Here is a 57,474-nt window from a genome sequence, read left to right on the forward strand (position 1 = left end):
AGCGAACCCTAACGACGCGGCGTCGTTAGGGTTCGCTTATTTAGCTCGCTAAACCACGCTCACCCTGCCTAGCCCTGCCCCAAAACTCGGCCCGGCGCGACCGGAAACAAAACGTCAACAGAGCCTAGCGGTCAGCGACAAGGGCTGAAAACCCAGTGTTTTGCGAACCGCGCAATCTGCCGGACTTTCGATGCGCGGGCTCACGCCTCTTGAGGCCACCGTTGAACGCGAAAGTCCGACCTGCCGTCAGCGCCGCACGCGCCGGATCAGCTCGGCGATGGCGGCATCCAGTTGCTTGTCTGTCTGAGGTTGGCCCAAGGGCTGTTCGACCTCGACATCAACTTTGCGTGGGCGATTTTCGAGTGGTAGGCCATCTTCGCTGGCAATCGTGCGGCCGAACGGCAGGCGCAGGTACGAGCCATCGACCAGCAGCTTGAACGAGGTGAAGATCACCCAGCCTGCACCGGGTTCGCCAATGACCGGGCCCAGACGGGCGGCGCGATAGCCTTCAGTGAAGACTTCGCCATCCGACAGGGTGATCTTGTTGGTGATGGCCACCGTGGGCTTTTCCAGTGCCGGAGTACCGATCGAGATCCGACCGGGGGCCTCGGTCAGTCCGCGTGGCGTTACCCGGAAGTGGCTGCGGCGGTTCAGGACGTCGAGAACATAGCTATCCACATAGCCGCCAAAGTTGTTGCGTACGTCGATGACCACGCCTTCCTTGCTCTGGTTGTCGGCATCCAGATCAAGCAGAAATTGGCTCCAGGCGGAATCGACCATATTGATCAGGTGCACATAGCCCAGTTTGCCGCCACTTTGCTTGTCCACGTAGCTGCGGTTGGCTTCTACCCAGTCGCGATAGCGCAACGCCGCTTCATCGACATAGCCAATCGGCTTGATTGCCACCTCCCGGGCTTTGCCATCGCTTCCCTGTACCCGTAGCAAGACTTTGCGGCCGATCTTGCGATCCAGCAGAGCATCCAGATTGCGCGCGCTGCTCAGGGTTTCTCCATCCACCGCCAGCAAGAACTCACCTGATTTCAGGCCAGCCTGTACGGCAGGACCATTCCCCAACACACTGGCAAGTCGGAACTTGCCTTCTTTTTGCAGCAGGGCGTCATCAAGGTCGATGCCCAGACGGCCTGTGCTGGTCACGACCGGATCCCGGCTGGCGATGCCCAGATGGGAGGCCCCCAGCTCGCCCAGCATCAGGCTGATAACGCGTCGCAGCTCGTCGCGGCTGCGGGCGCCTTCGGCATGCGGGCGGAAGCGGGCATGCACAGCATTCCAGTCGAGGCCGTGCATGGCAGGGTCGTAGAAGTTGTCGCGCAGCAGGCGCCAGGCTTGATCAAACAGCTCGGCTTTCTCCTGGTCGAAGTCAACATCCAGCTCTGCCATGATGGCCAATGGCTTGGCTTTGCCATCAAGGGTCACGCTCTGTGGCTTTCCTCCTTCAAGGAAGACCAGGCCATTGCTATCGGGTGTCCATTGCAGAAACTGCTTGGCACCGGCTGTGGCAGTCAGCTGGCGGGCGACGGCGGGTTGGCTGGGGTCCAGCGGATAGAGCCAGACATTCTGCTGACCGCCGGCGGTGGCAATAACGGCCAGAGATTTGCCATCCGGGCTGGTGGCGTGGAATTGCACATCCAGCCCAAGCGGCAGCGGTGTGGCCCGGCGCAGTGCCCAATCGTACTGCGGCACCAGCGCCGGCCCGATGCTGGCGCGTGGCGTGTCGGCGTCTTCTTTGAACACCGGCTTGGAGGGGACTAGATCAATTCGCACCACCTGTCCCATATCGCTGTGCTGGAAGGCGCGGAACAGCAGGTGACTGCCATCGGCCGACCAGCTCAGGGCGCGGTTGCCCACCCCAAGTTCTTCCGGGTGGAACCAGACGCGCTTGCCCATGGCCGGATTGGCAAGGCGGCTGACGGGCCGGGCGGGGCCGCCTGCACTGGGGACGAGATAGACGTTGCGGTTGAGTCGGTCTCCTGCAGCGATAAAGGCCAGGTATTCGCCATCGGGCGACCAGGCGAACGGATGATCCGACCAGATTGGCGGGTGGCCGAGTTTGGCGGTCGCGAGCAGACGATCCTGCTTGCCTTCGACATCCACCAGCCTGACTTCACGTCCGGCGCGGGCATAGGCAATCGTCTTGCCGTCGGGCGAGAAGCGTGGGGTGGCGTCATTGTCGGCACTTTGCGTCAGCCGGGTTTCGCTGCCGCTGGCCAGATCGTAGCGCCAGAGCTGCGCGGCGCCGCTACGCTCGGAGACATACACCAGACGCTTGCTGTCGGGGGACCATGCTAACTGCGATTCGGCGGCTGAAGTGCGAGTCAGGCGACGCGCCTCTCCACCGTCGCGAGCAACCAGCCACACTTCACCTCGGGCAATGAAGGCGATCTGCTTGCCATCTGGCGATAGCGCCAGCTCTTCTTGCTGATGGCCGACGCTCAAACGCTCGCTGGTGGTAGCGGACACCGCACCTTTGAGGCTGATGGCGACAGGCTCGGCCTTGTCGGCGGCCAGATCGTAGCGCCAGATGCCGAAATCACGCTCAAAAACCACGGCACTGCCGTTCGCGGCCATGTTCGGCCACAAAACGCGCCCATCCTTGAATGAGGTCAGTTGGCGGGGTTCGCCTTGGAGTGGGTGTTGCCACAGGTTCTCGGCACCATTGCGGTCGGAAACGGCCAGCACCGCTTCGCCGCTGCGATGCCACATCGGCCAGAGGTAGCGGGCGCCGTTGGGCGATAGTTGCCGGAATTGGCCATCCTTGATCAGCCACAGCTCATTCTGGTCGATATGGGCGCTGCCTTTGCGCCACCACTGATCAAAGCCACGCGCCGCCACGGCCACGGTCTTGCCGTCGGGCGACGGCACGGGATAGCTGAGATCGACATACGGTTCACTGGCGATACGCTGCGCTTGGCCGCCGCTGGCGGCAACCCGATATACGTCGTTCATGCGCTGGATATTGCGGGCGGGAGAAGCAAAGTACAGCCACTTTCCGTCGGCGGACCAGCCCCCCATCTGCTCGGCGCGATCGTCCCAGGTCAGCCGCGACAGCGCACCGCTGCTGATGTTGACCGCGTACAAATCTCCATTGCCACTGCGATGGGAGACAAATGCGATGGTCTTGCCATCGGGTGACCATTGTGGCCGGGACTCGGTCGCCGGGTGCGCAACCAGCAGTCTCGCCTCTCCGCCGCTGGCGGCGACGGTCCAGATATCCCCGCCAGCAACGAAGGCAATTTCCTTGCCGTCGGGTGACAGGGCGGGCTCGGACAGGTTGAGCTGCGGCGCGGCAAGCGCCTGGGAGCCCCACAGCGCCAGCAAGGCGGCGAGCGGTCGAAGTTGGTGCATGGAAGATCTCCGAAAAGGTGGCGGTTGCTCGAAGTGGCAGCCGTCTTGTTTGGCAAAGCCGGCGATTGTGACCCGACTCTTGCAGGACGGAAAGCGGCGACTGGGCAAGTCTTTGAAGAAATGCTGATACTAGCTCTGTTGATGTTTTGTTTCCGATCCGGGAATTAAAACGTCAACAGAGCCCGGAGAGCCAAGCCGCGAAGATGTTGCACTGCACGACACCTTGGCCGGCATGCTCTATCATGCCGGCCCACGTTCACAGAGTCTGGACCGTGTCCCGCTTCGAAGGACTTGCAAATCATGGGCATACCAAGGCTTCTGGCCCATGGCGATGATCACGAATGCGAGTAAGGGGTGTGCATTTCCCCAAACGACGACAACGGGTCAGTACGGTAGGCTCTGTTGATATTTTGTTTTCGACCGGAAACAAAACATCAAAAGAGTCTGGTCCCTGAACGCAGTACCTGCGCCAACACACAATAAGGAGTTAAAACCGTGCAAACCGTAGACACCCTGATTCATGCCCGTTGGGTCATTCCGGTTGCGCCGCGTGGCGTGGTTCTGGATAACCACAGTGTCGCCATTGATGGCGACAAGATCATCGCCCTGCTGCCTACGTCGGAAGCGAAAGGCCGCTATAGCGCCCGCCACGAGCATCAACTGGCCGAGCATGCCTTGATACCCGGCCTGGTCAATCTGCACGGCCATTCAGCCATGACTTTGCTGCGTGGTCTGGCGGACGATCTGGCCCTGATGGATTGGCTTAACCACCACATCTGGCCTGCCGAGAAGCGCCACCTCAGTGATGAATTCGTGTTCGATGGCACTTGCCTCGCCATGGCCGAAATGCTGCGTAGTGGCACCACAACCGTCAATGATATGTACTTCTTCCACGATGCCGTGGCCAGGGCAGGGTTGACCGCCCGCATGCGCACAGTGGTGGGGGCCTCGATTCTGGAGTTTCCGACCGCCTATGGCGTCGATGCCGAGGATTATCTGAGCAAGGCAATTTCGAGCCGCGATCGCTTCATTGGCGAACCCTTGGTCACATTTACGCTGGCACCGCATGCGCCTTACACCGTGTCGGATGCCACCTTCCGTCGAGTGGTGACCCTGGCGGAGCAGCTGGAGCTGGGTGTGCATTGCCATATTCACGAAACCGAGGAAGAAATCGCCGGCAGTCTCAAAGAGCACGGGCGCCGTCCGCTGCAGCGCCTGCACGAGCTGGGTTTGCTGACCCCCAATCTGATTGCTGCGCACATGGTGCATACCACACCTGAGGAGATTGAGCTGCTGGCGCGGCAGGGCGTGACGATTGCCCATAACCCGGCCTCCAATATGAAGCTCGCGTCCGGGATCGCGCAGATCCAGGCGATGCGCGATGCAGACATTGCGGTCGGAATCGGTACCGATGGTGCCGCCAGCAACAACAAGCTCGATATGTTCGCGGAAATGCGGCTGGCCGCGTTCCTGGGCAAGGTTGGCGGTAATCCCAAAGCACTGCCTGCGGCAGAAGTGCTGGAAATGGCCACCCTTGGCGGCGCGCGTGCGCTGGGGATGGCAGACCAGATTGGCAGTATCACTCCTGGTAAGCAGGCTGATCTGGCTGCAGTGGACTTGAGTGCGCTCGAAACCCAACCTTGTTATGACCCGATTTCACATCTGGTTTATGCCGCAGGCCGCGAACAAGTCAGCGATGTCTGGGTGGCTGGCAAAGCGCTGCTGCAATCCCGAGAACTGACAACGCTGAATCAACGGGAGCTCGTCGCCAAAGCCCGTTGGTGGGGCGAGCGTGTTGCCAAGGCATAATAGGCGCAGTTCACCGTGTGGGGCCGCATGGTCGGCCCCTGTTCCAAGCTGGACTGCCAATCCGCCCGATTCACCATTTTTACGTTTGCCGCCGACATGAGCACAATCGAAACCCCGAACGTTGATGCAGCCGAACTCGCCAAGTTTTCCGAATTGGCCCACAAGTGGTGGGACCCGAACAGCGAATTCAAGCCGCTGCACGAGATCAACCCCCTCCGCCTGGGCTTTATTGAACAGCACGCGGCCCTCGCCGGAATGCGCGTGGTGGATGTCGGTTGTGGCGGCGGCATTCTGTCTGAGAGCATGGCTGCTCGCGGCGCCGCAGTGACGGGGGTCGATCTTGCAGAAAAGTCTTTGAAAGTGGCGCGGCTGCATGGTTTGGAGTCTGGTGTCACCGTCGATTACCGCTGCATTGCCGTTGAAGCCCTGGCTGAAGAAGCCGCAGGCAGCTTCGATGTGGTGACCTGCATGGAAATGCTGGAGCATGTGCCAGACCCTGCCAGTGTCGTTGCTGCATGCAGCCGTTTAGCCAAGCCGGGTGGTTGGGTGTTTTTCTCAACTATCAGCCGCAATCCGAAAGCCTATTTGCAAGCGGTGATTGGTGCGGAATATGTGCTGGGATTACTGCCGCGTGGCACACATGACTATGCCCGCTTCCTCAAGCCTTCCGAGCTGGCCCGCATGGCGCGTAGTGCTGGCCTCGACTTGATTGAGCTGGCCGGGATGACGTATGACCCCTTGAGCAAGCAATACTCCCTGAACCGCGATGCGACGGTGAATTACCTGATGGCTTGCCATAAGGAGTTGGGCGAATGATCAGAGCAATCTTGTTCGATCTGGACGGCACGCTCGCCGATACGGCACCCGATCTGGGCGCGGCCTTGAATCGACTTCTGGCTGAAGAGGGGCGGGCTCCGGTTGGCTATGAGGCCATCCGCCCAGTGGCCAGCCACGGTGCCCGAGGCTTGATTGAGCTGGGATTCGGCCTGGGGCGCGATCATCCGGAGTTTGACGCGCTGCGCCAACGCTTTCTTGATCACTACGAGCATCATTTTTGTGAACACAGCAAGCTGTTCGAGGGCGTCAATGCCACGTTGGAAGCCCTGGCAGCCAAAGGGTTGGCATGGGGTATCGTCACCAACAAACCGATGCGATTTACCGACAGGTTAGTACCCAATCTGGGGCTGACCGTCCCGCCGGGCGTCGTTGTGTCGGGAGATACCGTTGGCGTGGCCAAGCCGGACCCCCGGCCCATGCGATACGCCGCCGATCAATTGGGCCTGCCTGCAGAAGAGTGCTGGTATGTCGGCGATGCCGAGCGAGATATTGCTGCCGGCCGCGCAGTCGGCATGAAAACCGTGCTTGCTGATTATGGCTATATTGCCAGTACTGACTCCCCGGATGAGTGGGGAGCCGATTTGCGTATCGCGCATCCATTTGAGTTGCTGGCGCATCTAGCCCTTCCCGGTGACTGAAAAATCGTGGATGCTGCAAGACAATCCAGCATGTGCAAGTGCCGTAATGCCCTGCTGCTGCCATTCCTTACAGCCTGTTTACTATTGGAGGTTTGTCTTGAAGCGCCAAATTCTGCTGTCTGCCTTGCTCGGTTTATCCCTTATCGGTACAGCTTTTGCCGATGATCTTGATGACATCAAGAAGCGCGGTGTGCTGGTTGTCGGTGTGACATCCGATCCGCCCTTCGCCCAACTGAACACCAAGACACAAAGCTACACGGGTTACGATGTTGACTTTGCCATTGCGATTGCCCGGCAGCTGGGGGTGAAGCCGGTGATCAAAGACATCACAACGGCGGATCGCATCCCCAAGCTGCAAGCCAAGGAGGTTGATATCCTGGTTGCCGAAATGACCAAGACCGCTGAGCGTGCCAAGCTCATTGATTTCAGTCATGGCTACTTCGTGACCGGACAGAAATTCATCGTTCGCAAGGGCAAGGCCATGGCGATTGAAGATCTTACTCACGCCAAGATCGGCACCATTGCGGGCTCGACGTCAGAGAAACAGCTGCAACAGGAGATGCCCGCTGCCAAGATCAAGCTTTACCCCGAAGCAGATAACGGCTTTGCCGCACTGCAAAAGGGTGAAATTGATGCCTTCAGTACCGATGAGCCGATTCTGGCTGCCCTGCACAACAAGATGCCAAACAAGGCTGAATATGAGATCCCGAACCTGGCAATTTCACTGGAGGTCTATGGCATTGGCGTGCGAAAAGGTGAGAAGCGCTTGATGGATGAGGTCAACAAGACCATCGTCGGCATGGAGCAGACTGGTGAGGCGGCCAAGATTTTTGAGCGCTGGTTCGGGCCTAGCAGTCAGATTCCGCTATTGCGCCTGTTCAAAATCAACGCCAAATAAGCAGCAGGGAGGGCCATCCTCCCTGATGCGTACTTGATTCCCAACCTGCATATCTCCGAGTCGCTGGCCATGCTTTAGGGCTGTCTGGGGCCGCCATTGCAACTGCTGATTTAGACATTATTTAAAGCTTTCGGTCATGGATCTTTCTGGTCTGCACATTGCTGTAGGGGAGCGTGTTTTTCTGGCGTTGCATGTTCCGGAAAATTTGTTGCATGTACATGCCTGGTATAACGACCCGGACATACAGCAGCTGTCCGCAGGGGGTGCCGCAGTGGTCTCTCTCGAAGCGAGCAGGTGCCGGCTTGAGCGCTGGATGAATCCCCCAAGCGACCAACGACACTGGGCAATTCATCGCTTGACAGATGGTCGCTTGCTTGGCTTTCTCCACTTGGTTGCCATTGATTTTGACGAAGCAACTTGCAAGGTTGGTATCGTCATCGGAGAAAAAGATTGTTGGGGATATGGATATGGCGGCGAAGCCGTCCGATTGGCATGTGAGTATGCTTTTCGTGAGCTGGATGTATTCAGAGTGTCGGCAGAGGTCCTTGCGGATAACCTTCGTTCACATCGCATGCTAAGCCGTGAAGGATTCATTCTGGAGGGCTTGCAACGAGCGGCCGCAACCAGAGAAGGGACTCGGGTGGACGTTTCCCTCTTCGGTCGTCTGAAGACAGATAACAGGACCGATTCTGAAAAAGCTGAAAGTATGAACTGAGGGATTAAAGCCGAATTACATGGCAAGAAGGGGCAATGTCACGACGAGGGCAGAAACACTCATTCAACAAAGCAACACCCCAAAGCGAAAAACGCGCCATAGATGCTATGGCGCGTTTTGAATTTGGTTGCGGGGACAGGACTCGAACCTGTGACCTTCGGGTTATGAGCCCGACGAGCTGCCAACTGCTCCACCCCGCGGCAGAGAAATGAATTATGCAATATTTCTTTGGGGTATGCAAGAGAATTTTTATCTAACGACAATGGGCTTCGATTCCAGACTGTTGGCGAGGCGGTTTGCGGCAAGGTTGGCTTCGGCTGATGTCGCATAGGGGCCAATCCTGACGCGATAAGTTCGCTCATCTTTTTGAATGGCGACCACATCTTTTACCCAGGCAAATTGGTATTCGACTTTTGACTTGAAAGACTCGGCGCTGGCTGCGCTGGAGAACGCTGCCAGCTGCACAAATAGCTTCTCATTAGGGCTGTTGCCTGGGCTTATCTGAGGCTCGGGAGCAGAGGCTGGCTCTGATAGTGTTTGCGCCAGCGCTTCGATTGGGTCCTCAAGGCTCGATTGTTTGTCCGGTACAAGGCTTTCCACCTCAACTTCGGCAGAGCCTTCTGCCAAATAGCCAAGACGGTAAGCGGCGTTATAAGAGAGGTCAATAATGCGGCCTTTGTGAAAAGGGCCACGGTCATTGATGCGCACTACAACACTTTTGCCGGTCTTGGTGTTGGTGACCCGGGCGTAGCTCGGGATGGGTAATGTAGGGTGGGCTGCCGTGAGCTGGAACATGTCATAAGGTTCGCCAGTCGATGTTTTCTGCCCATGAAATTTTCGACCATACCAAGAAGCGAAGCCTTTTTGTTTGAGCTCTCCGAGTCGATTCAGGGGGGTGTAGCTCTGGCCAAGAACAGAATAGGGATTGTTGGCAAACTTATGGAAGGGTTCTGCTTTAGGGATGGGTTCCGGGATGCTGTCCAGATCAAAAGGGACATCCAATGGCCCATCATCTTTATAGTACCCCGCCCCTCCCTGCAAGCGTTGATGGGGTTTTGCCTGCGAAAGGGTTGGGAGTTTGGTTGCTGGTGTGCTGGGGCCGGTGCCAGGGGATGTGGAAGGGTTTGGCGTTGTTGGGGCAGGGCTATTCAAGGCACCGCAGGCTGACAGCAGGAGCACCGCTACGAGAAGGAGCAGCCGCGGTATCACGATTTCATCAGCTTTCTGTGGCGCTGGATGCTCATCAACAAGCCAATGCAAATCATGATTGAGAGCATGGACGTGCCACCATAAGACATTAATGGGAGAGGAACGCCAACAATTGGCAATATGCCTGAAACCATACCCATATTCACAAAAACATAAGTTGATAAGGTCAGTGTAATGGAGCCTGCCAATAAACGGCCAAATAGAGTTGATGCCGAGCTGGTAATGATAAACGCTCTGCCAATTACCAATAAATATAAGATAAGCAATACTAAATTACCCATCAAGCCGAATTCTTCGCTGTATACAGCAAAGATAAAATCGGTAGTGCGCTCTGGAATGAAGTCCAGGTGTGTCTGTGTTCCTTTGAGCCAGCCTTTGCCAAATACGCCACCCGACCCAATCGCAATGGTTCCTTGAATCGTGTGATAGCCTGCGCCTAAAGGATCATCCATCGGGTTTTTGAGAACCTCGATTCGCCGGCATTGGAAGTCATGAAATAATTGGGTACATCGATCCCAGTCCATGACGATATAAATACCAATTGCACCAATCAAGGCTAACAAACCAATAATGCGCCAAGAGAGGCCCGCAAAAAATAATATATAAAAGCCAGCCGCTGAAATCAGCAAAGCGGTGCCAAGATCTGGTTGTTTCAGAACGAGGATTGCTGGCATGGCGATCATGATGGCTGCTGCAAAATAGTGACGGGCCTTGATATTGGCCTCATACAGGCTGAAGAACCATGCCAAAACCAAAGGGACAGCAATTTTCATTAATTCGGAAGGTTGAATCCGGGTAATCCCGAGATTCAGCCAGCGGCGAGCACCATTAACGATATCGCCAAATCCCGCCACTGCAATCAGCAGGCACATGCCAAGAATGTAGCCGGGCAGGGCGAGGCGTCCGAGTGTCTGGGGTGATATATTCGCCACTACCCACATTGCGATCAGTCCAATCGCCAGGAAGGTCGATTTATTGACGAGCTTTTCCGTGGATTGATTGGATGCGGAAAATAGCAACACCATACTGACTGAAAAAATTATCAGCGTGAAAAATAAAAGCCAACCATCCACGGGACTGGCTATTCTGGCAAGGATTCGCTTAATCAACTAACACCTCTTCTCCGTCGGTTTGCGGCTCGGCGTTATTGCTGCCTGGGTGTATTTGCACGACTTCGGTGGGCTGCTTTCCAAGTAGATAATAGTCCATGACGATTTTTGCAATAGGCGCAGCGGCCTGAGCGCCAAAGCCGCCATTTTCAACAATCAGGGCTAATGCAATTTTTGGTTTTTCTGCTGGCGCAAAAGCAATAAACCATGCATTGTCGTGTAATTGCTTGGAAATGCGGCTTGCGTTGTATTTTTCGCCTTTCAGGCTAAATACCTGGGCCGTACCGGTTTTACCTGCAGAAACATATTCGCTATTGCGAAAGACGCGTGCTGCTGTACCTTCTTTATTGACGCCAACCATAGCCGCTTTGACAATATCGAAGTTGGCTGGTTTGAATGGCAGTTGCGCAATGGGTTTGGGTTCGACTTTGGTTTGAGTGCCTGTGGCGCTATCTTCGATGAACCCTACTAAATGCGGGCGGAAAATAACGCCATTATTCGCAAGAATAGAAGTGGCGTGCGCCAGCTGCATCGGGGTGTATGTATTAAACCCTTGACCAATGCCAATGCTGATTGTGTCACCAACAAACCATTTCCCAGCTTCGGGCTTTCGGAATGCGCGGCGCTTCCAGTCTTGCGAAGGTAATACGCCGATCTTCTCTCCGGGTAAATCAATTCCGCTTTTTTGTCCGAATCCGAACTGCGCCATATAGCGCGAAATATTATCTATGCCTAAATCCATGGCGAGTTGGTAGTAGTAGGTGTCGCACGATTGCACAATGGATTGGTACATATTTACCCAGCCATGCCCGCCACGTTTGTCGTCGTTCCAGCGGTGTGTACCCAATACAAAGAAGCCGGGGTCGTGCATGCCCTGCTGGGCGGTGCGCTTGCCTGTTTCCAGTGCCACCATGGCCATGAAGGGCTTGAAGGTGGAGCCGGGGGCGTAGGTTCCTTGAATCGCTCGATTATTTAGCGGCCGGTCTGGTGATTCGTTCAACTCTTTCCAGCTTTGTGGATCAATTCCGTCAACAAACAGATTGGGGTCGAAGCCGGGGCGCGAAACAAGTGCCAGCACCCCACCGGTTGCCGGATCAATGGCAATCAGTGCGCCTTTGTTGTCGCCAAATGCTTTCTCGGCAAGTTGCTGCAGCTGGATATCAATAGTCAGGCGCAAATTGTTGCCAGCGGTAGCGGGAACCTGCCTTAGGGAGCGTATCGCCCGGCCGCCGGCATCGGTTTCGACCTCCTCGTAACCGGTTTTGCCGTGCAGATAGGCTTCGTAGCTTTGCTCCAGCCCGAATTTACCCATGTGATTGGTGCCTTTGTAATTGGGCAGCCTGCCGTCCTGTTCGAGTGTATCGAGATCTTTGTCGTTGATACGACCAATGTAGCCAATCAGGTGCGATGCCGATTGGCCCATGGGGTAGTGACGGAACAGCCGGGCTTTGATTTCAACACCGGGAAAGCGGAAGGACTGGGCGGCGAATTTTGCGATTTCAACTTCAGTCAGGCGGGTGCGAATTGGCAGGGATTCGAAATCTTTACTTTCGTCTGCCAGTTTTTTGAAGCGGCGGCGATCTTTGGCAGTGATTTCAACAATTTCGCTGAGTGCGTTAATGGTGCTTTCTATGTTTTCCAGCTTGGAAGGGGTAATTTCCAATGTATAGGCCGAGTAGTTGTGGGCCAGAACTACTCCATTCCGATCAGTAATGATGCCGCGAGAAGGGGGGATTGGTACCAATGAAATCCGGTTGGTTTCCGCCATGGTTTGATAATGCTGGTGTTCAATGACCTGTAAATAAACAAATCTGGCGACCAGCGTGCAGAACAGGGTAATGACAAATAACAAGGCGGCTAATAGCCGCCATTGGAAGTCATATTGTTCCCGCTCCCGATTGCGTAATTCGGTTCGAAGTTTCATAACTCAGATGGCGATTCTTTTCTCTGGGGATGCTGTAGCAGTCGTGTAATCAGAGGCCAGAGCAATGCTGCGATAAAGCAGCCTACAAAGTATCCCCAGCCTATAAAGGGGGCGCCCAGTATTTTCCTGACCAGCTGCATGATGAACTGGTTGAGTAGTAACAGCCCAAGCATGTAAAGCGCCTGCTGCCACAAGGGGAAGACAGCCAGTTGCCGTCGGCGGGAGGCGACCACATAGGTGGTCAGGCAGTAGGCAAGGCTGTGCTGGCCAAATACGTTGGCATCGGCAATATCCAGGGCTAATCCTAGCCAGAAGGCCGTACCGACCCCGACTTTGCGGGGTTGGTGCATTCCCCAGTACAGCAAAAGCAGGGCGACCAGATCTGGCAGAACAAATAAATTGCCGTGACTGAATGGGAATGGAATCAGATTGAATAGCAGCGCTACGATAAAGCTAAAAATGATGAAACTGGTTTTAACCGGTTTTAACAGCTCACGAGTTACGGGCATTTCTCACTCTTCCCCTCTTCTTTTTTTCCGCTTGGTTTCTGGTTGTTTGGGCGGCTCCGGGGCTGGGGGCAGTGTGCGACTTTCATCCAGAATCAGAAAGAAGCGGTTCTTATCGATATTGGCAATGGGTTGACATTGGATCCTTACGAAAGCCATGCCCGAGTTCTGATCGACTTGCATGACCCTGGCGACCGGTAGGCCTGCTGGGTAAGTGCCATCCAGGCCGGAGGTGATGAGTATGTCGTCTTTGCGAATATCAGAAGCTGCGGGCATGTAGCGAACTTCAAGAGGGTTTTCTTTGCCCATGCCAAACACGACGGCACGCAGACCGTTGCGCTTCACCTCAACCGGTACGGCGTGGTTCTTTTCGCTTAACAAAGTTACCTGACTAACCAGCGGGTTGACTCGGGTTATCTGGCCGACAACTCCATTGGGGTCAATGACAACCAGACCGGTTTTGACGCCAGATGTCTCGCCTCTATCGACAATAAGTTGAGCTGAAAAGGGGTCGCGGCCGTTGTAGAGCACTTCGGTGAGAATGCCTTTGCCTTGTCTGGTGGCGTTGGTTGCAGTCAATGCTCGTAGCTGTTCGTTCTCGTGCTTGAGCGCATCCATGCGCAAAAGCTCCGCATTGGCGAGCAGTTGCTGATTGCGTAATTCGCGGTTTTCTTTTTGCAGTTCGGTTTGTGCGGTAAGAAATTTACCGGTTTCCCGCATAGCGGATACGGGCGCGGTTGCTAGCCATTGTAGCGGGTAGAGCAGGACAGAGCCGTATTCCCGGGCGCTATTGAGAAGCTTGAAGTGATGGTCTCCGACCATCAGGATGGCCGACAGCGATGCATAGAGCAGCAGCTGGGTTAGCGGGCGAGGGCCCTGCTTGAAAAACGCCGGTTGCGTAGGTTGCATGGGAGATGCGTGCCGTGCGTAAAAAATCAAAAGGGAGAAGAGGCAGCCCCTTCTCCCTGGCGTTTATCAGTGTATGTACTTAGTCATTGGTAAAGATGGAGCCGACGCGGTCCATCTTTTCCAGTGCCCGACCCGAGCCACGTACCACGCAAGTCAGAGGATCTTCGGCCACGATAACGGGCAAGCCGGTTTCTTCCATCAGCAAGCGATCAATGTCACGCAGTAGTGCGCCGCCACCGGTCAGAACCATGCCCTTTTCTGCAATGTCCGCACCAAGCTCTGGAGGTGTTTGTTCAAGAGCCTGCTTGACTGCCGAGACAATCTGGTTGAGTGGTTCGGTTAGTGCTTCCAGAATCTCATTGGACGAGATAGTGAATGAGCGAGGAATGCCTTCGGCCAAGTTGCGGCCTTTAACTTCCATTTCCCGTACTTCTGCGCCAGGAAATGCCGAGCCAATCTCTTTTTTGATGGTTTCGGCTGTGGTTTCGCCAATCAACATGCCGTAATTGCGACGGATGTAATTGATGATGGCCTCGTCGAACTTGTCGCCGCCTACCCGGACGCTGCTGGCGTAGACAATACCTCCGAGCGAGATAACCCCAACCTCAGTGGTGCCGCCACCAATATCCACCACCATTGAGCCGGTTGCTTCTTCTACGGGAAGACCGGCGCCGATTGCAGCTGCCATCGGCTCTTCGATCAACTCGACCTTGCGTGCACCAGCGCCCAGTGCGGATTCCTTGATGGCGCGACGCTCAACTTGAGTTGAACCGCAGGGCACGCAAATCACAATGCGCGGTGTGTTGGTGAAAACCCGGCTCGGGTTAACTTTCTTGATGAACTGTTTGAGCATCTGCTCGGTGATGGTGAAGTCAGCAATCACACCGTCCTTCATTGGGCGGATGGCAGTAATGCTGCCAGGAGTGCGCCCAAGCATTTTCTTTGCTTCTGCGCCGACCGCCAGAATGGTTTTCTTTGCTGCAGGGCCGCCTTCCTGCTGAATCGCCACGACGGACGGCTCGTCGAGCACAATCCCTTTACCGTGAACGTAGATGAGCGTATTTGCTGTGCCAAGGTCGATGGCAAGGTCGTTGGAAAAGTAGCCGCTCAGTGCTCCAAACATGATTCTGCCTATGTGCTTTCGTGGTTTTGCCTGGGGTTGCCCAGCCCCGCCTGGAGTGGGTCCGAAATTCGCCGATCATGCCTTGATGTGGCGCAAATTGACCAGCCCTTGCCTTGCTGCCAGCCAAGGCGGCTATTGGGCTGACCAAACCGGCTATGATACTCTAACGCGCCCATAAACTTAAAGAATTAGCGAGGGTTTCCAATGCAGCTATCCTCAGACGACATCCGCCGGATTGCACGCTTGGCGCGTATCGCAATCGACGAGCAAGAGACTGTTGCGATGCAGCAACAGCTTAATGGAATCTTCGGTGTCATCGAGCAACTTCAGTCGGTCAATACCGATGGCGTCGAGCCAATGAGCCATGCGCAGGATGTGGCTCTGCGACTGCGTGAAGACAAGGTGACTGAATCCAACCAGCGCGAAGCGCTGCAGGCAGTGGCGCCTGCTGTTGAAGCCGGGCTGTATCTGGTGCCGAAGGTTATCGAGTAAGAGCAGGGTGCCGTCGCAGTTTGTGGCGCTGCAGCATCGTTGCGCATATTTGCAGGCATTTCCAGTCGCCTTCAGACCTACCCCATTCTGCTGCCGGAGCAGCCTCAACAACGAATTACATGGGACTCTGCCGACCTTGCGTCCGGCATCACCATTCGAACAGGCCATGACGACATACACATTGAAACAAGCTGCTGACTTGCTGGCCAGCGGCAAGACCTCTGCGGTCGAACTTGCCAGCGATTACCTTGCCCGAATCGAGTCCTTGAATCCGGTGTTGAATACATTCATCACGGTGGATCGGGAAAAAACGCTTGAAATGGCCAAGCAAGCCGATGCACGGCGAGCACAGGGTCAGGCAGGGGTGCTAACCGGAGTGCCGGTTGCCCATAAAGATATTTTCTGTGCCGAAGGGTGGCGCACAACCTGTGGCTCAAAAATTCTCGATAACTTCGTCTCGCCTTACGACGCTGGAGTGATTAGCCGTTGCAAGGATGCGGGCTTGGTGACGCTGGGGCGCACCAATATGGACGAGTTTGCCATGGGGTCGTCCAACGAGAACAGTGCTTATGGCGTCGTGAAGAACCCGTGGGATCAAACAGCCGTACCCGGTGGTAGTTCTGGTGGCTCCGCTGCGGTAGTGGCTGCGCGGCTGGCGCCCGCTGCAACGGCTACTGATACCGGTGGCTCGATCCGTCAACCGGCGGCATTCTGCGGAGTGACCGGGTTGAAGCCGACTTATGGCATTGTCAGCCGTTACGGCATGGTGGCTTATGCATCCTCTTTGGATCAGGGTGGGCCGATTGCGCAGACCGCTGAAGATTGTGCATTGATGCTGAATGTCATGGCCGGGCATGATCCACGCGATTCGACCAGCCTGGAACGGGCTGGCGAGGACTATACCGGCGCGCTTGCGCAATCGTTGAAAGGATTGCGGATCGGTATGCCCAAGGAGTATTTCGGTGAAGGTTTGTCCGCCGACGTGCAGGCGGCCATTGAGGCTGCTTTGGCGGAGTATCGCAAGCTGGGTGCCGAGATTGTCGAGATCAGTCTGCCTCGCACCCAATTGGCGATCCCCGCTTATTACGTGATTGCGCCAGCGGAGGCTTCCAGCAACCTGAGTCGGTTCGATGGCGTTCGCTATGGTCACCGTGCGGCAGACTATCAGAAGCATATCAATGAGAAGACCTCGGCTCTGGAAGCCCTGTACGAGCAAAGTCGTGCCGAAGGCTTCGGTACTGAAGTCAAACGGCGCATCCTGACGGGCGCTTATGTATTGAGCCATGGCTACTACGATGCGTATTACCTGAAAGCGCAGAAAGTGCGTCGCTTGCTGTCGGAAGATTTCCAGTCAGGCTTTTCTCAGTGTGATGTGATTGCCGCGCCTGCTGCGCCAACGGTTGCCTGGAATCTGGGCGAGAAGGGGGATGACCCGGTTGCCATGTATCTGGCAGATATTTACACGCTGGGTGTGAATCTGGCCGGTCTGCCCGGGATTGCTCATCCGGTTGGCTTCGGGGCGCAGGGCCGACCGGTAGGCTTGCAATTGATTGGCAACTATTTCAGCGAGTCTCGTCTGCTGAATGCCGCGCATCAGTTCCAGCAAGTGACCGACTGGCATACCCGTCAACCCGGCCTGTAAAACGAAAAGGACATAGCGATGCAATGGGAAGTTGTTATCGGGCTGGAAATCCACACCCAGCTTTCGACCCAAACCAAGATATTTTCAGGGGCGAGTACTGCCTTTGGCGCCGAACCCAACACGCAGGCCTGTGCGGTTGACATTGCCTTGCCCGGAGTGTTGCCGGTCATGAACAAGGCGGCCGTCGAGAAGGCCATCCGCTTTGGGTTGGCTATTGGTGCCAAGGTAAATCGCAAGTCGGTATTCGCTCGTAAAAACTACTTCTACCCTGATCTGCCCAAGGGTTATCAGATCAGCCAGTTCGAGTTGCCGGTGGTGGAAGGTGGCGAGATTACCATCCGCGTTGGTGATGAAAACAAGGTGGTAAGGCTGACACGAGCCCACCTTGAAGAAGATGCCGGTAAGAGCTTGCACGAAGATTTCCACGGCATGAGTGGTATTGATCTCAACCGGGCAGGTACCCCCCTGCTGGAAATCGTGTCGGAGCCGGACATGCGTTCTGCTGCTGAAGCGGTGGCGTATGCCAAGGCGCTGCATAGCTTGGTGACCTGGATCGGTATCTGTGACGGCAATATGCAGGAAGGAAGCTTCCGCGTAGATGCCAACGTGTCGGTCCGGCCTAAGGGACAAGCCGAGTTTGGGACGCGTCGCGAGATCAAAAACCTTAATAGCTTCAAGTTTCTGGAACAGGCGATCAAGTACGAAGCCAATTGGCAGGTGGAGCAGTTGGAGGATGGCAAGAAGATAGTCCAGGCCACCGTATTGTTTGACCCTGAAACTGGCCAGACGCGCGTCATGCGAACCAAGGAAGATGCGCATGACTATCGCTACTTCCCTGACCCGGATCTGCCACCACTGGTGATCGATGAGGCGCAGATTGAGCAGATTCGTGGCGAGTTGCCGGAGTTGCCTGCAGCAATGCAAGCCCGTTTCCAGTCGGTATTCGGACTGCCCGCTTACGACGCGCAAACCCTGACCAGCAGCAAGGCCCTGGCTAACTATTTCGAGGAAACTGTCGCAGCGGGGGCGGACTCCAAGCTCGCTAGCAACTGGATCATGGGCGAGGTCGCTGCCACGTTGAACCGGGAAGAGAAAGAAATCACACAGAGCCCGGTATCGAGCGAGCGTTTGGCCTCATTGATCAAACGAATCATGGACGGGACCATCCACAACAAGGCTGCAAAGGATGTGTTCAAGGTATTGTGGGAGTCAGACAAGTCTGTAGATCAACTGATAGACGAGCTGGGAGTACGTCCAGTCGATTCCAGTGTTGTTGAGGGATTGGTCGATCAGGTGTTGGCTGCCAATGCCGCGATGGTGGCAGAGTTCAAGTCAGGCAAGGAAAAAGCTTTCAATGCATTGGTTGGTCAGTGCATGAAGGCCGCAAAAGGCAAAGCTGATCCGGCGGTTATCAATGATCTGCTCAAGCGTAAATTGACCGAGTAAGCCAAGGAATTTGCCTATTGGGGCGATAGTTGGTTTGGCAGTCTGACAGTATTTCTGGTGCTGATGCAGGTGCCGATAGTGTGGTGGCTATCGGTATTTGCCGAAAAATTAAGCGAAACTCCTTCGCGCAGGCATGGCAGACAGGTAAAATGCGCAACTAAACCGCTGGACTTCGAATCTCTCTTCGTTTTCCGGCGGTTTTGCTTTCTACGGCTTTACTATGCGCATCGGACCCTACACCCTTAAAAATCAACTGATTGTCGCCCCGATGGCAGGGGTTACCGATCGGCCGTTCCGTATGCTTTGCAAGCGTTTAGGCGCTGGGCATGCGGTCAGCGAAATGCTGACGTCGAATGCCCAGCTCTACGGTACCGCCAAGACCCGGCGGCGGGCTAATTTCGAAGGTGAGCTCGCTCCGGTATCCGTACAGATTGCTGGGGCTGATCCCGAGCAATTGGCGGAGGCGGCGCGTCGCAACGTTGCGGCTGGCGCGCAGATCATCGACATCAATATGGGATGCCCGGCCAAGAAGGTCTGCAATGTCCTGGCGGGATCTGCCTTGCTGCAAGATGAAGCCAGAGTGGCACGCATCCTAGACGCAGTTGTGAGCGCTGTGGAGGTGCCGGTTACGCTCAAGACCCGGCTTGGCTTCCGTAATGGTGAGGAAAACGTCCTGCGTATCGCTCGGTTGGCAGAGGAAAGTGGCATCGCAGCCTTGGCCCTGCATGGCCGTACTCGTGAAGATATGTATACCGGCCAAGCCCGGTTTGAGTTGATTCGTGAGGTAAAACGTGCGGCGCGGATTCCGATCATTGCCAATGGCGATATCACCACGCCCGAGCGTGCCCGGCAGGTACTCGAATACACCGGCGCCGATGGCATCATGATCGGTCGGGCTGCACAAGGCCGGCCGTGGATTTTCCGGGAAATTGACTACTACCTGCGTGAGGGCAAGTTTATGCCATCGCCAAAGGTGCGGGAGATTCACGACATCCTGATCGAGCATCTGGAAGACCACTACCGGTTTCACGGTGAGTATTCCGGTTGCCGCATCGCTCGTAAGCATATCGCGTGGTACACCCGTGGTCTGCGTGGCAGCAATGAATTCCGGGCGCGTATGTATGCGCTGGAAACCACGGTCGAGCAGATTGCTGCCGTACGCAAGTACTTTGCCGAGCTGGGCAGCCAGAGCGAATGTCTTGTGTATGAAGAACAAGACATTGTCCAAGCTGCCTGAATCCGCAACCCTAATTTCCGTTGTCCCGCAAATGACAAAAAACGATCTACTGTCTCAAGCTGTTCAAGATGCTCTGGAGCAATATTTTCAGGATCTGGATGGTGAAGAGCCCAGCGCCATTTACGATATGGTACTGGCCTGCGTTGAAAAGCCGATGCTGGAGCTGGTCTTGGCCAAAGCCTCCGGCAACCAGACCCGTGCCGCCGAGCTGCTTGGCATCAACCGCAATACTTTGCGGAAGAAAATGCAAATCCACAATCTACTGTGAAAGAGGCTGTGGGCATGGTCGATAGCGTCTTGATTACCAGACTTTGCCAAGCCTGGGGGCGTTATGGGCGCCTCGAACTCTGTTCGACGACTCTTCAATTTATTCTGTAGTAGTTTGATCTGGAACGAATACCCATTGGCGCTGATTGCCAAGTGCCAGCGGCAGCCCGGTGTAACACGGCACCAGCCCTGACGAGAATGTCATATATCGATAGTCTGTGGCTATCGACATGAGAATTGTCTTTATCTCCCCTGTAATAGAGAGCCATCATGGTCAAAATCCAGCGTGCACTGATTAGTGTTTCCGATAAAACCGGTGTTCTAGCGTTTGCTCAAGCTTTACACGGATTTGGTGTCGAAATCCTGTCAACGGGTGGTACCGCTAAAATGCTGGCTGATGCTGGCCTGCCAGTCATTGAGGTTGCTGACTACACCGGGTTTCCGGAGATGTTGGATGGTCGGGTCAAGACCCTGCACCCGAAGATTCATGGCGGTATTCTGGGGCGTCGCGATCTGCCCGAGCACGTTGCGGTGATGCAAGAGCACGATATTGGCAATATCGATCTGGTTTGCGTCAATCTCTATCCATTTGAGGCGACTATTGCAAAACCCGGTTGCACCTTTGCCGATGCTATCGAGAACATCGACATTGGAGGCCCTGCCATGGTGCGCTCATCGGCCAAGAACCACGCATTCGTGGCGATTGTTACCGATGCGGCGGACTACTCGGGATTGGTCGAAGAAATGCGTGTCAATCATGGCAGCCTGGGTCCAGTTACCCGGCGGCGGTTGGCGCAGAAGGCATTCAGTCACACTGCGGCATACGATGGTGCAATCAGCAACTATCTGACGGCTTTGACCGACGAGGGGGAGAAGCTGGCTTATCCAAACCGGCTGAACCTGCAGTTCGAGAAAGTGCAGGACATGCGCTATGGCGAGAATCCCCATCAAAGTGCCGCGTTCTACCGTGATCTTGATCCGGCCGCAGGCAGTTTGGCGGGATACCGGCAGCTTCAGGGTAAGGAGCTTAGCTACAACAATATCGCTGATGCGGATGCTGCCTGGGAGGCGGTCAAGGCATTTGACGAGCCCGCCTGTGTGATCGTCAAGCATGCCAACCCCTGTGGCGTGGCCGTTGCACTCGATACACTGACTGCGTACAAACTGGCATTTGCGACTGATACCACAAGCGCCTTTGGTGGCATCATCGCGTTCAATCGGGAAGTCGATGCCCCGACGGTTGAGGCCGTGACCGGCCAGTTTCTGGAGGTGCTGATTGCTCCGGCGTTTACTGAAGAAGCCAAAGCGATCATTGCAGCTAAAAAGAATGTAAGGGTGCTGGAGATCCCCTTGGCTGCAGGTGCCAACCGCTTCGATCTGAAGCGAGTTGGTGGTGGCTTGCTGGTACAGACGCCAGATGTTCACAAGATAACGACCGCCGATTTCAAAGTCGTCACCAAGAAAGCACCAACGCCGCAGCAAATGAATGATTTGTTGTTTGCGTGGCGGGTTGCGCAGTTCGTTAAATCCAATGCCATCGTGTTTTGCGGTGGCGGCCAGACTCTGGGGGTTGGCGCTGGACAGATGAGCCGTGTTGACTCAACCCGAATTGCTGCCATCAAGGCCAAGAGCGCCGGGCTTGATCTCAAAGGTTCGGTTTGTGCGAGTGACGCCTTCTTCCCGTTTCGTGATGGCGTGGATGTGATTGCCGAGAATGGCGTCAGCGCAATCGTGCAGCCGGGGGGCTCGATGCGTGATGAAGAAGTCATCGCCGCTGCAGATGAACACGGTATTGCCATGGTGGTGACTGGCGTGCGGCACTTCCGCCACTGATTGATGTCGGAGCGGGTGTGAATCTGCCGGGCGGGGCATATTCATGCCCGGTCAATCCGGGTTTCTGAGTTTGCAATCACGCAAGAAGTGCTGGATGTTTAAGGTACAGCTTGCCGAGGTAATTAAATGAACATACTTGTTATTGGTTCTGGTGGCCGTGAACATGCCATGGCATGGAAGCTGGCGCAGTCAGAGCGTGTGGCCAAGGTTTTCGTCGCGCCAGGCAACGCCGGCACGGCGCAAGAACCTAATCTGGTTAATGTGCCGGTAACGTCGATTCCTGACCTGATTGATTTGGTAAGGCGTGAGCATATTGCCCTGACCGTGGTAGGGCCAGAAGCACCGCTGAGCCAAGGCGTGGTCGATGCCTTTCGCGCCGAGGGCTTGAAGATTTTTGGTCCCACCAAGGCTGCCGCCAGGCTGGAGTGGTCGAAGGATTTTGCCAAGGACTTCATGATCCGGCATGGTATTCCCACCGCCCAGTACAAGACCTTCTCCGTCGCTGCGGAAGCCCACACCTACATTGATCTCAAAGGCGCACCTATCGTTATCAAAGCCGATGGCTTGGCCGCCGGCAAAGGCGTGATCGTTGCCATGACTGTGGCCGAGGCTCATGCGGCTATCGATACCATGTTGATCGACAACAAAATGGGCGATGCAGGGGCTCGAGTCGTGATCGAAGATTTTCTGGTGGGAGAAGAAGCCAGCTTTATCGTGATGGTGGATGGCCGCAATGTGCTGGCCTTCGCCAGTTCGCAAGATCACAAGCGTCTGCGAGATAACGACGAAGGCCCGAATACGGGGGGAATGGGGGCCTATTCTCCGGCACCCGTGGTGACGCCGGCCGTACATGCACGGGCCATGCGCGAAGTTATCCTGCCGACAGTGGCAGGTATGGCGCGTGACGGTGTTTCCTATACCGGGTTCCTCTACGCCGGCTTGATGGTGGGTGAAGATGGCAGTGTCAATGTGGTTGAATTCAACTGCCGCATGGGTGACCCGGAGACGCAGCCCATCATGATGCGGTTGAAGTCCGATCTGGTGGAGCTGGTGGAGCATGGCGTCAATGGCACTCTGGATCAGGTTGATGCAGAGTGGGACCGGCGCGTGGCGCTGGGGGTGGTCATGGCGGCAGAAGGCTATCCCGAATCGCCGCGCAAGGGCGATCTTGTCACCGGTCCGGCCGGCGTGCCCGAGGATGCTCACGTGTTTCATGCTGGCACGGTTCTGGACGACAAAGGCCGTGCGCTGACTGCGGGTGGGCGAGTGCTATGCGTGACTGCGCTGGGTGACAGTGTGCGGATCGCTCAGAAACGTGCTTACGATGTGGTGGAACAGATTCATTTCGAGGGCAAGCAATATCGTCAGGATATTGGCTTTCGTGCAATCGCTCGCAAGTCGGTGACAGCTTAATTTCTGGCGTGTCAGCGAGTATGAAGAAGCCGGCAAAGCCGGCTTTTTCTTTTGTTGATCAAATATTTGCAATGCAATTGTCTCGGCAGCAATCGCGCCCGCTGTTACACTGCCGGGCATTGTTTATTAGAGATTTCTGATAAACGAGCTGGCGATACAAAGGCCTGCTGGCGCGTCCTTTCAGACGAACGGGCCTGACTGATACCCCAGCACCCCCGACCTTTTTTGCCCTACCAGATAAGCCTATGCTGATTGGAAGGCCTGTGTGGGCAGCCATGACTCAAGGAGACTTGAATGAACAAATGGATCGTAGCAACCGCAACTGTGATGGCTCTGAGCTTGCCTGCTTGGGCGGATGACCTGGACAACATCAAGAAGAAGGGGGTTCTGGTGGTCGGGGTGAAAGATGCCACGCCACCATTTGGTGTGCTGGACCCCAAGACCAATACCATTTCGGGTTACGACATTGACTTTGCGGCAGCCATTGCGAAGCGGCTGAATGTGAAATTGAGTGTGAAAGCGGTCGATTCAGCAGAGCGTATTCCCAAACTGCAGGCGGGTGAAGTTGACATGATCATTGCCACGATGACCAAAAACCCGGAGCGCGAGAAGCAGGTTGATTTCAGCTACGGCTATTTTGTTACCGGTCAGAAATTTGTTGTGCGCAAGGGTAAGGTCAACTCGATTGAGGACTTGACCAATCTGTCGATTGGGACCGTCAAGGGTTCGACGTCTGAAAAGCAGGTGCGCAAGGAAATGCCGAACGCCAATGTAGTGCTGTTTGATGATTACCCGGAAGCATTCAAGTCACTGGAAAGCGGCCGCCTGGATGCCGTCACCACTGATGAGCCTATTCTGGCTGGTTTGCTCAATGGAATGGCAAACAAGAAAGATTACGAAATCCCGAACGTGACCATTTCGCTCGAAATCTATGGCATTGCAGTCCGTAAAGGGGAAGCCCGCCTGCGTAAAGAAGTGAACGACACCATTATCGAGATGGAGCGCGATGGTTCGGCGCAGAAGATTTTTGATCGTTGGTTTGGTCCGAATACCAAAAATCCGCTACAGCGACTGTTCAAGATCAAAACGGTATAACGCCCGCCCGAGTTTGACTGAGACAATATATGGCCAGCGCTTTGCTGGCCATATTGTTTTTGGTTTGTTCCTGCTACCAATCATCCACTTCCCATGCCTGAATGTCGCGCACACTGCGGAGCCTGTTGCACCGCGCCTTCCATTAGTTCACCGATTCCTGGCATGCCGCAAGGCAAAACGGCTGGCGTAGCCTGTGTGCAGCTGGATGCTGATCTGCGCTGCAAAATATTTGGTTTGCCCGAGCGCCCTGCTTGTTGCGGGGGTTTGCAACCTTCTCTCGAAATGTGTGGTGCCGATCGCTCTGCAGCAATGGCATGGTTGACGGTGCTGGAACAGGCAACCGCACCAGACTGATCAGGCTCGGGCAGGCACAAGGCGGCTGCGGCGGCGGAATTGCCATTGCAGCGTCAATAAGGTCGTAGCCCCAATGCAAGCAAGCACCAGCCACGGCAGACGAGGCTCGCCGTGGATTCGGCCAAGGTCGTATAGCCAGCCGCCACCGATATGGCCTGCAGCACCGCCAAGTGCCAAGCCGATTTTGCTGAAACCCATATAGGTGGCACGATGGTGAGGGTTGGCTTGGCTCGCAATCAGGGTTTCACGGGCAGGCTCGGCCACGATGCTTCCAATGTAAAACAGCGCAAGCAGCACAAATACCAGCGGTAAGGTATGGGTAAAGGCCAGCATCAGCATCGAAAGAGTCATCAGTGCTAGGCCGAGGCTGATCCTTGTGTTGAGCGAGGCATATTTTTCCCCCAGCCGCGCCAGTGGATAAAGCAAGGCCAACGACAGCAAGGTGTCGAGCGTATACATCCAGCTGACTGCTTCGCTGGTGCCTGATAACTGCTTGAGTGTGATCGGCACCAGCAGCATGATCTGCGCGCCCAGCAAGTAATATCCACTGAGTGTCAGCACGAAATTACGGAATGGTCGGTCGGCCAATACTTGGCCAATGCCATGCAGTAGCTGCGAGCGCCGGATTGAAACCCGATAGTTGGGGATCAGCACCGCGTTGCCGAGTGCCGCCAGCGTGAAGACCATTCCGCCCATCCAGCCGACCCAGGCAAAATCAAAGCGCAACAGCCAGCCTCCCGCCAAGGCGCCGCCAACGGCACAGGCGCTTTCCAAGGAAATCAGTAGGGCATAAAAGCGGTTACGCTCGGCAGGGCGCGTGAATTTAGCAATCAGTGCGGCGCGAGGTGGGTCGAACAGCGCACCGCCCAAGCCGGACAATAAGCAAGAGATGACGAGCCACCACAGTGTGTGGGCTTGCGCCATCACGACAAAGCCTGCGGCCCGCAACAACATGCCCGCAACGATAAGTGGCTTGGCACCGAAGCGATCGGCTAATGAGCCGGCGCCGATGGCCAAGCCTTGCTGAACAAACTGGCGTAAAGCCAAGGACATGCCAACCAGGCTGGCAGCCCAACCCAGCTGGTCTATGAAATGCAGGCTGATCAACGGAAACACGGCAAAGAAACCGAACACCACCAGCATGTTGTCGGCCAGGATGAAAATCTTTCCCTGACGTCGAATCTTGGATATTGCAATCATGACAACTTCTCCCAACCAAGCTGATGATTTTGCTGGGCAGTCTGGCATCATAGAAGACTATTTCTTGTAATACTTCATATAAGAATTCTTTATGGCTATAGATTTGCTCGATTTGCAGCTGCTGGTTGATGTAGACGAACGTGGCAGCTTTAGTCAGGCCGCAGCGGTCAGAGGTTGGTCGCAGCCGCAAGTCAGTCAGCGCATCGCCATGCTGGAGGCCGAACTGGGCGTGGCGTTGTTCAAACGGCATCGGCGTGGTGCCAGCCTGACGCCTGCTGGTGAGGTTTACATTGAAGCGGCACGACGGGCTCTGGCAGAGCTCGATTCCGGTCGTCTGGCCATTCAGGGGGCGGCGGCCTTGCCGGTTGCCAACATTGCCTGCCTGCCATCCTTGGCATCCGTCATCTTCGGACCCTTGCTTGCAGCGCTGGCTGAAGCGCCGATGGAGATCCACTGCAAGAGTGATCACTCACCCGCCATCATGGAGCAGCTGCTACTGGGGGAGTTGCAGGTAGGATTTGTGTTGAACCGGCCCGCAGTTGCTGGGATTCAGCTGGAGTTGCTGGCGCGGTCGCCGATCGTTGCTGTGGTGGCGCCCCGTCATGCCTTGGCGCAAGCGGGGGGACTCAGCCTACGCGATGTCGCGCCCTATCGTATTTCGCCCCAACGCTGGGGGGATGAGTGCGATGAGTTGGTCAGGCAGATTCGAGCTTGCCGTGCCAGTCCGCAGCCCTTGCATCTCAATCAGCCTTCGGTTGCTGCGCGGGAATTGGCGCTGGAGCACGACTTCGTTGTGTTCATGCCTGAGGTTTGTGTGCTGCGTGAATTGCAGGCCGGGGCGCTGGTCAAGCTCCGGCTGGCTGATTTGCCAGTGTGGTGTTGGGAGGTGATGATGGCTTACCGAACGGGCAAGCGGCCGGATTTTGCTCGGGATGAAGTGCTGGCTGCGGCCAGGGCTATTGGTGGGGGGTGGAGGCGGGCTCTGTCGATGTAAACGCTGTTGCCGATGCTTGCCAAGGTTACATAGGCTTTATTTGCTATCGTCGATCTGGTCACCAAACTTTCGGGTGACCGTACGCAGAAAGCCAATCTGCTTGCGAAAGTTGCGGCAACCGGCACAGGCAGTCAGATGCAAGGCCAGCTGCAAGCGTTCGCCCATACTGAGTTCCCTGTCCATTTGCATGGACATGAGTCGGGTAGCTTCCTTGCAGCTCAACATCATGTCTTCTCCAGAGGCGACCCGCCGAACCAATGCTTGTCCAGACACAGACGCAGGCTCATTCGGGCTCGGTAAAGCAGTACCGAGCAATTGGTCGCCGTGATGTCGAGGTTCTTACAGATGTCGTCGATTTCCTGTCCCAGCATCTCGCGCATGGCAAAGACCATCGCCGTACGCTTAGGCATGCGTCGGGCGCATTCTTCGTACACTTTCCAGAATTGCTGATCGGAGAGTGACTGGTCCGGGCTTTGCCAGCTGCGAGGGGCGTCCGACCCCCAATGTCCCTGAGTATCAAATAGGGAATCAAAGTCGGATAGATCCCCGTCTTCATCCGTTCTCGCGTCCAATAGCAGAGGGTCGCGCACCATGCGTCGCTGTGCATCAATGATCTTGTGCTTGAGGATGCCGGTCAGCCAGGTCTTGACGCTGGACTGGCCAGCAAAGGCCTCTAGTTTTTCCACCGCCGCCAGCAGGGTGTCCTGCACCACGTCTTCGGCAACAGTCTCGTCGCGTAGCTGGAAAATGGCATAGCGCAGCAGATAGTTGCGATGCTGCTCGATGTCCTGAAAAGTCAGAGCCATAGCTGATCGGGCTGACGGTTGGCGTGCTGGCTGATAATGCGCTGGAAGTAGGCTGGATCCTTGGTGTAGGTCAGCTCGCCCGCTTGCGGCTTATAGAAGTCGTACAGCCGCGACACCCAGAACCGCAATGCAGCGGCGCGCAACATAACATGCCAGGCTTCGTGTTCGTCGGGCGTGAAGGGGCGGATCGACTGATAGCCACTCAACAACGCGCGCGCCTTGGTAGCGTCGATGTCGCCGTCCGGCAACGAGCACCAATCGTTCAGCGTGATGGCGACGTCGTAGATCAGCACATCATTGCAGGCGTAGTAGAAGTCAATGAAGCCGCCAATTTTCTGGCCGTTCATCAAGACATTGTCACGGAACAGATCGGCATGGATGACCCCGGATGGTAAATGGGTAAACCGATGCTTGGTCTGGAATTGCACTTCTGCCCGCAGCTGGGCGGCATCGGCGCTGTTCATGTGCGGGTAGATCTGTGGCGCTGTGCGATTCCACCACTCCGGACCGCGTGGATTGGCCATGCGCGCTGGGTAGGTCTGGGCGGCCAGATGCATCTCAGCCAGCATGGCACCTACCGCTTCGCACTGCTCGGGTGTGGGGTCTTCGGCGACATCGCCGGGCAGGCAGGTCACCATGCAGGTTGGCTTGCCACCCAGCTCGTCGATGTACTCATCGCGCAGATTGGCGATCGGCGCCGCCACCGCGATACCGTGATGTGCCAGATGTGCCAGAAGATTGACGTAGAACGGCAGCTCATGCTGCTTGAGCACTTCAAACAGGGTGAGCACATACCGGCCGTGCGTGGTGCTCACAAAATAATTGGTGTTGGTAATGCCCGATGCGATGCCTTGCAGCGCCTGCAGCTGGCCGATGGAGTAACTCTTCAGCCATTCGCGCAGCTGATCCGGGGTGATGGGGGTGTAGACAGACATAGAAGGCTCAGAATCGTTTGATAACCCAGCGTGGCACGCGAAAACCCGAGTCGATGGCATCCCTTCGTATCATGTTGCCATCGCCCCGATCATCAACAAGGTAATACTCTGGCCCGACCTTGGGCTTGACCTTGATCATGTATAGGCGGCCATTGATCCGGTATTCGGTGGCGGTGGCGTCCTCGCGCTGCGAAATACTGATGTCCGGCTCTGGCACCGACTCATCGTCTGCAGGAATCGGTGGTGGCGGCGGCACGTTCACCTTTGGCGGTTCGGGCGGAGCATCGGCTGCCAGGGCCGATGCGGCAACAGTCAGCGCCCCGGCCATCAGCAGATAACGGGCAAGCAGGTTCATGAGGAATGTCCTTGATCTGGTCCAAGTAGCCTAGGCGTTGTTGGCCCATTTTTACGTCTAATCGACCAAGTATAGACCGCCCATCCGCCTCGACGGGCGCAGGGCGGTCAAGACGTACGGTTTAGAGGCTCAATTGCATTTCACGTTCAGCGGGAGACAGCGCGAAACCTCGCGTCTCGTAGAATTTGAAAATGGCATCGACGATGGCTTTGGGCTCATCAACCACCTGCATCAGGTCCAGATCCCGGATGTCGATCATCTTCTCGTTTGCCAGCGTATTCTTCATCCATTCCAGCATGCCGCTCCAGAAATGGCTCCCCACCAGAAAGATGGGGATCTTGCGGCTCTTTCCGGTCTGAATCAGCGTCAGCGCTTCAGTCAACTCGTCCAGCGTGCCAAAGCCGCCAGGCATGACCACGTAGGCGGTTGCATTCTTGACGAACATCACCTTGCGGGCGAAGAAGTGGCGGAAAGTCTGACTGACATCCTGATATGGATTGCCATGCTGCTCGTGCGGCAACTGGATATTCAGGCCGACAGACGGGGACTTGCCGTAGTAAGCCCCTTTGTTGGCGGCTTCCATGATGCCTGGCCCACCGCCCGAGATCACCGAAAAGCCCGCGTCGGATAAGCGGCGGGCAATGTCTTCGGCCAGCTTATAATAGGGGTGGTCACGCGGGGTGCGAGCGCTGCCGAAAATGCTGACGGCAGGCTGGATCGCTTGCAGGCGCTCGGTGGCCTCGACAAACTCCGCCATGATTTCGAACACCCGCCATGATTCGCGCGCCCGGTAGGCTTGGGCGGTGGCCATTGCGGCCGGGTCGGTTTCCCTCGGCAACTTATCTCTTAAAGTCATTGTGCAGGACGGTCCTGTTGACGGCCGCTTCTGCCCGCCATTTACGCGAGCAAAGGAGCGACGCGAATGAAAACATTGGTTCTGATTGACGGCTCGTCTTATCTGTACCGGGCCTTTCATGCCCTGCCCGAACTGAGAAACCGCGCCGGAGCGCCAACTGGCGCTATCTACGGCATGGTGAACATGCTAAGGCGACTGGTCAAGGAACATCCGGCTGATTTTATCGCCTGCGTCTTCGATGCCAAGGGCAAGACCTTCCGCGATGAGTGGTATCCCGAGTACAAAGCCCACCGCCCACCGATGCCGGATGACCTGCGGACACAGATCGAACCCATCCATGCTGCCGTGCGGGCACTGGGCCTGCCGATTTTGATGATAGACGGTGTCGAGGCGGATGACGTGATCGGCACACTGGCTGTTCAGGCCAGCAAGGCCGGGATCGCAACGACCATTTCGACCGGTGACAAGGACATGGCGCAGCTGGTGAATGAACACGTCAGCCTGATCAACACCATGACCGAGGAGCGCCTCGACCCGACTGGCGTGGAGGCCAAATTCGGGGTGCCGCCCAATCGCATCGTGGATTACCTGACTCTGGTTGGCGATAGCGTCGATAACGTGCCGGGCGTTGAAAAGTGTGGGCCCAAGACGGCAGTGAAGTGGCTGACGCAGTTTGGGGATCTTGATGCCTTGATTGCCAGGGCGGATGAAGTCGGCGGTGTGGTCGGCCAGAATCTGCGCAAGGCGCTGGATTGGTTGCCGATGGGGCGCAAACTGGTGACGATCAAATGCGATGTGGATTTATCGGCCGAATTGCCCAAGGCATTTGAATCGCTGGTGCCGACCCCGGTAGACAAGGCGGCGTTGCGGCAGTTGTTCGAGACCTATGAATTCAAAACCTGGTTGCGCGAGCTGCAGGCGGGCGAGGGGGATGCCGGCACTGTGGTATCCAGCGCCGCACCGGGTGCAGCGGCCGATGAGCTGGCCCAGCCGATGTTGCCCAGTGGCGAGCTGGTTGAGCTGGCGCGTCAGTATCAGATGCTGCTGCAGCCGGGGCAGCTGGAGGACTGGCTGCAGAAAATCACCGCATCGGATTTGGTAAGTGTGGATACCGAAACCACCTCGCTGGACCCGATGCAGGCCCAGATTGTGGGCATCTCGTTTGCACTGGAGAGCGGCGAAGCCGCTTATTTGCCGCTCACACACCGCTACCCCGGTGTGCCGGAGCAGATTCCGCTTGATCTGGCACTGGCAACACTCAAACCGTGGCTGGAAAACCCTTCCAGTAAAAAGGTCGGGCAGAACCTCAAATACGACCAGCATGTATTCGCCAATCACGGCATTGCGTTGGCCGGCGTGGCCGAGGACACCATGCTGCAGTCCTATGTGCTCGATAGTACCGAGCGCCACAATATGGACGACCTCGCGGCCAAATATCTGGGGCTCAAAACCATTGCCTATGAGGATATCTGCGGCAAAGGTGCCAAGCAGATCGGCTTTGATGAAGTAGACCTTGATACCGCCACCCGCTATTCGGCAGAAGATGCCGAAGTCACCATCAAGCTGCATCAGGCGTTGAGCCAGCGGCTGGCCGCAGGTGGCCGGCTGCAGTCGGTTTATCGCGACATTGAAATGCCGGCGCGAGAGGTGCTGTTCAGGATGGAGCGTAACGGCGTTCTGCTTGATAAAGCGGAGCTGGAGCGGCAGAGCCATGAACTGGCAACCCGCATGCTGGAACTGGAGCAACAGGCGCACGAACTGGCAGGGCAGCCTTTCAATCTGGGCTCGCCCAAGCAGATCGGCGAGATCTTGTTCGACAAGCTGAAATTGCCGGTGGTGAAAAAGACGCCCAAGGGCGCGCCTTCGACCGATGAGGATGTGTTGCAGGAGCTGGCGCGGGACTTCCCCTTGCCCAAACGCCTGCTGGAGCACCGTGGCCTGTCCAAGCTCAAATCAACTTACACCGACAAGCTTCCGTTGATGATCAATCCGAAGACGGGGCGTGTTCATACCAACTTTGCCCAGGCGGTGGCGGTGACGGGGCGTCTGGCCAGTAATGATCCGAATCTGCAGAACATTCCGATCCGCAGCCCGGAGGGGCGGCGGGTACGTCGGGCGTTTATTGCCGCTCCGGGTTATCGCATTGTTTCGGCCGATTATTCGCAGATCGAGCTGCGCATCATGGCGCATCTTTCGGGGGATGAAGGATTACTGGCGGCGTTCGAGCGTGGCGATGACATCCACCGTGCCACGGCGGCTGAGGTGTTCGGCCTGGAGCGCGATCAGGTGAGTGCCGAGCAACGGCGTTACGCCAAGGCAATCAACTTTGGCCTGATCTACGGCATGTCAGCCTTTGGTCTGGCGGCACAGCTGGAAATCGAACGTAGCGCGGCACAGCAATATATCGACCGCTATTTCACCCGCTACCCCGGTGTGGCCGAGTATATGCAACGCACCCGCGAGTCTGCCCGTGCGCAGGGTTATGTCGAAACCTGGTTTGGCCGGCGTCTGTGGTTGCCTGAGATTCGTTCCTCCAATCAGGGGCGGCGACAAGGGGCTGAGCGGGCAGCGATCAACGCCCCGATGCAAGGCACAGCGGCCGACTTGGTGAAGCTGGCGATGGTGGCAGTGCAGAACTGGCTGGATGACGCGAAGCTGACGTCCCGACTGCTGCTGCAGGTACACGATGAGCTGGTGCTGGAGGTGCCGGAAGCCGAGCTGGCGGTCGTGCGCGAAGTTTTGCCGCAGAAGATGGCCGGTGTGGCCGACCTCAAGGTCACGCTTCTGGCCGAGGTGGGCGAGGGCGCCAACTGGGAAGAGGCACATTGATCGTAACGATGCCGGGGAGTCGGCGTCGCAATGCGGGTTTGCGCCGTACAATGTCATTTTTTCAACAGCCAGGAATCTGCCATGCAAGTTGATCGCCGCTATCCGTTCAGCCGCCCCCGCCGTATGCGTCGTGATGAGTTTTCCCGCCGCTTGATGCGCGAAAACACGCTGACTGCTGCCGATCTGATCTACCCGGTTTTTGTGATCGAAGGTTCGGGTCAGGAAGAAGTCATCAACGCCATGCCAGGGATCAAGCGCCAGACGCTCGATAAGCTGTATTACACGGCCGAGCAGGCTTTGGCGCTTGGGGTACCAGCGCTGGCGCTGTTCCCCAAAATTGATCCCTCGCGCAAAACGCCGGGTGGAGAAGAGGCGTTCAACCCCGAAGGGTTGATTCCAACCGTCGTGCGCGGTCTGAAAGCACGGTTTCCAGAACTGGGGGTGATCACCGATGTGGCCCTTGACCCCTATACCAGTCATGGCCAGGACGGTGCGATTGATGCCAATGGTTATGTGCTGAATGACGAGACGGTGCGTACGCTGGGCGAGCAGGCGCTATGCCATGCACGGGCAGGGGCTGACATTGTGGCGCCGTCTGACATGATGGATGGTCGCATTGGCGCCATTCGTCAGTTGCTGGAGGATCAGGGGCATATCCACACCCGGATTATGGCGTACTCGGCCAAGTATGCCTCGGCGTTCTACGGCCCGTTTCGCGAGGCGGTCGGTTCTGCTGCCAATCTGGGCAAGGGCAATAAGTACACCTATCAGATGGACCCGGCCAATAGCGACGAAGCTTTGCAGGAGGTCGCAATGGACTTGGCCGAAGGTGCCGATATGGTGATGGTCAAACCAGGTATGCCCTACCTCGATATTGTGCGGCGGGTCAAAGATGAATTTGGCGTACCGACCTTTGTGTATCAGGTCTCCGGCGAGTTTGCGATGATCAAGGCGGCTGCGGCCAATGGCTGGATGGACGAACGGGCAGCGGCGCTCGAATCGCTGCTGGCCTTCAAGCGCGCCGGCGCTGACGCAGTACTGAGCTATTTCGCACTCGACGCTGCGCGCTGGTTAGCAGAATAACGGGCGTCCGGAGCGGGGCGGTCCCGCAGCACTGCTGGCCAGGCCGGGCTGAATGCTAGAGGCGGCATTGCTGCCCGGCTCCTATAATCGCGGAAGGCATGCCGGGACGCTCTCCATGCAAACGCTATATCGTTCATCTGCTACCGACAATGACACGACCGGCCTGAGTCATCAGTTGGTGCGCTTCGTTTCACGCGCGCGCAAGCCGCTGGCGTGGGCGGGGTTGGTGGTGATGGTTCTGGCCGCCCTGATCTTCCATGAGCTGCGGCAAAATCATGCCGATGCCCAGCTGAAAACCATGGTCGATGCCCGCAATCTGGCGCATCTGATGGCCGAGCGGTTTTCCGGCAATCTGCGTGAAATCCGACTGATTCTTGATGACATTGGCGATACGCTTGGGCCAGCAGAGCTGGCCGAGGTGTCATCAATGTCTTCCGAGCGCCATCAAGTGATAGAAAAGCTGCTGGCGGCCAAGCTCGAACACTATTCCCGCGTTGACCAGCTGGGCCTGATCGGTCCGGATGGTCGCTTCATCCTGACTTCTGGCGCCGGGCCGGAACGCTCACTGAAAAATCACCCGATCTTCCGTACCCTGACTGAAAACCCAGGCCAGTCGCTGGCATTTGGCCCGGCGATTGATGGCACGGGATTGGCGGTAGGGCTCCGGCTGGGCGAGGGGCATCAGTTCACTGGTGTTGCCGTCGCCAACCTTGGAACCGAGCAGCTGCAGAAGCTGTTGTTGGGGGTTGAGCTATCCGACGATGACATCGTCGCATTGGTGCGGGATGACCTGAGTCTGCTTGCCAGCCGGCCTGATCACCACGAATTGGTTGGTCAGCCCCTGCCCTTGAAGAGTCAGATCGCTCAATGGGTCAATGCCCGTAGCGACGACGTGATCGGAGGGGTCGGGCTACTGGATGAACGCATTCGTAGTTATGGCTTCAAACGGCTGGAGGAGGCGCCATTTCTGGTCATTGTTGGAGTCGGAGAGGAAGCTGGTTTGCGAGCCTGGCGGCATAAGGCGCTGGCTTATGTACTGGGTGGGATGCTTTCATCCTTGCTCTTGCTGGCCATTATTTACCGTGGCTGGCGCGAGACCGAACTGGTTGCAGCGATTGCCCGCCAGCAATCCCGATTACAGCAGCAGGAACAGCGCTTTCGTTTTGTGGTTGAAACCATGCCCACGCCTCTGCTGATGGTGCGGGCAAATGGGCTGGTGCTCTATGCCAACCGCGCTGTGGGGGAGCTGCTGGGGGTGGCGTTGGCAGACATTATTGACCATCCGCTCTTTAGCTATGTCTCTCGCAACGAGCAAGCCACCGAGCTGGCGGCAAAGCTGGATAAGGAGCACACCCTGCATGACTATGAAATTCGTCTGAAGCGGGGCAGTGGTGAGGTGTTCTGGGCTTCTCTGGCAGCAACCCAGGTGGAGTGTGAAGGTGAGCCGGCTTACCTGATTGCGCTGGATGACATCACCCAGCGCAAGGTTGAGCAGGAAACCCTCTGGCGCAAGGCGACGCTCGACCCGCTGACCGGCGTGGCGAATCGGGGCTATCTGCTGGAACTGGCCTACGGCAGCATCAGCCGTGCCAAGCGCTTCAATGAGCCCTTGGGGGTGTTGATGCTGGATCTGGATTACTTCAAGCGCGTCAACGATACCTGGGGGCACGACGCCGGTGACAAGGTGCTGATGCGCTTTGCCGCAGAGTGCAGCAGTACCCTGCGGGGGTTTGATCTGCTGGGACGGATTGGCGGGGAGGAATTTGCCGTCATTCTGCCCAATACGCCGCTGGATGGGGCGTTGCTGGTGGCAGAACGGATTCGAGAGAGAATAGAAGCGTTATCGGTGCTGGTGCAGGACAACCAGCCGGTTCACGTTACCGTCAGTATTGGCCTGGCGATGTTGGCGTCTGAGGACCAGACCATCGAAGATACCTTGCGGCGCGCAGATCAGGCGCTTTATGCCGCAAAAGCCGCCGGCCGGAATCGTGTCATGACGGATCTGGCAGAGGCACCGCCATCCCGGTGAGGATGGCGGTATCGTCCGTTCAAGGCGGGGGCGGCTGGCAGTCCGGCCTCACCCGGGCCCGGTTCAGTTCGACAGACCGCGTGCTTTCAGCATTGGGCCGACTTCCGGCTCGCGCCCACGGAATGCTTTGAACGCCGCCCGTGGATCAATCGAGTTCCCTGTGCTGTAGATATGGCGGAGCAAGCGTTCAGCCACGTCAGGTGCGAAGGGGTTCCCGGCTTCCTTGAAGGCATCATAGCCATCGGTATCCAGCACTTCAGCCCATAAGTACACATAGTAGCGGGAGGCATAATAGTCGCCGCCAAAAACGTGACCAAAGTGAGGAAGACGATGCCGCATGCGGATGCCGTCCGGCATGCCCAACTTGGCCAGCTGGGTCTGCTCGAAGCGGGTGATGTCGAGTTGGCTAGGGTCGGTTTGCTGATGCAGGGCCAGATCAACCAGGGCGCTGGAAGTGTATTCGATGGTCTCGAACCCTTGGTTAAACTGGCTGGCAGCCCGCAACCGGTCGATCAAGGCGTCAGGAATCGGCTCGCCAGTTTCGACATGTCGTGCATGCTGCTTGAGCACACATGGCTCCAAGGCCCAGTTTTCAAAGATTTGCGAGGGCAGCTCGACAAAGTCTCCCAGTACGGCCGTGCCAGCCAGACGTGTATACCGCACGTTCGACAGTAATCCATGCAGGCCATGCCCGAACTCATGGAACAAGGTGCGCACGTCGTCAAAGCTCAGCAGCGTGTCGCCATCGCCCTTGGCGAAGTTATTGTTGTTGACGACGATGGGCAGGGTGATGCCCCGCGCTTTGGATTGGGTGCGATATTCGTCCATCCAGGCGCCGCCTTGCTTGGTGGCACGGGCAAAGTTGTCAGCCAGGAAGATTCCGATCAGCGCCTGATCACGATCAAGCACTTCCCACAAGCGGACATCCGGGTGATACAGCGGGATGCCGGTCTTTTCAACGAAGCGCAAGCCAAATAGCCGGTTGGCACAGTCGAACATGGCCTCAGTCATGCGTGCCAACGAAAAATAGGGTTTGACCTCTTCATCATCCAGATCGTATTTGGCGATCCGGACCTTCTCGGCGTAATAGCGCCAATCCCAGGGCTGGATGTCGGTTGGTTGCCCTTCGCTGGCGGCAATCTCGGCCAGTTGCTGGCGTTCAGCGGCAGCGCGTTGCTTGGCGGGCTCCCACACTTTGTACAGCAGGTCGTAAACCGCTGCCGGCGTGCCCGCCATGGTATCCACCAAGGTGTAATCGGCGAAGCTGACATGGCCATGCAACTTGGCCTGCTCCAGCCGCAAAGCCAGGATCTGGCTGGCCAATGGGCGATTATCGTGCTCGCCCGCATGTTCACCGCGTTGACTCCATGCTTCAAACGCACGCTCGCGCAGGTCGCGACGGCTGGAGAAAGTCAGGAATGGCATGACCAGCGAACGCGACAGGGTAATGACCCAGCCGTCGCGTTGGCGGTCCTGTGCAGCTTGTCGGGCCGCAGCCCGCAGAGATTCTGGCAGACCCGCCAGGTCTTCTTCACTTTGCAAGATCAACTCGAAGCCTGCTTCATCCGCCTGCACATTCTGCGAGAACCGAGTGGTCAGCTCAGCCAGCTGCTCGACAATCTCGCCGTAGCGGGCTTTATCCTGAGGCGATAGTTTCGCTCCTGCCAGCACGAAGTCCAGGTGATACCGCTCCAGCAGGCGTAGCTGCTCACCATCCAGACCCAATGCCTGCCGTTCCCGATGAAGGCTATCAATGCGGGCAAACAAGCGGCTGTTCAGATACACGCTGCTGTGATGCGCGGCAAGGCGTGGTGCCAGCTTCAGTTCGACGGCCTGCAGCTCGGGCGAGGCCTCCGAGCTGGTCAGGTTGTAGAAAACCCGTTCGATACGGGTCAATAAGCCTGCCGCACCATCCAGAGCCGCCAGGGTGTTGTTAAAACTGGGGGGGGCTTCCTGTTCGGCGATCGCGTTGATTTCCTGCAGATGTGCCGCCAGAGCTACTTCAAAGGCAGGCTCGAAGTGCCGGGGGAAAATGCGGTCAAACGGTGGCAAACCATAGGGCGTGTCCCATGGCTGCAGCAGAGGGTTGTCTTGCATGGTCTGTGTCATAAGGGATATCCCGACTGGTTGAATTGAGTGGCGAATTGTAGCGCGGACAATGTGTCCGGCGTGGGTCTGACGTAACTGACGGTATTGATCTGTCCTGGCTTTGGCTGGTTCCGGTTGTTCGGCGCATTTCGTCGCGAATTTTGGCAGCGCATGCCCCGATAAGCTGATTCTGTCGCAAGCCTGGCGAAGTCCTGGCTGGGCTTTGTCATCATGCCTCCATCGAAACACGCAATGCTCTCAAGGAGACCAGCATGAAGAACGAACAAACCCTGAACCCTGTTGTGCAGTTTGGTACAGCCGCCGCCCTGACCTTCGTGTTGATTTTGGGTACCGGAAAGATGGTTGATCGCTCAATATCGAAGCTGCGCCCACAAGTTGAAACCGTGGTCCCGGCGGTGGCTTGCATGACCAACAAGTCGATGAATTCGTAATGGTGCTTGGAGGCTAGCCGGCCTGAATGCACAATCTTCCTCGCAGTTTGAGCCGGCCATGAAGGCCGGGCATGTTTGCGGAGGAGACCTTATGCAAGAAACGAACCGGAAATCCCGCCTTTGGGCGATCAGTCTGGCAGCACTGATGTGGGTATCGGCCCCAGCAAGTGCAGATGAAGTGGACAAGATCGGTGCAGTACTTGACCGCTTTCATACCGCAGCCGCCAAGGCAAAGTTTGAAGAGTATTTCAACCAGTTCACCCCGGATGGGGTGTTTATCGGTACCGATGCCAGCGAGCGCTGGACGGTAGAAGAATTCAAAGCGTATGCCAAACCCCATTTCGACAAGGGGCGAGGCTGGACATATCAGTCCAGCCAGCGGCATATCAATATTTCACCAGACGCCAGTCATGCCTGGTTTGATGAACGGCTGGATAACGCCAGCCTGGGTGTTTGTCGGGGAACCGGCGTACTACGCAAAATTGGCGCGGACTGGAAGATCGCGCAGTACCATCTGACCATCCCTGTCCCCAACGAGCTGGCAGATGAGGTTGTCAAACGCATTCGTGCCATGCCGGCCGCTAAGCGTTGAATTGACTTCCTGCACCCAGCTGGGTGCCCGCGATGAAATCACTGGCCGAAATCCGACGCCCGCCAGGACGCTGTAGCTCGGTCAGTCTTAGCGCATCTTCACCGCACGCGACGACGATGCCCGTTTTGTCAGCACTAAGAACCATGCCGGGTTGTCCTGCCGCCCGCAGCACCTCGGCTTTCCATATCTTGATTACCTCTCCATTCAAGACACTGGTGGCTCCCGGGAAGGGGGTGAAAGCCCGGATCTGCCGGCTGATCTCGTCCGCACTGGACTGCCAGTTGATTGGCGCTTCGTCCTTACGGATCTTGTCTGCGTAGGTCACACCGACATCTGGTTGCTTGGTCGCCTTGGCTTGTAGCAAGGGCAAATCGACCAACGCTTCGACGATAGCCTTGCCGCCACAGATGGCTAGCTTGTCGTGCAGGCTGCTGGTGGTCTCGTCTTCTGCAATGGCTACTTCATGAATCGACAGCATGTCGCCAGTGTCCAGTCCGGCATCCATTTGCATGATCGTGATGCCAGTCAGACCATCTCCCGCCTGTATGGCGCGATGAATCGGTGCTGCGCCACGCCAGCGAGGCAGCAGGCTGGCATGGATGTTGACACAGCCCAGGCGAGGCATATCGAGAACCGTCTGAGGCAAAATGATGCCGTAAGCGGCAACCACCATCAGTTCAGCGTCCGCTGCTGCGACCGGTGCCTGAGCCTCCGGCGTCCGCAGCTTTTCGGGCTGATAAACCGGCAGACCGTGTTGCAAAGCCAATTGCTTGACGGGTGATGGGGTGAGCTTCATCCCACGACCGGCGGGGCGATCGGGCTGTGTTAAAACCAACACTATTTCATGGCCAGCTTCAATCAAGGCCGCTAATGCACTGGCAGCGAATTCAGGTGTTCCTGCAAATATAATTTTCATGCGAAGCAAATAAAAATGAATGAATTCGCCTGATTGGGGCGGGCGAACTGGCAGCAATTACCGGACCGTCGTGCAAAACACAAACCCCCACCAATCTTGTAAACGAGTGGCGGAAAATGTGGCGATGGCACAGCAAGTAGTGTTGGTACTACATGGTGCTGCGGCTCTGTTTCTTGAGCTTCTGGACGATCCGGCTGAGCTTGAGCCGAGATAATTTTTCGACAAAGACCTTGCCATCCAGATGATCAATTTCGTGCTGCAGGCAGATCGCCAGAAGTCCGTCAGCCTCAATACGGAAGGGCTTTCCGTCTAGACCGAGCGCTTCTACCGTGACCCTTTCCGCGCGTTCGACTTCTTCATAAATGCCAGGAACGGACAGGCAACCTTCCTCCGACTTGCAGTTTCCATCGGCTTCGACAATCTTTGGATTGATAAATGCTTGCAAGTTGTCTTTGGTTTCGCTGATGTCAACAACAATAATACGAAGATGAACATCAACCTGGGTTGCTGCCAGCCCGATACCTGGCGCGGCGTACATCGTTTCACCCATGTCAGCGACAAGTTGGCGAATTGAGTCGTCCACATCAGTAACTGGTTTGGCTACTGTATGCAGGCGCTCATCGGGGAAATGCAGAATATTGAGGATTGCCATTTTTGCTTGCTAGTCTAAACAATTAGATGCAGAATTTGAGTAATTGGTTTAAATGCTCACGGCATGTTACACGCTCAGGTAAAGCCGAAAAAGTGAGGATGTGACGATGCGTAAAACGATTATATCGCTTGTTCTGTTGGCGAGTTGGGCTGTAATGCCTGCGCAGGCAGCAGAAGAACCGGTAACTTTAAAAGACACTGCTCCTGATCGTTATGTTGTAGTCAAAGGTGACACCCTTTGGGGAATATCCGGCAAATTTCTGAAAGATCCTTGGAAATGGCCACAAATCTGGAAGATGAACAAAGAGGAAATCAAGAACCCTCATTGGATTTATCCAGGTGATGTGATTGTTCTCGATATGATCGATGGCCAACCCAGGCTGCGACTACTGAAGAATGATCAGACCGACAGGCTGCGCCAAGGGCCGTTACGCCTTAGCCCGCAGACGCGCATTACGCTGTTTGATGAACAGCCGGCTGCGTCTATACCGGCTTCCGTCATTGATCCGTTTTTGGCGAAGCCTTTGATTGTCGAGCCTGACGCCTTCAAAAAAGCGCCGCGTGTGGCATTGGGGCCGGATGAGCGAGTGATCGTCAGCTCTGCAGAGCGTGCTTACGTCACCGATCTTGAAGCCAATATTGGCGACAAGGTTCAGCTGTATCGTGGTGGAAAGCCGCTGAAGGATCCTGATACTGGTGAAGTGTTAGGATTCGAAGTGGAGTACATTGCTGATGCGAAAGTGATGGATATTGCCGATGTCAGCACGCTACGCATCACCAAGATGCGGCAGGAAGTCAGCGTTGGTGATCGTGTGATGCCGACGGTTGATTTGCAGTACCTGAACTATGTGCCACATGTGCCGGAGAAGGATGTCGAAGGTAAGGTAATTTCGACATATGGTGGCGTTGACGATGCAGGTTCATTGTCTACCGTGGCAATCAACTTGGGTTCTCAAGATGGACTGGAGCCTGGCCACGTATTGTTCTCCTACAAAAAGCCGCGCAAAGTCCGTAAGGAGAGTCGATACGAGGCTGATCGCTATACGCCTCCTGTGAAGAGCGGCAATGTATTTATTTACCGTGTATTCAATCGAGTTTCTTATGGGCTGGTGCTCGATAGTACGATGCCCGTCACACTGTTGGATGAGGTTCGTAAGCCTTGAGTGATCTGGCCGATGCCGAAGTCTGGCTTCGGCTAGCGTTGACTCCGGGTTTGGGCAGTATATCCCTCCTCCGATTGCTTCAAGCATTTGGTACGCCTGGCGATGTGTTATCTGCATCGCCGGCAAGCCTCTCAAAAGTCATTTCCAAGCGCGTTGTTTCAGATCTGCTGGCGTATGAGCATGAGCCTGCCGTGGTTGCTGCGCTGAATTGGTTGGAACAGCCGACAAACCAGCTGGTAACGCTTGCTGACGATCTCTATCCGAGTCGTTTACTTGAAACTGTCGATCCGCCTCCTGTGCTGTATGTTAAGGGCAATCCCTCGTTGTTGAGTGCGCCATCGGTAGCTGTTGTGGGTAGCAGAAATGCAACGCCCCAAGGGTTGGAAAATGCGGAGAATTTTTCGGCCGAACTCTCCGCTCAGGGGTGGTGCATCGTCAGTGGTCTTGCCCTAGGGATTGATGCAGCGGCGCATAAGGGAGGGCTGGCTGGTACAGGCTCTACCGTGGCGGTGGTTGGGACGGGACTGGATATTGTTTATCCGGCACGCAACCATGCTTTGGCCCATGAAGTGGCACAAAAAGGGGCTTTGGTTTCAGAGTTTCCGCTTGGCACTCCTGCGAAGGCGGGACATTTCCCCAGAAGAAACCGTATTATCAGTGGTTTGGCTCGCGGAACCTTGGTTGTTGAGGCTGCGTTAGCCAGCGGTTCATTGATTACAGCGAGAGAAGCGGTTGAACAGGGACGGGAAGTGTTTGCCATTCCCGGTTCGATACATTCGCCCCTTTCCAAGGGCTGTCATGCCTTGATCAAGCAGGGTGCGAAGCTCGTAGAAACGGCTGCGGACATTGTGGAAGAGTTGGGTGATTTGCCGGGAGCGGTACAATCTTCTACGCACTCGGCGGTTGATCAGATTGAGCACGAGCTACTGAAATATATGGGATATGACCTGGTTGATGTCGATACACTCTGCAACCGCGCCAGCTTGACGCCCGACAAGGTATGCGCGATGCTGTTGGAACTTGAACTCGCGGGCGCGGTTGCTGCCCTGCCGGGTGGCCGCTATCAGCGGCTCGGCCAGCACTGACTCCCGCCAACACTGGCCTTTAGATGTTCGACATTCTCGCATACCTCTTCGAACAGTATTACCACACGGATGGCTATCCTGATCAGCATACGCTTGCCAAACGATTGGCGGCGGCTGGTTTTGATGGTCCAGACATAGATGAGGCTTTGGACTGGCTGGATGCCTTGTCCAAGCTGGATGCTGGGCGCTACCAGCAATTGCAACACATACCGGCAACAGAGCGTCATTTGCACCCGTTGGAGGCTGCGAGACTGACGCCTGAAGCCCATGCATTTCTGCATTATCTGTCGCATTCTGGCGGGTTTAATGCAGCACAGCTGGAACTGGTACTAGACCGGATCATGCAACTGGATACGCATTCTGTAGATCTTGAACAGATGAAAGTTGCAGTATTGATGGTGTTGTGGCGCCAAGGCGATGACTTGGCCAACCTGTTGATTGAAGAACTTCTCTACGCAGGCGACGACGCCCCAATGCACTGATCTGTGCGCAAATGCGGTTGGCAAGTCTTGCTTGGCCGCCTACATTGTTCCTAAGATTCGCCCCCTTTTTTGAGACTGCCGCCGCATTGCCGACGCCATGCCTGCTAATTTGCTTATCGTCGAGTCGCCTTCCAAGGCGAAGACACTAAAAAAATATTTGGGTAAGGATTTTGAGATCCTTGCTTCCTATGGTCACGTCCGAGGTCTGGTACGGAAAGATGGTTCGGTCGATGTTGATCACGACTTCGCCATGAAGTATCAGGTCATTGCCAAGAACTCCAAGCACGTTGACGCCATTGTCGAGGCGGTTAAAGACGCTGAGCATATCTTTCTGGCAACTGACCCGGATCGCGAAGGCGAGGCAATTTCCTGGCATCTGCTTGAAATCTTGCGGGCGAAGAAAGTGCTCGGAGAAAAGCTGGTCCGGCGGGTTGTGTTCCACGAAATTACCGAGTCTGCGGTAAAGAGTGCGATCGCCAATCCTCGCGACGTGGATGCAAACCTTGTCGATGCACAGCAAGCCCGTAGTGCTCTGGACTATCTTGTCGGCTTCAATCTTTCCCCCTTGCTGTGGCGAAAGATTCGTCAGGGTTTGTCTGCAGGCCGCGTACAAAGCCCGGCTCTGCGGATGATTTGTGAGCGAGAGCTGGAGATCCGGGCGTTTGTAACCCAGGAATACTGGTCAGTGCACTTTGATTCGCACAAGGGGCGCCAGAAATTTCAGGCGCGCTTGATCGAACTCAGCGGTGGGAAGCTAGAACAGTTTTCGATTGGCTCTGATGATCAGCACAAAACGGTGCTTGAGCAGCTGACTGGCCATCCGGCCAAAGTCATCAGCATTGAAAAGAAACGCAAGCAGCGTAGCCCGACGGCCCCGTTCACCACATCGACGCTACAGCAGGAAGCTGTGCGCAAGCTCGGTATGACAACAGATCGTGCCATGCGTACTGCCCAACAGATCTATGAGGGGATAGACGTTGGCAACGGTACGGTGGGTTTGATCACCTATATGCGTACTGATTCCGTGGCTTTGGCAACCGAGGCATTAGCTGAAATCCGTGAATATATTGAGCAGAACTTCGACAAGGAGTATCTGCCCGCGCAGCCGGTGACCTACAAAAACAAGGCCAAGAATGCGCAGGAAGCACACGAGGCCATCAGGCCAACTTCGATTACGCGCACACCTGAATCCGTCAAAGCCTATCTGACGGCAGATCAGTTCAAGCTGTATGAAATGATCTGGAAGCGCACGCTGGCTTGCCAGATGTCTCCAGCGCGGTTTGATATGACTGCTGTCGATATCGAAGTCGGACCCGGTCGCTTCCGTGCCAATGGTCAGGTCTTGGTATTTCCTGGCTTCATTGCGGTGTATCAGGAAGATGCTGACGATAGCGAAGAGGAAGGCGATGCTCGACTGCCTGCGCTTGCGGAAGGCGAGGAGGTGCCGATTGACAAGCTCTATGGAGAGCAACACTTTACCCAACCTCCGCCACGGTTTACCGAAGCAAGCCTGGTCAAGGCGCTGGAAGAGTTTGGAATTGGCCGGCCTTCGACCTATGCCAGCATTATCTCGACCTTGAAGGATCGTGAGTATGTGCTGCTTGAGAAGAAGCGCTTTACCCCGACGGATACTGGGGAGGTGGTCAACAAGTTCCTGACCGAGCATTTCTCGCAGTATGTTGATTACAACTTCACGGCAAAGCTGGAAGACAAACTAGACGAAATTTCGACTGGCAAGCGCGAGCGTGTGCCGGTGCTGGATGAATTCTGGAAAGGCTTCCATAAGCAGGTGGAAGAGAAGCAAGGCCTGTCCCGCAAGGAAGTGACGCAGGAAGCGCTGGATGAAGCCTGCCCCAAGTGCTCCAAGCCGTTGGCTATCCGATTGGGGCGTCGTGGACGGTTCATAGGCTGTACTGCTTACCCAGAGTGCGACTACACCCGAAACCTGAACGAAACGGCCGAGGAAAAGGCTGCCGAAGTGCCGGTGGTGATTGAAGACCGTAGTTGCCCGAGTTGCGGTGGGCAACTGGTTATCAAGAGCGGTCCTTATGGCAAGTTTGTGGGTTGCGCGAACTATCCGAAGTGCAAGCACATCGAACCTTTGGAAAAACCAAAGGATACGGGCGTGACTTGTCCAGAATGCAAGCATGGCACCTTGATCGAGCGTAAGTCTCGTTACGGGAAGTTGTTCTACTCATGCAATACCTACCCAAAGTGCAAGTATGCAACCTGGAATCCGCCGATTGCAGAGCCTTGCCCCAAGTGTGCGTGGCCTATACTGACAGTGAAGACCACCAAGCGTCGCGGGACCGAAAAGGTGTGTCCGCAGAAAGAGTGTGGCTACGCTGAGCAGATAGCGCCACCGCAAACTGCTGCAGCCGCAGAAGAAAGTTAGCACCCCGCCGGGGGGCCGATGGCTACCAGCGCCGTCCCGCATAAGGACGGCGCTTGCTTTTTATAGGCATAAGCAAATAATGCGATTTGGCGTATCGCGTGGAGCATAAGGATGGCAGTCATCGGCAGCGAGCAGAACGACATCGAAGCGCTCAGACAGCAGCTCGCAGCATTTCAGGACTACATCGAGGTTGTTGACTCTGCAACCGAGTTGCTGATTGATCCGGATGTTGATGCGGTGCGTGAGGTTCTGCACACCCTGGCACGAGCTTGCCGCGCAGATGCTGCGGCGTTTTACCGGAATGTCGATTCGCCCGGCCCGGAGCCTGCCAAGGCTGAAATGGCCGCTTACTGGCATCGTGCCGATCTGGAATTGCCAACAGACATTGTGGCAAGGCTATTTGCGGTGGATTACCAGCAATACCAGTTTCTACGCGATACCCTGTCCGCAGGGATGATCCTTGCCCGCCCCTTGGCTGAACTGACCCCATCCGCACAATTGGTGCTGGGGCGCTTGGGGGTGCATCACCTGCGTTGTATTCCCCTGCTGGATGGTGGTGAACTTATCGGCTTTATTGCCTTGCTGGCACGAGATGATTTGCGCCAGCGTCCCTCTCTCGAATCCCGGCTGCTATCCACGGTAGCCAACCACCTTGCGCTGGCCTTGGTCAAAAAGCATGCCGAGACCCAATCGCGTGCGACCGAGATGCGTTTGAAGACTTTGGTCGGGGCGACCGAAGACATGGTGTTCGAATTCAACCCTCTGGGGTTGATCGTCAATGTCTGGTCTACCCATCCGGTCATGCCGAACTACAACCTGGTTGGAATGACGCTGGAGCGGGCCTTGCCGCCAGAAATGGCATCACGGTTTACCAGTAGCATCGGCGATGTGCTATCCGGTAACCAGGCTGTTCAGGTGGAGTTCTCCGTGCCGCGCCTGAATGGGGCGGTGTACTTCCTGGCCAGATTGCAGGCAGTGCCGGCAATTGGAGGGGAAGCCAGCAACATCGTAGCCTTGGTGCGTGATGTCTCGGAGTTGATGCGCGAAGAGTCTCGGCGAAAGACCATGCTCGATACGCTCAACCTGTTGGAAGAGGCCGTGCTGGATCTCTCTCCCGAAGGCAATCTGCAGCACACCACGCCTGCCTGGGCCAAGTTGCGTGGCATCGAAGTGAGTCGCATCAATGAGGATTTCGGCAAACCTTTGTCGCAATGGATCTATCCAGATGAACGAGAACGCCTTGCTGATACGCTTACCCGTTTGGTGCAGACCGAAGAGCAGACTGCTGTTCGTTTCCGCTTGATGCATGAGAGCTCGGAACCGATCTGGCTGGAAGCGCGGCTGCTTGCGGTGAAATCCGGCAACGAGCTGGTTGGCATCCGTGGCATTTTGCGGGACATTACCATTGCCCACCTGAATGAGCGCCACATCATGAAGCTGGCGCTCTACGATGGTCTGACAGGGCTACCGAACCGCATCATGCTGGATGATGTGCTGCATCAGGCAATCGCCCGCGCCAAGCGGCATGGGACCAAGGTCGCACTCGGCTTTATTGATCTGGACCACTTCAAGCAAGTCAACGATGCCTTCGGCCATCGTGCCGGTGATGAGGTTTTGATTTCGATTGCCCGTCAGCTCAAGTCAGTGCTGCGCGAGGAAGATACGCTGGCTCGCTGGGGCGGGGACGAGTTCGTGGTATTGCTGCCAGACTTGGCCGATTTACAGTCACTGCATGCGATTGGTGAGCGTCTGCGGGAAATCGCGCGGCAAGGGGTGGTGATTGATGGCATTGAAACCAAACCCACCATCAGCATCGGGATTGCTGTGTTTCCCGATAATGCCGACTCGGGTGAAGAGCTGATGTCAGCGGCAGATAGCACCATGTATCACGCCAAGTCGGCTGGTCGCAACAATGTGCAGTTCTACAACGACATCATGCACCTGAAAGTGGTGGGTCGGGAGCACATGGCGATCCAGACACGTCTGAACAATGTCGTGCTCGACAATGAGCTGCAGGTGTTCTACCAGCCGGTAGTCCATGCCCGTACCGGCGAAATTACCTCGGTCGAGGCGCTGGTAAGGTGGCACGATGACAAGACTGGCTGGGTGAGCCCACAGCTATTCATTCCGATGGCGGAAAAGCTAGGGCTGATTCAAGAACTGTCAGAGCAGGTCATGATGCAGGCGCTGGGCAAGCTGCGATCTTGGCGTGATATGGGTCTCAAGCAGCGATTGGCGCTGAATGTGTCGAGGAATCAACTCTTCTCCCCCCGCCTGATTTCCAATTTGATGGACATCATCAATCACTATCACCTACGACCTGCCGATGTGGTGGTGGAGATTACCGAAAGCTTGGCTCTGACGGATTATTCCCGCCAGTCTCGCCATTTGAGAGAGCTGGCCAATGCGGGCTTCACCATTGCGATTGATGATTTTGGCACCGGTTATTCTTCATTATCCCAACTCCACGAAATGCCGATCGACATCCTGAAAGTCGATATCTCGTTTACCTCCCGCCTGCACACCGAGGCAGGGCGTCGCATCATGCAGGCGATCGTTCAGATGGGGCAGTCGCTGGGTATGGAAATTGTGGTGGAGGGCGTGGAGAACGTGGAAACGGCAAGATTCCTGCAGGGCTTGGGGGTTGAGCACATGCAGGGCTATTACTTTAGTGAGCCGGTACCTGCTGGCGTCTGCGAGTTGCTGATGCGACTCGGTCTTCAATCAAAAATCTGATCGCCTCCTGTTCCCTGGACCAGGTGGGTGACTGGGAAAGGGATACAACATGGATTTCTGGCGACAAGGCGTCTTGGCGGTCGCTGCGCTTATCAGCGGTGTCACACTGGCGGCTACCACCGCTACTGATGGCGATTGGGCGGCGCAGAATGTCACACTTTCCAACACCAGCGAAGCGGCCTTTATGGTCAGAGTGGGGGATATTGATAATCTGGGCTATGGTTGGCCCAGCAATTTCGACCCGTTCAGCGGCGAGACGACGCCCGTACACGCTTGGCCGTGTACGTCAGGCGATGCGGATGCCAGTGGCACAGATCGCATCATGGTTGTATCCAGTTACGCCAGCAATCCGCCAAATGGCAGCGATGGATATACCTCTTGCACCAGCCGACCTGCCAACTCACCACGACCCGTCATCCTGCAATGGGACAAGCAGGCTACTGGAAGCATTAATGCAGCGACCTTGCAGATCTTCGTTGATGACTTTCAGGCTCCCAGCTGGCGGGCCTCCTATCAAGTCCTGATCAACGGTGTGCGAATTCCGACGTTGGAGCGGTTGATTAATTCACTGGACCAGACAGGCCCTGTCGGCAAGCTGATCACCTTCCAGATCCCCTCTGAATATCTCTACCTGCTCAATAACGGTCGCCTGAGTCTGCTTTTTGATGATCCGGTAACCGGGGCGGGGGATGGTTACGCGATCGACTTCGTCAAACTTCTGATCAATCCGAAAATTTCCAGCGCGCAAACAGGCACCGTCAGTGGCAAGGTACTGGATAGCGCCAGCGGTACGGCGTTAAAAGGGGCTGCAGTGACGGTCAATGGAGAAGTGCTGGCGCTGACCGACGCCAGTGGTGCCTATAGTGTGACAACGGTTAGCGCGGGATATGCGGCAGTGCAGGTCAGTCGGACTGGCTATATTACGGCAGTGAAGTTTGTTGATGTTCTCGCCAGCAAGAACTCCTCTCTCGATTTCTCGCTGGTTGTTGGCCAAACCCCGACGTCTTCAGCCAGCAATTGCGTGGCAACACTGAATAATTCAGCTTCGCTGTTAACAATTCCCTGCTTGGATTACCTCGGGGTCAACGATGCACGCACACCATATTGGGCCGAATTTGAAGGGTTTGTAATATCCGGCCCACTGACTTTCAGGCTGAAAAACTATGGTGCCGGTTACAAAAATCCTTGAGAGTTGCGTCATTCGCAGCTCACTTGGTGTGACCCAATTGAACCGCGATGGCAGACAGTAAATAGGATGGTGCTATCAAGTAAAACAGGCGGCATTGAGCCGCCTGTTTTGCCGAATGTTGGGTACTTAGTGCTGCAGGATCTTGGACAGGAAATGGCGGGCGCGCTCGCTACGGCTGTTCAGATCTCCGAAGAATTCTTCCTTCGCGCAATCTTCCACAATGTGCCCTTTATCCATGAAGATGACCCGGTGTGCCACTTTGCGGGCAAAGCCCATTTCGTGGGTGACGCACATCATGGTCATGCCTTCCTGTGCCAGCTCTACCATGACATCCAGCACCTCGTTGACCATTTCCGGATCCAGTGCCGACGTGGGCTCGTCAAAGAGCATGACAATGGGGTCCATCGCCAGAGCGCGGGCGATCGCTACGCGTTGCTGCTGACCACCTGAGAGCTGCCCTGGGAACTTGTGGGCATGGTCTTTCAGGCCGACCCGCTCCAACAAGGCCAGGCCCTTGGTCATGGCTTCATCCTTGCTGCGCCCCAGAACTTTTTCCTGCGCCAGCGCCAGATTGCGGGTGATTGTCAGGTGTGGAAACAGTTCAAAGTGCTGGAAAACCATGCCAACCCGGCTGCGAATCTTCGGCAGATTGGTGGAGGGATCTGCAATCGACGTGCCATCGACAACAATATCGCCTTTTTGAAACGGTTCCAGTGCATTGACGCATTTGATCAACGTTGATTTTCCCGAGCCAGAAGGGCCGCACACCACAACCACATCGCCCTTTTTTACCTCGGTTGTGCAATCGGTCAGTACCTGGAAATTACCGTACCACTTGGAAACATTTTTAATCGAAATCATGAGTATCTCCGAATACCAGACCGTTAGCGGATGATGGCTATCTTGGAATGCAGATGTTTAACCAGTCGTGACAGGAAAAAGCTGATCACGAAATAAATCACGGCAACGGTGACATACATTTCAAGCAGGGTATTGTCGCGGTGAGCGATTTTGTCGGCGGCGCCAAAAAGATCGGTCGCGCCCAAAACATAAACCAACGAAGTATCCTGAAACAAAATAATGGTTTGGGTTAATAGCAGTGGCACGACATTGCGAAATGCCTGCGGCAAAATGATATACCGCATATTTTGTCCATAAGTGAAACCCAAAGCAGAACCTGCATAAACCTGGCCTTTAGGAATGGACTGTATACCTGCCCGCATGATTTCACAGAAATAGGCGGCCTCGAAAATGGCAAAGGTCACATAGGCAGAATGTTCTGCGCCAATTGGGCGGCCGATAATAAATGGCAGGACGACGTAGAACCAATAAATGACAATAACCAGTGGCGTGGACCGGAAGATATTGACGTACCCCGAGGCAATCATGCTCAGCGGCTTGATGCTGGATAGTCGTGCCATAGCCAGCAAGGTGCCCAGGATGATGCCTGCAAGGGCGGCGAAGGCGGTCAGGGATATTGAAAACTGAAAGCCTTCCCATAGGGCGTTACTGGCGCGGGGAATCGAGGACCAATCGAGTTGCATTATTTGCCTCCCGAGATGTAGCCAGGTACCTGAACCCGGCGTTCGATAAACGTCATGATCCGGTTGGCGCTGAAGGCCACCAGAATGTAAATCAGCCCGACTATTGTCACGACTTCAATCTGGTTGGCGGGTTTGTAATCTCCCGTGATTTGTTTCATCTGGAAGAACAACTCGGTGGCCGTAATGGAATAGGCAACTGCCGAGTTCTTGAAAATACTCATGAATTCAGACGTCAATGGCGGAATGACCACACGGAAAGCCATGGGTAGCAATACGTGACGATAAGTCTGGGCGAGGGTTAATCCTAGCGCCAGACCGGCATTCTTTTGGCCTCGGGGGAGGGCGAGAATACCTGTGCGAATCTGCTCGGCCACACGTGCAGCGGTAAATAGCCCTAAACCGATAATCGACGTAATAATGCCTGGGTGCGGCATATCCTGCTTCATCCAATTACCGATATTAGTGGGTACCATTTCCGGCAATACGAAAAACCACATGAATAGCTGAACAATCAGTGGAATATTGCGAAACAGCTCAACATAAGCTGTGGCAATGCCAGCAACGAATTTATTGGGTAAGGTGCGGGCGGTGCCAATAATGGTGCCCAATATCAATGCGATGACCCAGGCGGATAATGCAATCAGCAGTGTCCAGCCTAAACCGCTAATCAGCCACTGATAATAAAATTCATCCGTGTCGGTAACATTTTCGAATATGACCAACCAGTCCCACTGGTATTGGCTCATGTTGCCTCCCAATTACAAACAAAGACCTTGAAACGGCAAGGGGCCTTGCGGCCCCTCTTTCGCCAGGTATACAGCGGCTTAAACCCCGTTATCGTTCGGGTTCTTGATGGCCTCTTTCAGCTGAGGGCTCATCGGCAGATTCAGGTTGATATTCTTGGGAGGAATCGGTTGGGTGAACCACTTGTTGTAGATCTTTTCAACCTCACCCGACTTCATCAGGCCAATCAGGGTGTCATCAACCAGCTTCTTGAACTGCGGATCATCCTTGCGGATCATGATGCCGTAGGGCTCAACCGAGAGGGCTGGACCTGCAATCATGAAGTCTTTTGGTGACTTCGAGTTGGCGATCAGACCAGCCAGCAGTACATCGTCCATGACGAAAGCGACGGCACGGCCTGACTCGACCATCAGGAATGATTCGGCATGATCTTTACCATAGACGTTCTTCACGTCGATGTTATGACCCTTCTCATTCTGTTTGATGTAGCGGTCAGAGGTGGTGCCGGTAGTGGTGACGACAGCCTTGCCATTGAGGTCATCCAACGTTTTTACACCTGAATCGGCCTTGGTCAGCATGCGCACCGAGGTAACGTAGGTGGAAACACCGAACGCCACCTGCTTCTGGCGTTCTTTGGAGTTGGTTGTCGAACCGCACTCAATATCAACAGTGCCGTTGGTGATCAGCGGAATCCGAGTCTGCGAGGTGACCGGGTTGAGTTTGACTGCCAGATTGGGGAGCTTCAGCTCTTTTTTCACGGCATCGACGACTTTCCAGCAAAGGTCCATGGCGTAGCCAATGGGCTTTTGCGCGTCATCCAGATAAGAGAACGGGATTGAAGACTCACGGTGCCCGACAGTAATCGAGCCCGAATCCTTGATCTTCTTGAGCGTGCCGGTCAGTTCATTCGCTTGGGCGTGGCCGATAAAGCTTGCGCTGACGGCGGCAACGAGGAAGGCAAGGCGTTTTTGCATTATGAAGTCTCCTTTTGATTGATAAATCTCACTATAGCCAATCTGGCCTGCCTCACCGTCTGGTGCGGTGTAGTGGCCAGAACGGCTTTGCCTTAGTGCATCGGTGAAAGAATCTGTTTCAGGAACTGCTTGGCCCGGTCAGTTTTGGGGGCGCTGAAGAACTCGGCGGGCGTTGCTTGTTCCAGAACTTCTCCATGGTCGAGAAAAACCACGCGATGTGCAACTTCACGGGCGAACCCCATCTCGTGCGTCACCACCATCATGGTGATACCGGACAGCGCCAAGTCTTTCATGACCTGCAGGACTTCACCGATCATTTCCGGGTCGAGTGCTGAGGTCGGCTCGTCAAACAGCATGATCTTCGGTTCCATGGCCAGGCCACGGGCAATGGCTACACGCTGCTGCTGGCCTCCGGAGAGCTGGGATGGGAACGCATCTTTCTTGTGTGCAAGACCCACTCGCTCCAGCAGCTGCACGGCTTTTTGCTCGGCCGCTTCACGGCTCTGCTTGCGCACCTTGATCGGGGCCAGTGTGATGTTGTCGAGCACGGACAGATGGGGGTACAGGTTGAAATGCTGGAAAACAAAGCCGACATCAGCACGCAAGGCGTTGATGTCTGTGCGGTGATCGGCGACGTTCTGGTCGATGACCCAGATTTCTCCATCACTGATGGGTTCGAGCTGGTTAACAGTACGGATCAGCGTTGATTTTCCCGATCCAGAAGGGCCACAGACGACCACGACTTCGCCTTGGGCGATTTCAAGAGAGACGTTCTTGAGTACATGCAGTTGCTTGAACCACTTGTTGACGTTGACGAATCGGATGATGGACATGGCAGTTCCGGGCTAAATGTGTGGGCAAGTGTAGGGAGTGCAACTATTACCGAAAAGTCGGGGATAACCCTCATCAAATAAGGCGCTGCGCCAATTTGATGTAGTCCATGACGCTCAGATTTTCTGCTCTGGCTCCTGGGTTGATGCCCAGAGATTCCAGGGTTGTGTCATCAAACCAGCCTTTCAGGTTGTTGCGCAGGGTTTTGCGACGCTGGGTAAATGCCTGTGTTACCACTTTTTCCAAGGCTTCCACTGGGATGTCTGCAAGCGGCTGCGGGAGTGGAATCAGCCGGACCACGGCCGAATCGACCTTGGGCGGGGGATCGAACGCATGCGGCGGGACATCCAGCAGCTTTTCCATATAAAACCTGAACTGCAGCATGACGGACAGCTTGCCGTAATCAGTATTGCCCGGTTCCGCTACCATCCGATCCACCACTTCTTTTTGCAGCATGAAGTGCATGTCGGAAATGGCGTCTGATTGCGATGCCAGATGGAAAAGCAGTGGGGTGGATATGTTGTAAGGCAGGTTGCCGACCACTCGAATCTGCTTACCAGGGGCTATTTCGTCTCGCAATCCGCGAAAATCGAAAGCCAAGGCATCGCAGTTGTGGACCCGCAGACGCTCTGCCGGAAAACGGCGAGTCAGGTGTTTGACGATGTCGCGGTCCAGCTCAACTGCGTGTAGGACCTTTACCCTATCCATTAACGGCTGGCTGAGGGCGGCCAGTCCTGGGCCGATTTCGACCAGGGGATCGTCCGACTTGGGGTCGATGGCTGAAACAATGTCGGTTATAACGCCGCGATCTTGCAGGAAATTCTGACCAAAGCGTTTGCGCGGGATGTGGGCACTCATCGCACATGTTCTCTTATCTGTTGGGGCGCCATTGTGGCACGAGCCGGCTAAACTGTGTCGGTTCGGCCTTTTGCGCCGCAGCACGCAGTCAGCCAGAGCTGGTTGAATGTCTTGCTGGGTAGTGTAGGCCGCGTGGAGGGCAGGCATGGTGCCAGGTTGGGAACAGATTGCATGGATGGTTATGGCTGGGCTGTGCGGCGGCATGATCAATGCTGTAGCCGGGGGAGGCACGCTCTTGACCTTTCCGGTCATGCTGGCAGCAGGGATGTCGGTCACCGAGGCCAACGCCGGCAGCATGGTGGCACTTTGGCCGGCCTATGGATTGGCGTTGTGGACCAGTCGCGGCAGTTTGCAGCCACTCCGATCACTATTGCCGGGGCTGGCACTGGCCAGTCTGGGGGGGGGCATCGCTGGCGCGGCGTTTCTACTATGGCTGGGAAATGCCGCATACAGCCACCTTCTGCCCTGGTTGGCCCTCCTGGCAACCTTGGTATATGCCCTGTCCGGGTATTTTCATGCCTCGCCAGCAAGGTCTGAGGGAGGAGGACATTTCCGTATGTTGCCGTGGTGGCAGCTATTGGTTGCTTGGTACGGTGGCTTTTTTGGCGCCGGCATGGGTTTTCTCATGCTGGCACTATACGCCCTGTCTGGAGTCGCTCAGATTGCCCAACAAAATGCTTTGAAAAACTGGGGGTCGATGTGGGTGGTGAGCGTGGCTATTGCCGTGTATGGGCTGGATGGCCAAATAAAATGGGTTTTGGTCCTTCCAGTAGCCTGCGGTGCGGTACTGGGGGGCTGGTGTGGGGGTACGCTGGCTGGCCGATTGAGTGCAACCTGGTTCCGGACGGTTGTCGTAATGGCCGGGTTAGGGCTGTCTGGTGGGTTGTGGGCCCGTCAGCATGGATTATTTTGAGTGGTTGGGTGTTGCCGGTCAGGGCAAGGCCCTGCTTGTAACAACGATGCGAGAGACTGGTATTTGATGGTTTCGCTGGCTACGACAGCTGTGGCGTGGCGAATGTGGAAGTGTAGATAAAAAAATTCCCGCCTGGCTTGCGCCGAGGGCGGGAAGAGGAGGAGGAACTGTCACCTTGCTAGCGTAGACCAGCAAGGCATAAATACTTGAGTTCGAGGTATTCATCGAGACCGTGGCGGGAGCCTTCACGACCCAGTCCCGACTGCTTCACACCCCCGAACGGGGCAACCTCATTTGAAATCAGGCCGGTATTGATTCCGACCATGCCAAATTCGAGTGCTTCTGCAACTCGCCAAATTCTGCCGATGTCGCGGCTGTAAAAGTAACTGGCAAGTCCAAACACGGTACTGTTAGACATTTTAACGACTTCCGCCTCCGATTGAAAGCAAAAGACGGGGGCGACCGGACCGAAGGTTTCCTCGTAAGCAATCTGCATCGTCATATCCACACCTGACAGAACGGTGGGAGTAAAGAAATTGCCGCCCAACTCGTGCCGTTTTCCGCCACTGATCAACCGGGCGCCCCGTTGCGTGGCATCGGCGATATGGGCTTCCACTTTGGCGATTGCTGCCTGGTCGATCAGCGGTCCGATCTGTACTCCGGGGGTGTTGCCGGTACCGACTTTCAGCTTGGCGACTGCCTGGGCCAGCTTTTCAACGAAGGCATCATGGATGCCTGCCTGGGCGAAGAGCCGGTTAGCACAGACGCAGGTCTGGCCAGCGTTGCGATATTTGCTGGCAATGGCGCCCTCCACGGCGGCATCCAGGTCGGCGTCGTCGAATACGATGAACGGCGCATTGCCCCCCAGTTCCAAGGATAGCTTCTTTATTGTCGGCGCGCAGGCCGCCATCAACTCGCGGCCGACTTCGGTGGAGCCGGTAAACGACAGTTTGCGTACACTGGGGTTTGCGGCCAGCTCGCCACCGATTTCCCGGGCGGCTCCGGTTAGCACCGACAGAACGCCGTCAGGCAGACCGGCTCTCGCGGCAAGCTCTGCGAGTGCCAGGGCGGTGAGCGGGGTTTGTGAGGCCGGTTTGACGATGACCGTACAGCCCGCAGCCAGAGCGGGGCCGACCTTGCGCGTGATCATGGCAGCCGGGAAATTCCAGGGGGTAATGGCGGCGCATACCCCGACCGGTTGTTTCAAAACCAGCAGGCGTCGATCCGGCAGTGGCGAGGGAATCGTTTCGCCGTAAACGCGCTTGGCTTCTTCGGCAAACCATTCGATGAAGGAAGCCGCATAGGCGATTTCACCTTTGGCTTCTGATAGCGGCTTGCCTTGTTCGGTGGTCATCAGCAGGGCCAGATCTTCCTGATTGGCCATAATCAGCTCGAACCAGCGGCGCAGCAGGCTGGCGCGATCTTTGGCGGTGCGGTCGCGCCATTCTGGTAGCGCGGCTTCGGCTTGTTCAATGGCACGACGGGTTTCGTCAGCCCCCATTCTGGGGACCTTTGCAATGATCTGGCCATCTGCAGGGTTGTCCACCGATAGAGTGGCGCCATTGTCGGCATCTACCCAGCGGCCTGCCAGATAGGCTTGTTGTTTGAGTAGCGATGGGTCTTTCAGCACAAGCATGGTTCGGTCCTGATAGGGGGCGGTTGAAGGTTCCGGTTGTCAGCCAATCTCGGCAGTCATTGCCGATTCGAGTAGGTCGAGTGCTTCGGCAAAGGTTGCGTCACCAATGGTGAGTGGGAAGAGAAAGCGCAATACATTGCCATACACCCCACAGCTGAGCAGCAGCAAACCGTTGGCCATTGCGCGTTGCTGGATGCGGCGGGTGCCGTCAGGGTCCGGCTCACCATTTCGCCAGAACTCGGCGGCCACCATGGCACCCAGGCCACGTACCTCGGCTAGCTGCGGCAAGCGTTGTTGCAGGTGGGTTAGCCGATCTTTC

General features: G+C 55.9%; 51 protein-coding genes and 1 tRNA gene (1 of these 52 only partly in view). 27 read left to right on the top strand and 25 right to left on the bottom strand.

Annotated elements, in window-relative coordinates; all coding sequences use genetic code 11:
• Positions 1-246: 246 nt before the first annotated feature.
• Positions 247-3,363 carry a S41 family peptidase gene (locus PZA18_RS12915; protein WP_284101264.1) on the bottom strand — a complete coding sequence of 1,039 codons (3,117 nt, stop codon included), beginning with the start codon at positions 3,361-3,363 and terminating at the stop codon, positions 247-249.
• 495 nt (positions 3,364-3,858) lie between these two features.
• Here PZA18_RS12915 and PZA18_RS12920 point away from each other — a divergent pair, with 495 nt between their 5' ends.
• The 5 genes from PZA18_RS12920 to PZA18_RS12940 all read left to right on the top strand — a co-directional run bounded on the left by PZA18_RS12920 (position 3,859) and on the right by PZA18_RS12940 (position 8,260).
• Positions 3,859-5,172 (top strand): TRZ/ATZ family hydrolase, encoded by a 1,314-nt coding sequence (locus tag PZA18_RS12920; protein ID WP_284101265.1) that lies wholly within the window; start codon positions 3,859-3,861, stop codon positions 5,170-5,172.
• A 96-nt stretch (positions 5,173-5,268) separates the two neighbouring features.
• Positions 5,269-5,988 (top strand): bifunctional 2-polyprenyl-6-hydroxyphenol methylase/3-demethylubiquinol 3-O-methyltransferase UbiG, encoded by a 720-nt coding sequence (gene ubiG, locus PZA18_RS12925; RefSeq protein ID WP_284101266.1) that lies wholly within the window; start codon positions 5,269-5,271, stop codon positions 5,986-5,988.
• On the top strand, positions 5,985-6,647 hold the full coding sequence (gph, locus tag PZA18_RS12930) for a phosphoglycolate phosphatase (RefSeq protein WP_284101267.1): 663 nt from the start codon (positions 5,985-5,987) through the stop codon (positions 6,645-6,647). The genes ubiG and gph overlap by 4 nt, the downstream gene beginning before the upstream one ends.
• A 97-nt stretch (positions 6,648-6,744) precedes the next feature.
• Complete coding sequence (locus PZA18_RS12935) at positions 6,745-7,545, top strand: transporter substrate-binding domain-containing protein (RefSeq protein ID WP_284101268.1); 801 nt, start codon at positions 6,745-6,747, stop codon at positions 7,543-7,545.
• Positions 7,546-7,681: 136 nt separating this feature from the next.
• The gene (locus PZA18_RS12940; RefSeq protein ID WP_284101269.1) at positions 7,682-8,260 is read left to right on the top strand and encodes a GNAT family N-acetyltransferase; all 579 of its coding nucleotides are present in this window, start codon (positions 7,682-7,684) and stop codon (positions 8,258-8,260) included.
• 124 nt (positions 8,261-8,384) lie between these two features.
• Here the strand turns inward: PZA18_RS12940 and PZA18_RS12945 are convergent.
• The 7 genes from PZA18_RS12945 to PZA18_RS12975 form a co-directional block, all read right to left on the bottom strand.
• Positions 8,385-8,460, bottom strand: a tRNA-Met gene (locus PZA18_RS12945).
• A 49-nt stretch (positions 8,461-8,509) separates the two neighbouring features.
• Positions 8,510-9,262 carry a septal ring lytic transglycosylase RlpA family protein gene (locus tag PZA18_RS12950; protein WP_284101270.1) on the bottom strand — a complete coding sequence of 251 codons (753 nt, stop codon included), beginning with the start codon at positions 9,260-9,262 and terminating at the stop codon, positions 8,510-8,512.
• Between the two features lie 203 nt (positions 9,263-9,465).
• Positions 9,466-10,578, bottom strand: coding sequence for a rod shape-determining protein RodA (rodA, locus tag PZA18_RS12955; RefSeq protein ID WP_284101271.1), 1,113 nt, complete (start codon positions 10,576-10,578; stop codon positions 9,466-9,468).
• Entirely contained in the window at positions 10,571-12,502 is a 1,932-nt protein-coding gene (gene mrdA / locus PZA18_RS12960) for a penicillin-binding protein 2 (protein ID WP_284101272.1), read from the bottom strand. Before mrdA ends, rodA begins: the two co-directional genes overlap by 8 nt.
• Positions 12,499-13,011: a rod shape-determining protein MreD gene (mreD, locus tag PZA18_RS12965; RefSeq protein WP_284101273.1), complete on the bottom strand. Its 513-nt coding sequence runs from the start codon at positions 13,009-13,011 to the stop codon at positions 12,499-12,501. Before mreD ends, mrdA begins: the two co-directional genes overlap by 4 nt.
• A 3-nt stretch (positions 13,012-13,014) precedes the next feature.
• The gene (gene mreC / locus PZA18_RS12970) at positions 13,015-13,917 is read right to left on the bottom strand and encodes a rod shape-determining protein MreC (protein ID WP_284101274.1); all 903 of its coding nucleotides are present in this window, start codon (positions 13,915-13,917) and stop codon (positions 13,015-13,017) included.
• Positions 13,918-13,996: 79 nt separating this feature from the next.
• The gene (locus PZA18_RS12975; protein ID WP_284101275.1) at positions 13,997-15,040 is read right to left on the bottom strand and encodes a rod shape-determining protein; all 1,044 of its coding nucleotides are present in this window, start codon (positions 15,038-15,040) and stop codon (positions 13,997-13,999) included.
• A gap of 204 nt (positions 15,041-15,244) precedes the next feature.
• On the opposite strand from PZA18_RS12975, the gene gatC reads away from it, so the two are divergent.
• The 9 genes from gatC to PZA18_RS13020 all read left to right on the top strand — a co-directional run bounded on the left by gatC (position 15,245) and on the right by PZA18_RS13020 (position 24,819).
• Complete coding sequence (gene gatC, locus PZA18_RS12980) at positions 15,245-15,532, top strand: Asp-tRNA(Asn)/Glu-tRNA(Gln) amidotransferase subunit GatC (protein WP_284101276.1); 288 nt, start codon at positions 15,245-15,247, stop codon at positions 15,530-15,532.
• A gap of 166 nt (positions 15,533-15,698) precedes the next feature.
• The gene (gatA, locus tag PZA18_RS12985) at positions 15,699-17,174 is read left to right on the top strand and encodes an Asp-tRNA(Asn)/Glu-tRNA(Gln) amidotransferase subunit GatA (protein WP_284101277.1); all 1,476 of its coding nucleotides are present in this window, start codon (positions 15,699-15,701) and stop codon (positions 17,172-17,174) included.
• A gap of 18 nt (positions 17,175-17,192) precedes the next feature.
• Positions 17,193-18,620 carry an Asp-tRNA(Asn)/Glu-tRNA(Gln) amidotransferase subunit GatB gene (gatB, locus tag PZA18_RS12990; protein WP_284101278.1) on the top strand — a complete coding sequence of 476 codons (1,428 nt, stop codon included), beginning with the start codon at positions 17,193-17,195 and terminating at the stop codon, positions 18,618-18,620.
• 220 nt (positions 18,621-18,840) lie between these two features.
• Complete coding sequence (gene dusB / locus PZA18_RS12995; protein ID WP_284101279.1) at positions 18,841-19,857, top strand: tRNA dihydrouridine synthase DusB; 1,017 nt, start codon at positions 18,841-18,843, stop codon at positions 19,855-19,857.
• 31 nt (positions 19,858-19,888) lie between these two features.
• The gene (locus PZA18_RS13000; protein WP_284101280.1) at positions 19,889-20,125 is read left to right on the top strand and encodes a helix-turn-helix domain-containing protein; all 237 of its coding nucleotides are present in this window, start codon (positions 19,889-19,891) and stop codon (positions 20,123-20,125) included.
• A 269-nt stretch (positions 20,126-20,394) separates the two neighbouring features.
• Positions 20,395-21,957, top strand: a complete 1,563-nt coding sequence (purH, locus tag PZA18_RS13005; protein WP_284101281.1) for a bifunctional phosphoribosylaminoimidazolecarboxamide formyltransferase/IMP cyclohydrolase — start codon at positions 20,395-20,397, stop codon at positions 21,955-21,957.
• Between the two features lie 126 nt (positions 21,958-22,083).
• On the top strand, positions 22,084-23,370 hold the full coding sequence (gene purD / locus PZA18_RS13010) for a phosphoribosylamine--glycine ligase (protein ID WP_284101282.1): 1,287 nt from the start codon (positions 22,084-22,086) through the stop codon (positions 23,368-23,370).
• 294 nt (positions 23,371-23,664) lie between these two features.
• Positions 23,665-24,465, top strand: coding sequence for an ABC transporter substrate-binding protein (locus tag PZA18_RS13015; protein WP_284101283.1), 801 nt, complete (start codon positions 23,665-23,667; stop codon positions 24,463-24,465).
• A gap of 93 nt (positions 24,466-24,558) precedes the next feature.
• On the top strand, positions 24,559-24,819 hold the full coding sequence (locus tag PZA18_RS13020; RefSeq protein ID WP_284101284.1) for a YkgJ family cysteine cluster protein: 261 nt from the start codon (positions 24,559-24,561) through the stop codon (positions 24,817-24,819).
• Here PZA18_RS13020 and mdtH read toward each other — a convergent pair whose 3' ends face one another.
• Entirely contained in the window at positions 24,820-26,019 is a 1,200-nt protein-coding gene (gene mdtH, locus PZA18_RS13025) for a multidrug efflux MFS transporter MdtH (protein ID WP_284101285.1), read from the bottom strand.
• A 91-nt stretch (positions 26,020-26,110) separates the two neighbouring features.
• On the opposite strand from mdtH, the gene PZA18_RS13030 reads away from it, so the two are divergent.
• The gene (locus tag PZA18_RS13030) at positions 26,111-27,013 is read left to right on the top strand and encodes a LysR family transcriptional regulator (protein WP_284101286.1); all 903 of its coding nucleotides are present in this window, start codon (positions 26,111-26,113) and stop codon (positions 27,011-27,013) included.
• Between the two features lie 36 nt (positions 27,014-27,049).
• On the opposite strand, the gene PZA18_RS13035 is transcribed toward PZA18_RS13030, so the two are convergent.
• The 5 genes from PZA18_RS13035 to PZA18_RS13055 form a co-directional block, all read right to left on the bottom strand.
• Positions 27,050-27,241 carry a zf-HC2 domain-containing protein gene (locus PZA18_RS13035; RefSeq protein WP_284101287.1) on the bottom strand — a complete coding sequence of 64 codons (192 nt, stop codon included), beginning with the start codon at positions 27,239-27,241 and terminating at the stop codon, positions 27,050-27,052.
• Entirely contained in the window at positions 27,238-27,819 is a 582-nt protein-coding gene (locus tag PZA18_RS13040) for a sigma-70 family RNA polymerase sigma factor (RefSeq protein WP_284101288.1), read from the bottom strand. Before PZA18_RS13040 ends, PZA18_RS13035 begins: the two co-directional genes overlap by 4 nt.
• On the bottom strand, positions 27,810-28,754 hold the full coding sequence (locus PZA18_RS13045) for a homoserine kinase (RefSeq protein WP_284101289.1): 945 nt from the start codon (positions 28,752-28,754) through the stop codon (positions 27,810-27,812). Before PZA18_RS13045 ends, PZA18_RS13040 begins: the two co-directional genes overlap by 10 nt.
• A 7-nt stretch (positions 28,755-28,761) precedes the next feature.
• Complete coding sequence (locus PZA18_RS13050; protein WP_284101290.1) at positions 28,762-29,109, bottom strand: DUF2782 domain-containing protein; 348 nt, start codon at positions 29,107-29,109, stop codon at positions 28,762-28,764.
• Between the two features lie 121 nt (positions 29,110-29,230).
• Positions 29,231-29,965, bottom strand: a complete 735-nt coding sequence (locus PZA18_RS13055) for an LOG family protein (protein ID WP_284101291.1) — start codon at positions 29,963-29,965, stop codon at positions 29,231-29,233.
• 66 nt (positions 29,966-30,031) lie between these two features.
• Here PZA18_RS13055 and polA point away from each other — a divergent pair, with 66 nt between their 5' ends.
• From polA to PZA18_RS13070, 3 genes are all read left to right on the top strand, one after another.
• A complete protein-coding gene (gene polA / locus PZA18_RS13060; RefSeq protein WP_284101292.1) occupies positions 30,032-32,794 on the top strand; it encodes a DNA polymerase I in 2,763 nt (920 codons plus the stop codon).
• Between the two features lie 81 nt (positions 32,795-32,875).
• Positions 32,876-33,877 carry a porphobilinogen synthase gene (gene hemB / locus PZA18_RS13065; RefSeq protein WP_284101293.1) on the top strand — a complete coding sequence of 334 codons (1,002 nt, stop codon included), beginning with the start codon at positions 32,876-32,878 and terminating at the stop codon, positions 33,875-33,877.
• A gap of 115 nt (positions 33,878-33,992) precedes the next feature.
• Positions 33,993-35,906: a sensor domain-containing diguanylate cyclase gene (locus PZA18_RS13070; RefSeq protein ID WP_284101294.1), complete on the top strand. Its 1,914-nt coding sequence runs from the start codon at positions 33,993-33,995 to the stop codon at positions 35,904-35,906.
• A gap of 63 nt (positions 35,907-35,969) precedes the next feature.
• Here PZA18_RS13070 and PZA18_RS13075 read toward each other — a convergent pair whose 3' ends face one another.
• Positions 35,970-38,003 carry a M3 family metallopeptidase gene (locus PZA18_RS13075; protein ID WP_284101295.1) on the bottom strand — a complete coding sequence of 678 codons (2,034 nt, stop codon included), beginning with the start codon at positions 38,001-38,003 and terminating at the stop codon, positions 35,970-35,972.
• A 263-nt stretch (positions 38,004-38,266) separates the two neighbouring features.
• On the opposite strand from PZA18_RS13075, the gene PZA18_RS13080 reads away from it, so the two are divergent.
• Together PZA18_RS13080 and PZA18_RS13085 are read left to right on the top strand one after the other, a co-directional pair.
• Positions 38,267-38,446: a hypothetical protein gene (locus tag PZA18_RS13080; protein WP_284101296.1), complete on the top strand. Its 180-nt coding sequence runs from the start codon at positions 38,267-38,269 to the stop codon at positions 38,444-38,446.
• Positions 38,447-38,537: 91 nt separating this feature from the next.
• On the top strand, positions 38,538-39,038 hold the full coding sequence (locus tag PZA18_RS13085; protein WP_284101297.1) for a nuclear transport factor 2 family protein: 501 nt from the start codon (positions 38,538-38,540) through the stop codon (positions 39,036-39,038).
• Here the strand turns inward: PZA18_RS13085 and fmt are convergent.
• Both fmt and def read right to left on the bottom strand, forming a co-directional pair.
• The gene (gene fmt / locus PZA18_RS13090; RefSeq protein WP_284101298.1) at positions 39,028-39,954 is read right to left on the bottom strand and encodes a methionyl-tRNA formyltransferase; all 927 of its coding nucleotides are present in this window, start codon (positions 39,952-39,954) and stop codon (positions 39,028-39,030) included. The genes PZA18_RS13085 and fmt overlap by 11 nt on opposite strands.
• Positions 39,955-40,102: 148 nt before the next feature.
• Positions 40,103-40,606: a peptide deformylase gene (gene def, locus PZA18_RS13095; RefSeq protein ID WP_284101299.1), complete on the bottom strand. Its 504-nt coding sequence runs from the start codon at positions 40,604-40,606 to the stop codon at positions 40,103-40,105.
• A gap of 106 nt (positions 40,607-40,712) precedes the next feature.
• Here def and PZA18_RS13100 point away from each other — a divergent pair, with 106 nt between their 5' ends.
• The 6 genes from PZA18_RS13100 (at position 40,713) to PZA18_RS13125 (ending at position 49,655) form a co-directional block, all read left to right on the top strand.
• A complete protein-coding gene (locus PZA18_RS13100; RefSeq protein ID WP_284101300.1) occupies positions 40,713-41,768 on the top strand; it encodes a LysM peptidoglycan-binding domain-containing protein in 1,056 nt (351 codons plus the stop codon).
• Positions 41,765-42,853: a DNA-processing protein DprA gene (dprA, locus tag PZA18_RS13105; RefSeq protein ID WP_284101301.1), complete on the top strand. Its 1,089-nt coding sequence runs from the start codon at positions 41,765-41,767 to the stop codon at positions 42,851-42,853. Before PZA18_RS13100 ends, dprA begins: the two co-directional genes overlap by 4 nt.
• A 23-nt stretch (positions 42,854-42,876) precedes the next feature.
• Complete coding sequence (locus PZA18_RS13110; protein ID WP_284101302.1) at positions 42,877-43,335, top strand: DUF494 family protein; 459 nt, start codon at positions 42,877-42,879, stop codon at positions 43,333-43,335.
• Between the two features lie 97 nt (positions 43,336-43,432).
• Positions 43,433-45,730, top strand: a complete 2,298-nt coding sequence (gene topA, locus PZA18_RS13115) for a type I DNA topoisomerase (RefSeq protein WP_284101303.1) — start codon at positions 43,433-43,435, stop codon at positions 45,728-45,730.
• A 111-nt stretch (positions 45,731-45,841) separates the two neighbouring features.
• Positions 45,842-48,466: a bifunctional diguanylate cyclase/phosphodiesterase gene (locus PZA18_RS13120; RefSeq protein WP_284101304.1), complete on the top strand. Its 2,625-nt coding sequence runs from the start codon at positions 45,842-45,844 to the stop codon at positions 48,464-48,466.
• A 49-nt stretch (positions 48,467-48,515) separates the two neighbouring features.
• A complete protein-coding gene (locus PZA18_RS13125; RefSeq protein WP_284101305.1) occupies positions 48,516-49,655 on the top strand; it encodes a carboxypeptidase-like regulatory domain-containing protein in 1,140 nt (379 codons plus the stop codon).
• 126 nt (positions 49,656-49,781) lie between these two features.
• Here PZA18_RS13125 and PZA18_RS13130 read toward each other — a convergent pair whose 3' ends face one another.
• From PZA18_RS13130 to rsmA, 6 genes are all read right to left on the bottom strand, one after another.
• Positions 49,782-50,516, bottom strand: coding sequence for an amino acid ABC transporter ATP-binding protein (locus PZA18_RS13130; RefSeq protein WP_284101306.1), 735 nt, complete (start codon positions 50,514-50,516; stop codon positions 49,782-49,784).
• A gap of 23 nt (positions 50,517-50,539) precedes the next feature.
• Entirely contained in the window at positions 50,540-51,199 is a 660-nt protein-coding gene (locus PZA18_RS13135) for an amino acid ABC transporter permease (protein ID WP_284101307.1), read from the bottom strand.
• Positions 51,199-51,945, bottom strand: coding sequence for an amino acid ABC transporter permease (locus PZA18_RS13140; protein WP_284101308.1), 747 nt, complete (start codon positions 51,943-51,945; stop codon positions 51,199-51,201). The genes PZA18_RS13135 and PZA18_RS13140 overlap by 1 nt, the downstream gene beginning before the upstream one ends.
• Before the next feature lie 78 nt (positions 51,946-52,023).
• A complete protein-coding gene (locus PZA18_RS13145; protein WP_284101309.1) occupies positions 52,024-52,917 on the bottom strand; it encodes a transporter substrate-binding domain-containing protein in 894 nt (297 codons plus the stop codon).
• 92 nt (positions 52,918-53,009) lie between these two features.
• A complete protein-coding gene (locus PZA18_RS13150) occupies positions 53,010-53,744 on the bottom strand; it encodes an amino acid ABC transporter ATP-binding protein (RefSeq protein WP_284101362.1) in 735 nt (244 codons plus the stop codon).
• A 79-nt stretch (positions 53,745-53,823) separates the two neighbouring features.
• Entirely contained in the window at positions 53,824-54,606 is a 783-nt protein-coding gene (rsmA, locus tag PZA18_RS13155) for a 16S rRNA (adenine(1518)-N(6)/adenine(1519)-N(6))-dimethyltransferase RsmA (protein ID WP_284101310.1), read from the bottom strand.
• A gap of 145 nt (positions 54,607-54,751) precedes the next feature.
• On the opposite strand from rsmA, the gene PZA18_RS13160 reads away from it, so the two are divergent.
• On the top strand, positions 54,752-55,519 hold the full coding sequence (locus PZA18_RS13160; protein WP_284101311.1) for a sulfite exporter TauE/SafE family protein: 768 nt from the start codon (positions 54,752-54,754) through the stop codon (positions 55,517-55,519).
• Positions 55,520-55,697: 178 nt separating this feature from the next.
• Here the strand turns inward: PZA18_RS13160 and gabD are convergent, their stop codons facing one another.
• Together gabD and gabT are read right to left on the bottom strand one after the other, a co-directional pair.
• A complete protein-coding gene (gabD, locus tag PZA18_RS13165) occupies positions 55,698-57,155 on the bottom strand; it encodes an NADP-dependent succinate-semialdehyde dehydrogenase (RefSeq protein WP_284101312.1) in 1,458 nt (485 codons plus the stop codon).
• A 39-nt stretch (positions 57,156-57,194) separates the two neighbouring features.
• Positions 57,195-57,474 carry the 3' end of a 4-aminobutyrate--2-oxoglutarate transaminase gene (gabT, locus tag PZA18_RS13170; protein WP_284101313.1) on the bottom strand. 992 nt of this gene lie beyond the right edge of the window, so the window shows 280 of its 1,272 coding nt (coding positions 993-1,272); its start codon lies beyond the right edge, outside the window; it ends in the stop codon at positions 57,195-57,197.

Origin of the sequence: Parachitinimonas caeni (genome assembly GCF_030129945.1) — a bacterium.
GTDB lineage: Bacteria > Pseudomonadota > Gammaproteobacteria > Burkholderiales > Chitinimonadaceae > Parachitinimonas > Parachitinimonas caeni.

What these genes read in the sequence shown, in the direction of transcription:
- PZA18_RS12940 (WP_284101269.1), top strand. Translation starts at nt 7,682, where the DNA reads ATGGATCTTTCTGGTCTGCACATTGCTGTAGGGGAGCGTGTTTTTCTG.
- PZA18_RS13050 (WP_284101290.1), bottom strand. Translation starts at nt 29,109, where the DNA reads ATGAACCTGCTTGCCCGTTATCTGCTGATGGCCGGGGCGCTGACTGTT.
- PZA18_RS13000 (WP_284101280.1), top strand. Translation starts at nt 19,889, where the DNA reads ATGACAAAAAACGATCTACTGTCTCAAGCTGTTCAAGATGCTCTGGAG.
- ubiG (WP_284101266.1), top strand. Translation starts at nt 5,269, where the DNA reads ATGAGCACAATCGAAACCCCGAACGTTGATGCAGCCGAACTCGCCAAG.
- PZA18_RS13135 (WP_284101307.1), bottom strand. Translation starts at nt 51,199, where the DNA reads ATGCAACTCGATTGGTCCTCGATTCCCCGCGCCAGTAACGCCCTATGG.
- PZA18_RS13110 (WP_284101302.1), top strand. Translation starts at nt 42,877, where the DNA reads ATGTTCGACATTCTCGCATACCTCTTCGAACAGTATTACCACACGGAT.
- PZA18_RS13020 (WP_284101284.1), top strand. Translation starts at nt 24,559, where the DNA reads ATGCCTGAATGTCGCGCACACTGCGGAGCCTGTTGCACCGCGCCTTCC.
- PZA18_RS12915 (WP_284101264.1), bottom strand. Translation starts at nt 3,363, where the DNA reads ATGCACCAACTTCGACCGCTCGCCGCCTTGCTGGCGCTGTGGGGCTCC.
- PZA18_RS12975 (WP_284101275.1), bottom strand. Translation starts at nt 15,040, where the DNA reads ATGTTTGGAGCACTGAGCGGCTACTTTTCCAACGACCTTGCCATCGAC.
- PZA18_RS13100 (WP_284101300.1), top strand. Translation starts at nt 40,713, where the DNA reads ATGCGTAAAACGATTATATCGCTTGTTCTGTTGGCGAGTTGGGCTGTA.
- PZA18_RS13120 (WP_284101304.1), top strand. Translation starts at nt 45,842, where the DNA reads ATGGCAGTCATCGGCAGCGAGCAGAACGACATCGAAGCGCTCAGACAG.
- hemB (WP_284101293.1), top strand. Translation starts at nt 32,876, where the DNA reads ATGCAAGTTGATCGCCGCTATCCGTTCAGCCGCCCCCGCCGTATGCGT.
- PZA18_RS13140 (WP_284101308.1), bottom strand. Translation starts at nt 51,945, where the DNA reads ATGAGCCAATACCAGTGGGACTGGTTGGTCATATTCGAAAATGTTACC.
- PZA18_RS13085 (WP_284101297.1), top strand. Translation starts at nt 38,538, where the DNA reads ATGCAAGAAACGAACCGGAAATCCCGCCTTTGGGCGATCAGTCTGGCA.
- gabD (WP_284101312.1), bottom strand. Translation starts at nt 57,155, where the DNA reads ATGCTTGTGCTGAAAGACCCATCGCTACTCAAACAACAAGCCTATCTG.
- PZA18_RS13045 (WP_284101289.1), bottom strand. Translation starts at nt 28,754, where the DNA reads ATGTCTGTCTACACCCCCATCACCCCGGATCAGCTGCGCGAATGGCTG.
- mreD (WP_284101273.1), bottom strand. Translation starts at nt 13,011, where the DNA reads ATGCCCGTAACTCGTGAGCTGTTAAAACCGGTTAAAACCAGTTTCATC.
- gatB (WP_284101278.1), top strand. Translation starts at nt 17,193, where the DNA reads ATGCAATGGGAAGTTGTTATCGGGCTGGAAATCCACACCCAGCTTTCG.
- PZA18_RS13030 (WP_284101286.1), top strand. Translation starts at nt 26,111, where the DNA reads ATGGCTATAGATTTGCTCGATTTGCAGCTGCTGGTTGATGTAGACGAA.
- PZA18_RS13055 (WP_284101291.1), bottom strand. Translation starts at nt 29,965, where the DNA reads ATGACTTTAAGAGATAAGTTGCCGAGGGAAACCGACCCGGCCGCAATG.
- PZA18_RS13125 (WP_284101305.1), top strand. Translation starts at nt 48,516, where the DNA reads ATGGATTTCTGGCGACAAGGCGTCTTGGCGGTCGCTGCGCTTATCAGC.
- mrdA (WP_284101272.1), bottom strand. Translation starts at nt 12,502, where the DNA reads ATGAAACTTCGAACCGAATTACGCAATCGGGAGCGGGAACAATATGAC.
- purH (WP_284101281.1), top strand. Translation starts at nt 20,395, where the DNA reads ATGGTCAAAATCCAGCGTGCACTGATTAGTGTTTCCGATAAAACCGGT.
- PZA18_RS13075 (WP_284101295.1), bottom strand. Translation starts at nt 38,003, where the DNA reads ATGCAAGACAACCCTCTGCTGCAGCCATGGGACACGCCCTATGGTTTG.
- PZA18_RS13160 (WP_284101311.1), top strand. Translation starts at nt 54,752, where the DNA reads ATGGTGCCAGGTTGGGAACAGATTGCATGGATGGTTATGGCTGGGCTG.
- PZA18_RS13070 (WP_284101294.1), top strand. Translation starts at nt 33,993, where the DNA reads ATGCAAACGCTATATCGTTCATCTGCTACCGACAATGACACGACCGGC.
- gph (WP_284101267.1), top strand. Translation starts at nt 5,985, where the DNA reads ATGATCAGAGCAATCTTGTTCGATCTGGACGGCACGCTCGCCGATACG.
- PZA18_RS13015 (WP_284101283.1), top strand. Translation starts at nt 23,665, where the DNA reads ATGAACAAATGGATCGTAGCAACCGCAACTGTGATGGCTCTGAGCTTG.
- purD (WP_284101282.1), top strand. Translation starts at nt 22,084, where the DNA reads ATGAACATACTTGTTATTGGTTCTGGTGGCCGTGAACATGCCATGGCA.
- PZA18_RS13035 (WP_284101287.1), bottom strand. Translation starts at nt 27,241, where the DNA reads ATGATGTTGAGCTGCAAGGAAGCTACCCGACTCATGTCCATGCAAATG.
- PZA18_RS13145 (WP_284101309.1), bottom strand. Translation starts at nt 52,917, where the DNA reads ATGCAAAAACGCCTTGCCTTCCTCGTTGCCGCCGTCAGCGCAAGCTTT.
- polA (WP_284101292.1), top strand. Translation starts at nt 30,032, where the DNA reads ATGAAAACATTGGTTCTGATTGACGGCTCGTCTTATCTGTACCGGGCC.
- dusB (WP_284101279.1), top strand. Translation starts at nt 18,841, where the DNA reads ATGCGCATCGGACCCTACACCCTTAAAAATCAACTGATTGTCGCCCCG.
- mdtH (WP_284101285.1), bottom strand. Translation starts at nt 26,019, where the DNA reads ATGATTGCAATATCCAAGATTCGACGTCAGGGAAAGATTTTCATCCTG.
- topA (WP_284101303.1), top strand. Translation starts at nt 43,433, where the DNA reads ATGCCTGCTAATTTGCTTATCGTCGAGTCGCCTTCCAAGGCGAAGACA.
- PZA18_RS13080 (WP_284101296.1), top strand. Translation starts at nt 38,267, where the DNA reads ATGAAGAACGAACAAACCCTGAACCCTGTTGTGCAGTTTGGTACAGCC.
- PZA18_RS13130 (WP_284101306.1), bottom strand. Translation starts at nt 50,516, where the DNA reads ATGATTTCGATTAAAAATGTTTCCAAGTGGTACGGTAATTTCCAGGTA.
- PZA18_RS13040 (WP_284101288.1), bottom strand. Translation starts at nt 27,819, where the DNA reads ATGGCTCTGACTTTTCAGGACATCGAGCAGCATCGCAACTATCTGCTG.
- mreC (WP_284101274.1), bottom strand. Translation starts at nt 13,917, where the DNA reads ATGCAACCTACGCAACCGGCGTTTTTCAAGCAGGGCCCTCGCCCGCTA.
- rsmA (WP_284101310.1), bottom strand. Translation starts at nt 54,606, where the DNA reads ATGAGTGCCCACATCCCGCGCAAACGCTTTGGTCAGAATTTCCTGCAA.
- fmt (WP_284101298.1), bottom strand. Translation starts at nt 39,954, where the DNA reads ATGAAAATTATATTTGCAGGAACACCTGAATTCGCTGCCAGTGCATTA.
- gatC (WP_284101276.1), top strand. Translation starts at nt 15,245, where the DNA reads ATGCAGCTATCCTCAGACGACATCCGCCGGATTGCACGCTTGGCGCGT.
- gatA (WP_284101277.1), top strand. Translation starts at nt 15,699, where the DNA reads ATGACGACATACACATTGAAACAAGCTGCTGACTTGCTGGCCAGCGGC.
- def (WP_284101299.1), bottom strand. Translation starts at nt 40,606, where the DNA reads ATGGCAATCCTCAATATTCTGCATTTCCCCGATGAGCGCCTGCATACA.